The organism is Polynucleobacter sp. JS-Fieb-80-E5, from assembly GCF_018882015.1.
Lineage (GTDB): Bacteria > Pseudomonadota > Gammaproteobacteria > Burkholderiales > Burkholderiaceae > Polynucleobacter.
On sequence record NZ_JACVPH010000004.1, the window covers coordinates 113,490 to 168,527 of the forward strand.

Annotated in this window: 65 protein-coding genes, 1 tRNA gene and 1 pseudogene (2 of these 67 running past the window's edge); 41 read left to right on the plus strand and 26 right to left on the minus strand. The window is 45.7% G+C overall.

The features are described 5' to 3' along the window. From ICN44_RS07210 to hisD, 13 genes and pseudogenes are all read left to right on the plus strand, one after another. Positions 1-251, plus strand: partial view of a glutamate synthase subunit beta gene (locus ICN44_RS07210; protein ID WP_216263300.1) — the 3' portion only. Its footprint begins 1,213 nt before the window's first position; only the last 251 of its 1,464 coding nucleotides appear in the window; its start codon lies beyond the left edge, outside the window; the stop codon is at positions 249-251. A 10-nt stretch (positions 252-261) separates the two neighbouring features. Beyond that, positions 262-1,116, plus strand: a complete 855-nt coding sequence (locus ICN44_RS07215; protein WP_216263301.1) for an ABC transporter ATP-binding protein — start codon at positions 262-264, stop codon at positions 1,114-1,116. After that, complete coding sequence (mlaE, locus tag ICN44_RS07220) at positions 1,113-1,901, plus strand: lipid asymmetry maintenance ABC transporter permease subunit MlaE (RefSeq protein WP_216263302.1); 789 nt, start codon at positions 1,113-1,115, stop codon at positions 1,899-1,901. The genes ICN44_RS07215 and mlaE overlap by 4 nt, the downstream gene beginning before the upstream one ends. A gap of 21 nt (positions 1,902-1,922) precedes the next feature. Next, positions 1,923-2,405, plus strand: a complete 483-nt coding sequence (mlaD, locus tag ICN44_RS07225; protein ID WP_215321296.1) for an outer membrane lipid asymmetry maintenance protein MlaD — start codon at positions 1,923-1,925, stop codon at positions 2,403-2,405. After that, positions 2,402-3,154, plus strand: a complete 753-nt coding sequence (locus ICN44_RS07230) for a VacJ family lipoprotein (protein ID WP_255537482.1) — start codon at positions 2,402-2,404, stop codon at positions 3,152-3,154. The genes mlaD and ICN44_RS07230 overlap by 4 nt, the downstream gene beginning before the upstream one ends. A gap of 69 nt (positions 3,155-3,223) precedes the next feature. Further along, positions 3,224-3,865 (plus strand): phospholipid-binding protein MlaC, encoded by a 642-nt coding sequence (locus ICN44_RS07235; RefSeq protein WP_216263303.1) that lies wholly within the window; start codon positions 3,224-3,226, stop codon positions 3,863-3,865. Between the two features lie 42 nt (positions 3,866-3,907). Then, positions 3,908-4,141 carry a lipid asymmetry maintenance protein MlaB gene (locus tag ICN44_RS07240; protein WP_370624882.1) on the plus strand — a complete coding sequence of 78 codons (234 nt, stop codon included), beginning with the start codon at positions 3,908-3,910 and terminating at the stop codon, positions 4,139-4,141. A 5-nt stretch (positions 4,142-4,146) separates the two neighbouring features. Next, positions 4,147-4,830, plus strand: a pseudogene (locus tag ICN44_RS07245) (ABC transporter ATP-binding protein); the annotation flags it as partial. A 65-nt stretch (positions 4,831-4,895) separates the two neighbouring features. Then, a complete protein-coding gene (locus ICN44_RS07250; protein WP_216263305.1) occupies positions 4,896-5,684 on the plus strand; it encodes an ABC transporter permease in 789 nt (262 codons plus the stop codon). Positions 5,685-5,717: 33 nt separating this feature from the next. Then, positions 5,718-5,966 carry a BolA family protein gene (locus ICN44_RS07255; protein ID WP_215358855.1) on the plus strand — a complete coding sequence of 83 codons (249 nt, stop codon included), beginning with the start codon at positions 5,718-5,720 and terminating at the stop codon, positions 5,964-5,966. Positions 5,967-6,021: 55 nt separating this feature from the next. Continuing rightward, complete coding sequence (gene murA, locus ICN44_RS07260; protein ID WP_216263306.1) at positions 6,022-7,296, plus strand: UDP-N-acetylglucosamine 1-carboxyvinyltransferase; 1,275 nt, start codon at positions 6,022-6,024, stop codon at positions 7,294-7,296. A gap of 20 nt (positions 7,297-7,316) precedes the next feature. Continuing rightward, complete coding sequence (hisG, locus tag ICN44_RS07265) at positions 7,317-7,943, plus strand: ATP phosphoribosyltransferase (RefSeq protein WP_072582096.1); 627 nt, start codon at positions 7,317-7,319, stop codon at positions 7,941-7,943. A gap of 27 nt (positions 7,944-7,970) precedes the next feature. Then, the gene (gene hisD, locus ICN44_RS07270) at positions 7,971-9,293 is read left to right on the plus strand and encodes a histidinol dehydrogenase (protein ID WP_216263307.1); all 1,323 of its coding nucleotides are present in this window, start codon (positions 7,971-7,973) and stop codon (positions 9,291-9,293) included. A 35-nt stretch (positions 9,294-9,328) separates the two neighbouring features. Here hisD and hisC read toward each other — a convergent pair whose 3' ends face one another. Next, positions 9,329-10,396, minus strand: a complete 1,068-nt coding sequence (gene hisC, locus ICN44_RS07275) for a histidinol-phosphate transaminase (protein WP_216263308.1) — start codon at positions 10,394-10,396, stop codon at positions 9,329-9,331. A 116-nt stretch (positions 10,397-10,512) separates the two neighbouring features. Here hisC and hisB point away from each other — a divergent pair, with 116 nt between their 5' ends. The 4 genes from hisB to hisF are packed head-to-tail and all read left to right on the plus strand — an operon-like array spanning position 10,513 to position 13,346. Then, positions 10,513-11,100 carry an imidazoleglycerol-phosphate dehydratase HisB gene (gene hisB / locus ICN44_RS07280; RefSeq protein ID WP_215321305.1) on the plus strand — a complete coding sequence of 196 codons (588 nt, stop codon included), beginning with the start codon at positions 10,513-10,515 and terminating at the stop codon, positions 11,098-11,100. A 51-nt stretch (positions 11,101-11,151) separates the two neighbouring features. Continuing rightward, a complete protein-coding gene (gene hisH / locus ICN44_RS07285) occupies positions 11,152-11,808 on the plus strand; it encodes an imidazole glycerol phosphate synthase subunit HisH (RefSeq protein ID WP_216263309.1) in 657 nt (218 codons plus the stop codon). Between the two features lie 18 nt (positions 11,809-11,826). Next, the gene (gene hisA, locus ICN44_RS07290; RefSeq protein ID WP_216263310.1) at positions 11,827-12,588 is read left to right on the plus strand and encodes a 1-(5-phosphoribosyl)-5-[(5-phosphoribosylamino)methylideneamino]imidazole-4-carboxamide isomerase; all 762 of its coding nucleotides are present in this window, start codon (positions 11,827-11,829) and stop codon (positions 12,586-12,588) included. After that, a complete protein-coding gene (gene hisF, locus ICN44_RS07295; protein WP_215358862.1) occupies positions 12,588-13,346 on the plus strand; it encodes an imidazole glycerol phosphate synthase subunit HisF in 759 nt (252 codons plus the stop codon). The genes hisA and hisF overlap by 1 nt, the downstream gene beginning before the upstream one ends. 9 nt (positions 13,347-13,355) lie before the next feature. Here hisF and ICN44_RS07300 read toward each other — a convergent pair whose 3' ends face one another. Together ICN44_RS07300 and ICN44_RS07305 are read right to left on the minus strand one after the other, a co-directional pair. Then, a complete protein-coding gene (locus ICN44_RS07300; RefSeq protein WP_216263311.1) occupies positions 13,356-13,748 on the minus strand; it encodes a type II toxin-antitoxin system HicB family antitoxin in 393 nt (130 codons plus the stop codon). Between the two features lie 11 nt (positions 13,749-13,759). After that, positions 13,760-13,942, minus strand: a complete 183-nt coding sequence (locus ICN44_RS07305) for a type II toxin-antitoxin system HicA family toxin (RefSeq protein ID WP_216226813.1) — start codon at positions 13,940-13,942, stop codon at positions 13,760-13,762. A gap of 134 nt (positions 13,943-14,076) precedes the next feature. Between ICN44_RS07305 and hisI the strand changes: the two genes are divergently transcribed. From hisI to tatC, 6 genes are read left to right on the plus strand one after another with little or no spacing between them, the layout of a single operon-like run. Continuing rightward, positions 14,077-14,472, plus strand: a complete 396-nt coding sequence (gene hisI, locus ICN44_RS07310; protein ID WP_216263312.1) for a phosphoribosyl-AMP cyclohydrolase — start codon at positions 14,077-14,079, stop codon at positions 14,470-14,472. Between the two features lie 41 nt (positions 14,473-14,513). Further along, positions 14,514-14,915 carry a phosphoribosyl-ATP diphosphatase gene (locus ICN44_RS07315; RefSeq protein ID WP_216263313.1) on the plus strand — a complete coding sequence of 134 codons (402 nt, stop codon included), beginning with the start codon at positions 14,514-14,516 and terminating at the stop codon, positions 14,913-14,915. Between the two features lie 24 nt (positions 14,916-14,939). Continuing rightward, complete coding sequence (locus ICN44_RS07320; protein WP_216263314.1) at positions 14,940-15,296, plus strand: histidine triad nucleotide-binding protein; 357 nt, start codon at positions 14,940-14,942, stop codon at positions 15,294-15,296. Between the two features lie 16 nt (positions 15,297-15,312). Then, positions 15,313-15,534, plus strand: a complete 222-nt coding sequence (tatA, locus tag ICN44_RS07325) for a Sec-independent protein translocase subunit TatA (RefSeq protein WP_216263315.1) — start codon at positions 15,313-15,315, stop codon at positions 15,532-15,534. Positions 15,535-15,591: 57 nt separating this feature from the next. Beyond that, positions 15,592-16,068 (plus strand): Sec-independent protein translocase protein TatB, encoded by a 477-nt coding sequence (tatB, locus tag ICN44_RS07330; protein ID WP_216263316.1) that lies wholly within the window; start codon positions 15,592-15,594, stop codon positions 16,066-16,068. 33 nt (positions 16,069-16,101) lie between these two features. Continuing rightward, entirely contained in the window at positions 16,102-16,893 is a 792-nt protein-coding gene (gene tatC, locus ICN44_RS07335; RefSeq protein ID WP_216263317.1) for a twin-arginine translocase subunit TatC, read from the plus strand. Here tatC and ICN44_RS07340 read toward each other — a convergent pair. Beyond that, entirely contained in the window at positions 16,869-18,326 is a 1,458-nt protein-coding gene (locus ICN44_RS07340; protein ID WP_216263318.1) for a tetratricopeptide repeat protein, read from the minus strand. The genes tatC and ICN44_RS07340 overlap by 25 nt on opposite strands. Before the next feature lie 208 nt (positions 18,327-18,534). Here ICN44_RS07340 and ICN44_RS07345 point away from each other — a divergent pair, with 208 nt between their 5' ends. From ICN44_RS07345 to ICN44_RS07365, 5 genes are all read left to right on the plus strand, one after another. Continuing rightward, on the plus strand, positions 18,535-19,812 hold the full coding sequence (locus ICN44_RS07345; RefSeq protein ID WP_216263319.1) for a porin: 1,278 nt from the start codon (positions 18,535-18,537) through the stop codon (positions 19,810-19,812). A 136-nt stretch (positions 19,813-19,948) separates the two neighbouring features. Beyond that, entirely contained in the window at positions 19,949-20,857 is a 909-nt protein-coding gene (locus ICN44_RS07350) for an amino acid ABC transporter substrate-binding protein (protein WP_216263320.1), read from the plus strand. After that, positions 20,857-21,645, plus strand: coding sequence for an amino acid ABC transporter permease (locus tag ICN44_RS07355; protein ID WP_216263321.1), 789 nt, complete (start codon positions 20,857-20,859; stop codon positions 21,643-21,645). Before ICN44_RS07350 ends, ICN44_RS07355 begins: the two co-directional genes overlap by 1 nt. Further along, complete coding sequence (locus tag ICN44_RS07360) at positions 21,646-22,314, plus strand: amino acid ABC transporter permease (protein ID WP_216263322.1); 669 nt, start codon at positions 21,646-21,648, stop codon at positions 22,312-22,314. It begins immediately after the preceding gene. Positions 22,315-22,342: 28 nt separating this feature from the next. Next, on the plus strand, positions 22,343-23,077 hold the full coding sequence (locus ICN44_RS07365; protein ID WP_216263323.1) for an amino acid ABC transporter ATP-binding protein: 735 nt from the start codon (positions 22,343-22,345) through the stop codon (positions 23,075-23,077). Positions 23,078-23,081: 4 nt separating this feature from the next. Here the strand turns inward: ICN44_RS07365 and ICN44_RS07370 are convergent, their stop codons facing one another. Genes ICN44_RS07370 through mscL form a run of 3 tightly spaced genes read right to left on the minus strand, consistent with a single transcriptional unit; the run spans position 23,082 to position 26,939 of the window. Then, a complete protein-coding gene (locus tag ICN44_RS07370; protein WP_216263324.1) occupies positions 23,082-24,269 on the minus strand; it encodes a Do family serine endopeptidase in 1,188 nt (395 codons plus the stop codon). Positions 24,270-24,280: 11 nt separating this feature from the next. Beyond that, positions 24,281-26,515 carry a tetratricopeptide repeat protein gene (locus tag ICN44_RS07375; protein WP_216263325.1) on the minus strand — a complete coding sequence of 745 codons (2,235 nt, stop codon included), beginning with the start codon at positions 26,513-26,515 and terminating at the stop codon, positions 24,281-24,283. 1 nt (position 26,516) lies between these two features. Further along, entirely contained in the window at positions 26,517-26,939 is a 423-nt protein-coding gene (mscL, locus tag ICN44_RS07380) for a large conductance mechanosensitive channel protein MscL (protein WP_216263326.1), read from the minus strand. Between the two features lie 137 nt (positions 26,940-27,076). Here mscL and petA point away from each other — a divergent pair, with 137 nt between their 5' ends. The 6 genes from petA to ICN44_RS07410 all read left to right on the plus strand — a co-directional run bounded on the left by petA (position 27,077) and on the right by ICN44_RS07410 (position 31,147). Beyond that, positions 27,077-27,679 carry a ubiquinol-cytochrome c reductase iron-sulfur subunit gene (gene petA, locus ICN44_RS07385; RefSeq protein WP_216263327.1) on the plus strand — a complete coding sequence of 201 codons (603 nt, stop codon included), beginning with the start codon at positions 27,077-27,079 and terminating at the stop codon, positions 27,677-27,679. Between the two features lie 10 nt (positions 27,680-27,689). Then, entirely contained in the window at positions 27,690-29,090 is a 1,401-nt protein-coding gene (locus tag ICN44_RS07390; RefSeq protein ID WP_216263328.1) for a cytochrome bc complex cytochrome b subunit, read from the plus strand. A gap of 41 nt (positions 29,091-29,131) precedes the next feature. Further along, positions 29,132-29,905, plus strand: a complete 774-nt coding sequence (locus tag ICN44_RS07395; protein WP_216263329.1) for a cytochrome c1 — start codon at positions 29,132-29,134, stop codon at positions 29,903-29,905. 99 nt (positions 29,906-30,004) lie between these two features. Beyond that, positions 30,005-30,616, plus strand: coding sequence for a glutathione S-transferase N-terminal domain-containing protein (locus tag ICN44_RS07400; RefSeq protein ID WP_028819209.1), 612 nt, complete (start codon positions 30,005-30,007; stop codon positions 30,614-30,616). A 29-nt stretch (positions 30,617-30,645) separates the two neighbouring features. Further along, positions 30,646-31,053, plus strand: a complete 408-nt coding sequence (locus ICN44_RS07405) for a ClpXP protease specificity-enhancing factor (RefSeq protein ID WP_216263330.1) — start codon at positions 30,646-30,648, stop codon at positions 31,051-31,053. Between the two features lie 18 nt (positions 31,054-31,071). After that, positions 31,072-31,147 (plus strand) — tRNA-Thr (locus tag ICN44_RS07410). Positions 31,148-31,203: 56 nt separating this feature from the next. On the opposite strand, the gene ICN44_RS07415 is transcribed toward ICN44_RS07410, so the two are convergent. Then, complete coding sequence (locus tag ICN44_RS07415) at positions 31,204-32,532, minus strand: MFS transporter (RefSeq protein ID WP_216263331.1); 1,329 nt, start codon at positions 32,530-32,532, stop codon at positions 31,204-31,206. A gap of 196 nt (positions 32,533-32,728) precedes the next feature. On the opposite strand from ICN44_RS07415, the gene ICN44_RS07420 reads away from it, so the two are divergent. Further along, a complete protein-coding gene (locus ICN44_RS07420; RefSeq protein ID WP_216263332.1) occupies positions 32,729-33,313 on the plus strand; it encodes a phasin family protein in 585 nt (194 codons plus the stop codon). Between the two features lie 88 nt (positions 33,314-33,401). On the opposite strand, the gene rmuC is transcribed toward ICN44_RS07420, so the two are convergent. The 5 genes from rmuC to hemA all read right to left on the minus strand — a co-directional run bounded on the left by rmuC (position 33,402) and on the right by hemA (position 38,374). Continuing rightward, positions 33,402-34,676, minus strand: coding sequence for a DNA recombination protein RmuC (rmuC, locus tag ICN44_RS07425; RefSeq protein WP_216263333.1), 1,275 nt, complete (start codon positions 34,674-34,676; stop codon positions 33,402-33,404). Between the two features lie 28 nt (positions 34,677-34,704). Next, positions 34,705-35,013, minus strand: coding sequence for a Grx4 family monothiol glutaredoxin (gene grxD, locus ICN44_RS07430; protein WP_216263334.1), 309 nt, complete (start codon positions 35,011-35,013; stop codon positions 34,705-34,707). A gap of 106 nt (positions 35,014-35,119) precedes the next feature. Next, positions 35,120-35,977: a peptide chain release factor N(5)-glutamine methyltransferase gene (prmC, locus tag ICN44_RS07435; protein WP_370624883.1), complete on the minus strand. Its 858-nt coding sequence runs from the start codon at positions 35,975-35,977 to the stop codon at positions 35,120-35,122. After that, a complete protein-coding gene (prfA, locus tag ICN44_RS07440) occupies positions 35,978-37,057 on the minus strand; it encodes a peptide chain release factor 1 (protein ID WP_216263336.1) in 1,080 nt (359 codons plus the stop codon). Continuing rightward, entirely contained in the window at positions 37,058-38,374 is a 1,317-nt protein-coding gene (gene hemA, locus ICN44_RS07445) for a glutamyl-tRNA reductase (RefSeq protein ID WP_216263337.1), read from the minus strand. A 1-nt stretch (position 38,375) separates the two neighbouring features. Here hemA and ICN44_RS07450 point away from each other — a divergent pair, with 1 nt between their 5' ends. Continuing rightward, positions 38,376-38,672, plus strand: a complete 297-nt coding sequence (locus tag ICN44_RS07450) for a hypothetical protein (protein WP_255537489.1) — start codon at positions 38,376-38,378, stop codon at positions 38,670-38,672. Here ICN44_RS07450 and ICN44_RS07455 read toward each other — a convergent pair. Genes ICN44_RS07455 through ICN44_RS07470 form a run of 4 tightly spaced genes read right to left on the minus strand, consistent with a single transcriptional unit; the run spans position 38,661 to position 43,187 of the window. Beyond that, positions 38,661-39,410 carry a uracil-DNA glycosylase gene (locus ICN44_RS07455; RefSeq protein ID WP_216263338.1) on the minus strand — a complete coding sequence of 250 codons (750 nt, stop codon included), beginning with the start codon at positions 39,408-39,410 and terminating at the stop codon, positions 38,661-38,663. The genes ICN44_RS07450 and ICN44_RS07455 overlap by 12 nt on opposite strands. Before the next feature lie 6 nt (positions 39,411-39,416). Then, positions 39,417-41,198 carry a M61 family metallopeptidase gene (locus ICN44_RS07460; RefSeq protein WP_216263339.1) on the minus strand — a complete coding sequence of 594 codons (1,782 nt, stop codon included), beginning with the start codon at positions 41,196-41,198 and terminating at the stop codon, positions 39,417-39,419. Between the two features lie 5 nt (positions 41,199-41,203). Continuing rightward, positions 41,204-41,920, minus strand: coding sequence for a DsbC family protein (locus ICN44_RS07465; protein ID WP_216263340.1), 717 nt, complete (start codon positions 41,918-41,920; stop codon positions 41,204-41,206). Further along, positions 41,913-43,187, minus strand: a complete 1,275-nt coding sequence (locus ICN44_RS07470) for an FAD-dependent monooxygenase (RefSeq protein WP_216263341.1) — start codon at positions 43,185-43,187, stop codon at positions 41,913-41,915. The genes ICN44_RS07465 and ICN44_RS07470 overlap by 8 nt, the downstream gene beginning before the upstream one ends. A 40-nt stretch (positions 43,188-43,227) precedes the next feature. Here ICN44_RS07470 and ychF point away from each other — a divergent pair, with 40 nt between their 5' ends. Next, a complete protein-coding gene (gene ychF / locus ICN44_RS07475) occupies positions 43,228-44,322 on the plus strand; it encodes a redox-regulated ATPase YchF (RefSeq protein ID WP_216263342.1) in 1,095 nt (364 codons plus the stop codon). A gap of 71 nt (positions 44,323-44,393) precedes the next feature. On the opposite strand, the gene ICN44_RS07480 is transcribed toward ychF, so the two are convergent. Next, positions 44,394-44,744, minus strand: a complete 351-nt coding sequence (locus ICN44_RS07480) for a hypothetical protein (RefSeq protein WP_072583415.1) — start codon at positions 44,742-44,744, stop codon at positions 44,394-44,396. A 104-nt stretch (positions 44,745-44,848) separates the two neighbouring features. On the opposite strand from ICN44_RS07480, the gene ICN44_RS07485 reads away from it, so the two are divergent. Next, on the plus strand, positions 44,849-45,418 hold the full coding sequence (locus ICN44_RS07485; RefSeq protein WP_255537496.1) for a hypothetical protein: 570 nt from the start codon (positions 44,849-44,851) through the stop codon (positions 45,416-45,418). Here ICN44_RS07485 and trpC read toward each other — a convergent pair. The 5 genes from trpC to rpe are packed head-to-tail and all read right to left on the minus strand — an operon-like array spanning position 45,399 to position 50,038. Then, on the minus strand, positions 45,399-46,202 hold the full coding sequence (gene trpC / locus ICN44_RS07490) for an indole-3-glycerol phosphate synthase TrpC (protein WP_216263343.1): 804 nt from the start codon (positions 46,200-46,202) through the stop codon (positions 45,399-45,401). The two genes, ICN44_RS07485 and trpC, sit on opposite strands and share 20 nt — an antisense overlap. Before the next feature lie 10 nt (positions 46,203-46,212). Next, positions 46,213-47,238, minus strand: a complete 1,026-nt coding sequence (gene trpD / locus ICN44_RS07495) for an anthranilate phosphoribosyltransferase (protein WP_216263344.1) — start codon at positions 47,236-47,238, stop codon at positions 46,213-46,215. Positions 47,239-47,257: 19 nt separating this feature from the next. After that, a complete protein-coding gene (locus tag ICN44_RS07500; protein ID WP_216263345.1) occupies positions 47,258-47,824 on the minus strand; it encodes an aminodeoxychorismate/anthranilate synthase component II in 567 nt (188 codons plus the stop codon). Beyond that, positions 47,808-49,313, minus strand: a complete 1,506-nt coding sequence (gene trpE, locus ICN44_RS07505; RefSeq protein ID WP_216263346.1) for an anthranilate synthase component I — start codon at positions 49,311-49,313, stop codon at positions 47,808-47,810. Before trpE ends, ICN44_RS07500 begins: the two co-directional genes overlap by 17 nt. Further along, a complete protein-coding gene (rpe, locus tag ICN44_RS07510) occupies positions 49,313-50,038 on the minus strand; it encodes a ribulose-phosphate 3-epimerase (RefSeq protein ID WP_216263347.1) in 726 nt (241 codons plus the stop codon). Before rpe ends, trpE begins: the two co-directional genes overlap by 1 nt. Before the next feature lie 49 nt (positions 50,039-50,087). Between rpe and apaG the strand changes: the two genes are divergently transcribed. From apaG to ICN44_RS07525, 3 genes are all read left to right on the plus strand, one after another. Then, positions 50,088-50,462: a Co2+/Mg2+ efflux protein ApaG gene (gene apaG / locus ICN44_RS07515; protein ID WP_072583449.1), complete on the plus strand. Its 375-nt coding sequence runs from the start codon at positions 50,088-50,090 to the stop codon at positions 50,460-50,462. A 130-nt stretch (positions 50,463-50,592) separates the two neighbouring features. Then, a complete protein-coding gene (locus ICN44_RS07520; RefSeq protein WP_216263348.1) occupies positions 50,593-51,723 on the plus strand; it encodes a murein transglycosylase A in 1,131 nt (376 codons plus the stop codon). Positions 51,724-51,749: 26 nt separating this feature from the next. After that, complete coding sequence (locus tag ICN44_RS07525) at positions 51,750-52,526, plus strand: enoyl-CoA hydratase (protein WP_216263349.1); 777 nt, start codon at positions 51,750-51,752, stop codon at positions 52,524-52,526. A gap of 31 nt (positions 52,527-52,557) precedes the next feature. Here the strand turns inward: ICN44_RS07525 and ICN44_RS07530 are convergent, their stop codons facing one another. The 3 genes in view from ICN44_RS07530 to bioF are tightly spaced (at most 56 nt apart) and all read right to left on the minus strand, a layout consistent with a single transcriptional unit that may run on beyond the window. Then, on the minus strand, positions 52,558-53,754 hold the full coding sequence (locus tag ICN44_RS07530) for a M20 aminoacylase family protein (RefSeq protein ID WP_216263350.1): 1,197 nt from the start codon (positions 53,752-53,754) through the stop codon (positions 52,558-52,560). 56 nt (positions 53,755-53,810) lie between these two features. Continuing rightward, positions 53,811-54,530, minus strand: coding sequence for a dethiobiotin synthase (bioD, locus tag ICN44_RS07535; protein ID WP_216263351.1), 720 nt, complete (start codon positions 54,528-54,530; stop codon positions 53,811-53,813). Beyond that, positions 54,523-55,038: the final stretch of an 8-amino-7-oxononanoate synthase gene (bioF, locus tag ICN44_RS07540; RefSeq protein ID WP_216263352.1), read on the minus strand. It continues 723 nt past the right edge of the window; only the last 516 of its 1,239 coding nucleotides appear in the window; the start codon falls outside the window, past its right edge; its stop codon occupies positions 54,523-54,525. Before bioF ends, bioD begins: the two co-directional genes overlap by 8 nt.

The window sequence follows — 55,038 nt, forward strand, 5'->3', positions numbered from 1 at the left end:
TCTTGGCCATGGGTTTTGTATCTCCAGTTCAACAGGTATTGAATGCGTTTGGCGTTGAGAAAGATGCCCGTGGCAATGCAAAAGCAACTGTAGATGGTCAAAATGCCTATCAAACCAACGTTCCTAAGGTATTTGCTGCTGGTGACATGCGTCGCGGACAGTCTTTGGTAGTTTGGGCAATTCGTGAGGGTCGTCAATGCGCCCAAGCAGTAGACCAGTATTTAATGGGGTCATCTGTTTTACCCCGATAATATCGGGGATATGAACAGTGACCAGCCAAACTCTTTGGATGTAAGCAAGCAAGCTGCAGGAGAAGTTGTCGTCTCTATTAAAGACGTCAACTTTTCCTATGCTCCTGGTGAGCGTCAGATTTTGTCGGGGCTCAATATGGAGTTTCGACGTGGCCAGGTAGTGGCTGTGATGGGTAGCTCCGGATGTGGCAAGACTACTATCCTACGTTTGATCGGCGGGCAATTTAATGCTCAATCAGGCCAAGTGCTATTTGAAGGTCAAGACATTGGCAAGATGAATGGTGTTGAGTTGATGGCCGCCCGTCGTCGCATGGGAATGCTTTTTCAGTTCGGAGCATTGTTCACTGACCTGAGTGTTTTTGAAAACGTTGCCTTTCCTCTGCGCGAACATACAGATCTCAGTGAAGAACTATTGCACTCCTTAGTGCTCATGAAATTGAATGCAGTGGGTTTGCGCGGAGCAAGAGACTTAATGCCCTCACAAATTTCTGGTGGCATGGCAAGGCGTGTTGCCCTCGCTAGAGCAATTGCTTTAGATCCACCCCTCATCATGTATGACGAGCCATTTGCTGGTCTGGATCCTATTTCTCTTGGCATTACAGCGCGCCTCATTCGTGATCTGAATAATGCCCTGGGAGCAACGAGTTTATTGGTTACGCACGATGTTGAAGAGACTTTTGCCATCGCTGATTACGTATATTTCATTGCGAATGGCCGCATTGGCGCAGAAGGAACTCCCGAGGAATTGAGTCGTTCAACCGATCCCTTTGTTAGACAATTTTTAGATGCAGCGCCAGATGGCCCTGTACCCTTTCATTACCCAGGAAAAAGCTTGGAAGAAGATTTTGGAGTGAGTGCCTCATGACAACACTTCTGAGCCTGTTTGGTGATCTTGGATTTTTTGTACGTTGCAATTTAAGTAGTCTGGGTTTGGCTGCTCGCATGTTTGCGGCGGTGATCGCACGCTCTGGTTTCTTACTCAAAAGACCTCGTTTAGTGATTGATCAAATTTTGTTTGTTGGCAATCATTCTTTTGTGATTATTGCAGTCTCAGGGTTATTTGTTGGATTCGTTTTAGGTTTGCAGGGCTACTACACCTTAAATCGTTATGGTTCAGAGCAAGCGCTTGGGCTATTGGTTGCCCTCTCTTTAACTCGTGAGTTGGGTCCTGTCATTACCGCTTTATTGTTTGCCGGTAGGGCTGGCACTTCCTTAACTGCGGAGATTGGCCTCATGAAGGCTGGCGAGCAATTAACTGCCATGGAAATGATGGCGGTTGATCCCTTAGGTCGCGTGATTGCGCCACGACTTTGGGCCGGCATTATTTCCATGCCAATCTTGGCAACTATTTTTACAGCAGTTGGCGTTCTGGGAGGCTACCTGGTTGGCGTGCCTTTGATTGGGGTCGACTCAGGCGCGTTTTGGTCGCAGATGCAGGGCGGAGTTGATCTGTTTTCGGATATTGGTAATGGCTTAATTAAAAGCATGGTGTTTGGTGTGGCAGCTACTTTTATTGCCCTCTATCAGGGTTATGAATCAAAGCCCACACCTGAAGGTGTTTCGCAAGCCACTACTCGTACGGTAGTGATTTCTTCTTTATCGGTTTTGGCATTAGATTTCTTGCTAACCGCAATGATGTTCTCAAATTAGAAAGAATAAACTGGGGCTCTTATGAGAAAAAGTGCAATTGATGTCTGGGTAGGAATTTTTGTTGCCATTGGTTTACTGGCAGCTCTATTTCTTGCACTGAAGGTTGGCAATATGAATGCAGTGTCATTTGCGCCAACATACAAAATTTCTGCACGCTTTGACAATATCGGTGGCCTCAAGCCTCGCGCACCAGTGAAAAGTGCTGGTGTGGTGGTTGGCAGAATTGCCAATATTTCCTTCGATGACAAAACTTATCAAGCAACGGTGGTGATGACCATTGAAGATTCATACAAGTTTCCGAAGGATTCTTCAGCCAAGATTTTGACATCCGGTTTGTTGGGCGAGCAATATATTGGTCTTGAGGCGGGCGGGTCAGATGATATGTTGACCAATGGCGAAAAGATTGCGCAGACACAATCAGCCATTGTTTTGGAAAATTTGATTAGCCAGTTCCTTTACAACAAAGCAGCAGATAGCGGCCAAGAAAAGGGCGCTGCAAAATGATGTTGCTCTTTATGCGCAAAGTCAAAATGACAATCTTGCTGGGTTTGATTGCCTCATTCATTGGCTGCGCATCTATTCCTGCTGGCGTAGAGCGCTCCCCTCAGGATCCTTGGGAACCCTTCAATCGCTCAGTTTTTGAATTTAATGAAGGCTTAGATGCTTATCTTCTTAAGCCGGTAGTTGCAGGTTATCGCTTTGTATTGCCTGAATTTGTGCGCGACGGAATATATAACTTCTTTAGTAACTACAACGACATTTACACTGCCTTGTTTAACTTGTTGCAGGGTAAGCCAGACTACGCCTTTAATGACTTCATGCGGGTGGTAGTTAACACAACAATGGGCTTGGGTGGATTTATCGATCTAGCAACCCCTGGTGGACTAGAAAAGCATAAGGAAGACTGGGGTCAAACTTTAGGAGTTTGGGGTGTGCCCTCTGGGCCGTATGTGGTCTTGCCTTTCTTTGGCCCAAGCAATGTACGTGATACTTTTGGTACGGTGGCGGATTTAGAGTCAGACTATCTATTTAGCTTTGTGAAGGATATTGGTCTGCGAAATAGTATTACTGGTTTGCGCGTAGTGAACGCACGTAATACCTATTACGAGGCCGGTGATTTGTTGGATGGCGCTGCAATTGATAAGTACAGCTTTATGCGTGATGCGTATATTCAGAGGCGCGCTTATCAAATCAATGAGGGTAGGGATGACGAAGAGCCTCAGATGCCGGTTTATGAGAATCCATACCAATAAGCAATCCAGTAATGCAGTATGAAGCGACTAAAATCAGTCTCAATTTAGATAAAGACAGTGGACGGGAATATGAAAAGCTTTAAAACAATCTCCAGTTTCATTTTTGCGGGCTTGATGTTTTCGGCCAGTACTGTTTTTGCACAAACTCCTGATCAATCAACACCCCCGGACGCCCTCATTAAGATGGTGGTTACTGAGGTGATGGCAACGGTAAAGGCTGATCCCGACATACAAAAGGGCAATATCCCCAAGATCGTAGATTTGGTTGAGAAGAAAATTGTTCCGTATACCGATATGCGTCGCACTACAGAAATGGCGATGGGTCCTAACTGGAAAAAGGCAACTCCTGAGCAGCAGGCTCAATTGACTTCCGAATTTAAGAATTTGCTTATTCGCACTTACTCAGGCGCTTTGAGCCAGCTCCGCGATCAAACTGTGCAATTCAAAGCCCTACGTGCCGCACCAGATGACAAAGAGGTAGTTGTGAAAACCGTAGTGCTTGGACGTGGCGACCCGGTACCTTTAGATTACCGCCTTGAGAAAACGGCCAATGGTTGGAAGGTGTACGACATGAACATCATGGGCGTTTGGTTGGTTGAGGCTTACCGCAATCAGTTCTCTAACCAAATCAGTCAAAACGGCATTGAAGGCCTTGTGAAATTCTTGCAAGATCGTAATAAGCAGTTGGCTAGCGCTAAACCAGCTAATTAATTGTTAAGTACAGAGACCATGCCCTTTCTTTTGCCAAAAAAAGTGACGCAAGAAAATGCATTGCAGTTGCAAAAAGAAGGCTTGTTAAATAGTCCAAATTTACGCTCGATTGATTGCTCCGAATTAAAAGATTTTGACTCCACCGTACTCACCGTTTTATTAGCATGGCAAAAAAAGCTAATGACTGATGGACAATCCATTTCAGTAGAGCATGCACCAGCAAAGCTCAAGGTTTTGGCAGGTGTTTATGGTGTTGCTGCATTGCTAGGTTTGTAATGGTGATGCATCCTGCAATTTCCATCCAAAATATATCCAAGCAATACGGAGCGCTTCAGGCTTTAGATGATGTTTCATTGAGCATTGCGCCGGGGGAGTTTTTTGGTTTGTTGGGTCCGAATGGTGCTGGCAAAACTACCTTGATTTCTATATTGGCTGGCCTTGTGAGACCTAGCCAAGGTCATGCGGCCATCATGGGCGCGGACGTTCAGAAGGGGTTTCGTGAGGCACGCCGAATGCTGGGTGTGGTTCCTCAAGAGCTGGTCTTTGATCCCTTCTTTACTGTGCGTGAGACCTTACGTTTTCAATCCGGTTATTTCGGGATTAAAAATAACGATGCGTGGATTGATGAGATTATGGCTAATCTTGATCTCACCTCCAAAGCGGATAGCAATATGCGCTCCTTGTCTGGCGGAATGAAGCGTCGAGTGCTTGTCGCACAGGCTTTAGTTCATAGGCCGCCTGTCATTATTTTGGATGAACCGACTGCTGGAGTGGATGTTGAGTTACGTCAATCCTTATGGCAATTTATTAGTCGCTTGAATCAAGATGGTCATACGATTGTTCTCACTACCCATTACCTTGAAGAAGCGGAGGCTTTGTGTCAGCGCATTGCCATGCTCAAACAAGGCAAGATTGTGGCACTGGATACCACTGCTAATTTATTAAGTCGTTATGGATCTGTCAAAAAAGATGGTGAAGGTAAAACTGACTTAGAAGAGGTCTTCGTCAACATCATGTCGGGGAGTGCGCAATGAAACACGGCCTCAATCGACCTGCACTAGAGTACGGCAGCGGTTTTCCTACTCTATTGTTTAAAGAGGTAAAGCGCTTTTATAAAGTGGCTTTCCAGACGGTGGCTGCGCCGGTGCTTACAGCAGTGCTCTACCTGATGATCTTTGGCCATGTCCTTGAGGGTAGAGAAGTCTACGGACGTTTAACTTACACGGCCTTCTTAATTCCTGGGCTTGTGATGATGAGTGTCTTGCAAAATGCTTTTGCAAATACATCGTCCTCCTTGATCCAATCTAAGGTCACCGGTAACTTAGTGTTTGTTTTGTTGGCCCCCCTAAGCCATTTCGAGTTTTACTCTGCTTATATTTTGGCTGCAGTATTTCGGGGAATTGTTGTGGGACTGGGTGTTCTATTAATTACCATTTGGTTCGCAACGCCCACCTTGGAGTATCCATTGTGGATTTTGGCGTTTGCTTTCTTGGGCGCAGCAATTTTGGGCAGTCTAGGCTTGATAGCCGGTATCTGGGCTGATAAATATGACCAGTTAGCCGCCTTTCAGAACTTCATCATCATGCCCGCAACGATGTTGTCAGGCGTGTTTTACTCTATTCACTCCTTACCGCCAGCGTGGCAAGTGGTATCGCACTTCAATCCGTTCTTTTACATGATTGATGGCTTCCGTTACGGCTTTTTTGGGGTTTCAGATAACTCCCCTTGGAGTAGCTTAGTGATTGTGTTCTGCTTTTTTGTAGTGGTCTCAGTCATTGCCCTGCGACTGCTGCAAAAGGGCTATAAGCTCCGTTATTAATTGTTGAAAACCCGAGTTTGATTAGGAAAAGAAATGCTACCCACCCCAGAACAGATTGAAGGCTACATCAAGCAAGGGCTAGCCTGCACCCACATTCAGGTTGAAGGTGATGGCCAGCACTTTTTTGCGACTATCGTGAGTCCTGAGTTTGAGGGTAAGCGTTTGGTGCAACGCCACCAATTGGTATACGGTGCAATGGGTGATCGTATGAAGGCTGAAGTGCATGCCTTATCCATTAAAGCATTTACTCCTGAAGAATTTGCACAAAATTCAGCAGCATAAAAACGCAGCATCACCCCCTACACATTAATTACTAAGTATTTACTGGAATCGTTTCATGGATAAATTACGAATGGTTGGCGGCACTCCTCTCAATGGAGAGGTAGTCATTGCTGGCGCTAAAAATGCCGCATTGCCCATTCTGTGCGCTTGTCTGTTGACTGATCAACCAGTTGTATTGCGTAATGTTCCTGATTTGCAAGACGTGCGTACCATGCTCAAGCTTCTACAAGAAATTGGTGTAACGGTTGACTTCCCAAGTGCTGGTGATCGTAGTCACATGGTGTTGAATGCAGCGATCATTAAAAGCTCGGAAGCTACTTATGAGATGGTGAAGACCATGCGCGCCTCCATCTTGGTGCTTGGCCCGCTTTTGGCCAGAATGCATAGCGCTAAGGTTTCTTTGCCGGGTGGTTGCGCAATTGGTGCACGACCAGTGGATCAGCACATCAAAGGTTTGAAGGCGATGGGCGCCAGCATCAAAATCAAGAGTGGCTACATTCAGGCTGAAACTAAGCCACAGTCAGATCGCCTAAAGGGCGCCTCCATCTTGACTGACATGATTACCGTAACCGGTACTGAGAATTTATTGATGGCTGCCACTTTGGCGTCGGGTACAACCATCTTAGAAAATGCTGCACGCGAGCCTGAGGTTGGTGACTTGGCTGAATTGTTGGTCAAGATGGGTGCGAAGATTTCTGGAATTGGGACTGATCGTCTGGTGATTGAGGGAGTAGAAAAACTTCATGGTGCTGAGCATTCGGTTATTCCGGATCGCATTGAAGCGGGCACATTCTTATGTGCGGTTGCTGCCACTGGTGGTGAGATCACCGTTAAGCATTGCCGTCCCGATACTTTAGATGCTGTGATTGTGAAGTTAAAAGAAGCGGGTTTGCAAATGGAGATTGGTCCCGACTGGATCAGGGCCTCGATGCAAGGTCGCCCCAAGGCAGTCAATTTCCGCACTTCTGAATACCCCGCTTTCCCGACAGACATGCAAGCACAACTGATGACGGTCAATGCAATCGCATCGGGTAGCTCAACCATTACAGAAACGATTTTTGAAAACCGCTTTATGCACGTACAAGAGCTCAATCGTTTGGGTGCGGACATCGCTATTGAAGGTAATACTGCCATTGCGCAGGGAGTAGAGAAGCTCTCCGGTGCGATTGTGATGGCAACCGATTTGCGGGCCTCAGCTAGTTTGGTGATTGCTGGATTAGCTGCCCAGGGCGAAACCCAGGTAGACCGGATTTACCACTTAGATCGTGGCTATGACCGCATGGAGCAGAAGTTAACCCTCTTAGGCGCCAATATTGAGCGCGTGAAGTAAGGCTGATGGATAATTAGTCCATGAAATTGACTTTAGCCCTCTCCAAAGGGCGCATCTTCGAAGAAACTGCAGAGATCTTGTCCAAGGTTGGCATAGTGCCGCTGGAAGATCCTGAGAAGTCACGCAAACTCATTATTGAGACTTCTAATCCAGATGTTCGTCTCATTATTGTTCGTGCCTCAGATGTGCCTACTTATGTGCAATTTGGCGGTGCTGATTTTGGTGTTGCTGGATTGGATGTATTGATGGAAAAAGGGAGCGATGGTTTGTACGTTCCTTACGACTTAGATATTGCCAAGTGCCGCATGTCTGTCGCGGTCCGCGAAGGTTTTGATTACGCCGCTGCTGTAAAGCAAGGCTCCCGCTTAAAAGTAGCAACAAAGTACGTCAATTGCGCGCGTGAACACTTTGCCAATAAAGGTGTGCATATCGACACGATTCAACTATACGGTTCGATGGAGCTTGCACCGTTAGTCGGCTTGGCAGATGCAATTGTGGATTTAGTGTCTACTGGCAATACGCTCAAAGCAAACGGCTTGGTGGAAGTAGAACCAATTGCCGATATCAGCGCGCGTCTAGTCGTCAATCAAGCTTCATACAAGCGCAAGCGAGCTCAGCTACAGCCTATTTTTGAGCTACTGAAGTAATAGTAGCCAGAAGAGAAGTCTTTCCCCATGCCTTCAAACATTAACGTAAAACTCCTCAATAGCAAGGATGTAGGCTTCAGAGAAATTCTGTTGTCGAGCTTGTCCTTGCCGTCTGCGGATGATGAGGCGATAGATGCTGCAGTAGTGAAGATTTTGGCAGCCGTTAAAGACAGGGGTGATGAAGCGGTTCTAGGCTTTACAAAACAGTTTGATCGCTTGAATGTGGCCAGCGTTTCTGATTTAGAGATTCCTCGTAAAGATTTAGAGCAGGCTTACAACTCTTTATCAGAAGAGCAAAAAAATGCCCTTGATATTGCTGCTCAAAGAGTGCGCGCTTATCACGAGAAGCAAAAGATTGAAGCGGGTTGCCACTCTTGGGAGTACGAAGAGAAAGATGGAACACGTCTCGGTCAAAAAGTAACCCCATTAGATCGTGTTGGTATTTATGTGCCAGGCGGCAAAGCAGCTTATCCATCATCCGTTCTGATGAATGCTATTCCCGCAAAGGTGGCGGGTGTTGCCGAGGTAATTATGGTGGTGCCTACCCCTGAGGGTGCGCGCAATCCTTTAGTTTTGGCGGCAGCTTATCTTGCTGGTGTAGATCGCGTCTTTACGATCGGTGGCGCTCAAGCAGTTGGCGCTTTAGCCTACGGCACTAAAACCATTCCTTCGGTTGATAAGATTGTTGGACCTGGCAATGCCTATGTAGCGGCAGCCAAGCGCAGAGTATTTGGCACTGTTGGTATCGATATGATTGCGGGCCCCTCTGAAATTTTAGTGCTTTGTGACGGATCTACTAACCCCGAATGGGTTGCAATGGATTTGTTCTCCCAAGCCGAGCATGATGAGCAGGCACAATCGATTCTGCTGTGTCCAGATGCTCAATATATTGAGCAAGTGCAAGCAAGCATCAATAAGCTTCTCCCAGAAATGCCAAGAGCAAAAGTGATTGAAGCTTCACTCACAAATCGCGCCTTGTTAATTCAGGTAAAAGATATGTCTGAGGCCTGTGAGATTGCTAATGCGATTGCTGCTGAGCACTTGGAGATTTGTGCTGTCGATCCACGCAAGTGGGCGGACCAAATTCGTCATGCGGGCGCTATCTTTATGGGCAACTACACCAGTGAATCATTGGGTGATTACTGCGCTGGCCCTAATCACGTCTTGCCGACTGCACGCACGGCGCGCTTCTCTTCACCATTGGGTGTGTATGACTTTATCAAGCGCTCGAGCATGATTGAAGTCAGTGAAGCTGGAGCTCAGACCTTGGGTGCTGTTGCAAGTACGCTAGCTCACGGTGAGGGCTTACAAGCCCATGCACGTGCAGCTGAAATGCGCTTGAAGAAGTAAGCGCGCAATAAGCCTGCGCTCACTTCATAAAATACCTAACTCAGAATTTCTTTTAAAGCATCAACAAGTTCATTGCTTTGTTCGTCTGTGCCAATCGTAATGCGCAAGAACTCTTCTATGCGTGGTGATTTAAAGTGACGTACGATAATGCCGCGATCCCGTAGGGCTTGATATAACTTAGCTCCAGCATGCTTCCGATGGCGAGTGAAAATAAAGTTTGCAGTCGAAGGCAGGGTTGCAAATCCCAATGCATCGAGTTGCTCAATTAACTTTGTGCGAGTTTGAATCACCTTAGCTGAGCTTGCTTCCAAATGCGCTTGATCTTCAATGGCTGCAATCGCACCAGCCTGAGCAAGACGTCCTAAGGGATAGGAGTTAAAACTATTCTTGACTCGTTCCAAGCCCTCAATCAAGGCTGGATGGCCAACAGCAAAGCCGACGCGCAAACCAGCTAGAGCACGTGATTTAGAGAGTGTGTGAACTACTAACAAGTTTTCTGGACAGTTGGCACCACGCAATAGCGGGATGCAAGATTCAGTTCCGTAATCTACGTAGGCTTCATCAATAACCACTACTGAATTTTTGTTGCGCAAGAGCAGCGCTTCAATTTCTGAGCGGGGAATTGATCTACCGGTTGGGGCATTGGGGTTTGGGAAAATAATTCCGCCGTTAGGGGATTGGTAGTCAGCAGTTTTTATTTCAAAATTTTCGCCCAAGGGAACTATTTGGGCATCAATCCCAAAAAGCTTACAGTACACGGGATAGAAGCTATAGGTGATGTCTGGAAAATGCACCGGCTTACTTTGCTTGAGTAAACCAGCAAAGACGTGAGCCAACACTTCATCAGAACCATTGCCTACAAAGACCTGTTTTACATCTAAGCCGTGTAATTTAGCGATGGCTTGTTTTAAGGCTGTGCCTTCTGGATCAGGATAAAGGCGTAAATCCGCAGTATTTTGAATTTCAATAGCAGCAAGCGCTTTGGGCGATGGGCCATAGGGACTCTCGTTGGTATTGAGTTTTACCAGCCGCTGCATTTGCGGTTGCTCCCCTGGAACATAAGGGGTTAGGGTTTGAACAACAGGGCTCCAAAAACGGCTCATGAGGGTTCTCAGGTCAAAAATCGGGATAAAAGTGCAGTGATATCGGTATTTAAATCTCTTCTAGGAATGATATTATGAGGCTTCAATCAACACTTCGCCTCGCGGCGCAATGAAGCATGCGGCAAGCCGACGTCACCCGAAACACTTCGGAAACCAAAATTCAGATTTCCATCAATCTAGATGGAACCGGTAAGGCTGAGCTAGCCTCCGGGGTTCCTTTTCTAGACCACATGCTCGATCAGATTGCCCGTCACGGCATGATTGACCTCAAAGTGGTTGCTAATGGCGATACCCATATTGATGACCACCATACTGTTGAGGACGTGGGAATCACGCTAGGCCAGGCTTTTGCCAAAGCGGTGGGCGATAAAGCGGGTATTACTCGCTATGGCCATTCCTATGTGCCCCTTGATGAGACCCTTTCTCGTGTTGTGATCGATTTCTCTGGCCGTCCAGGTTTGGAATTTAATGTTCCATTTACCCGTGCACGCGTCGGCGACTTTGATGTAGATCTCAGCATTGAGTTCTTCCGTGGTTTTGTGAACCACGCTGGTGTCACTTTGCACATCGATAATTTGCGTGGCATTAATGCGCATCACCAAATTGAAACTGTGTTCAAGGCTTTTGGTCGCGCTTTGCGTATGGCCTTGGCGGTTGATCCACGTGCTTCAGGCGCCATTCCTTCAACTAAAGGTAGTCTGTAATCTAGACTCCCCACGGTTGCTCAGAAGACAACAGTAGACAACAGGTAAATTTTGGCGCAAACCATTGCGATCGTCGACTATGGAATGGGTAATCTGCGTTCTGTATATCAAGCATTTCATCATGTTGCACCTGATGACAATGTATTGATTGCTCATCAGCCTGAAGAGATCCATTCTGCAGATCGCGTCGTTTTGCCTGGTCAAGGCGCTATGCCAGATTGCATGAAGCATTTACAAGAATCCGGATTATTGGATGCCTTACTGCAGGCTTCTAAAAGTAAGCCGCTTTTAGGGGTCTGTGTCGGAGAACAAATGCTCTTTGATAGAAGTGCAGAGGTACGTGCTACCGAGCAATGGACGCCTTGCTTAGGTTTGATTCCTGGGGAAGTGCGTCGTTTTGAGCTAGTTGGTAAAAAGCAGCCAGATGGATCCTCTTATAAAGTCCCTCATATGGGCTGGAACCAAGTGCGCCAAGACCGAAAACACCCACTTTGGGATGGGATTCCAGATTTAACCAGCTTTTATTTTGTGCATAGCTACTATGTTGTGCCGCAGCGTAATGAAGATACGGCTGGCTCTACCGAATATGGCGATTGGTTTACTTCTGCGGTGGCGCGAGATAATATTTTTGCAACTCAATTCCATCCAGAAAAAAGTGCAGAATACGGTTTAAAGCTTTATCAAAATTTTGTTTCTTGGCAACCTTAATATTCCTAACCATTCGCTATGCTGCTGATTCCCGCAATTGATCTTAAAGACGGCCACTGTGTTCGACTCGAACAAGGTGATATGGATAAAGCCACGGTATTTTCAGAAGACCCTGGCGCAATGGCGGCGCATTGGATTAGCAAGGGTGCTCGACGCTTACATTTAGTAGATCTCAATGGCGCATTTGCTGGCAAGCTCAAAAATGAGTCTGCGATTAAATCGATCCTCAAAGCGGTTGGTAATGAAATCCCCGTGCAGCTCGGCGGTGGTATTCGTGATCTTGAAACGATTGAACGTTTATTGGATGACGGTATTAGCACTGTCATCATTGGAACAGCAGCCGTGAAGAATCCCGGCTTTGTACAAGATGCTTGCACAGCATTTCCTGGTCATGTGATGGTTGGTCTTGATGCACGTGATGGCAAAGTGGCTACTGATGGTTGGAGCAAGATTACCGGTCATGAAGTGATTGATCTTGCCAAGAAGTTTGAAGATTGGGGTGTAGAGGCCATTATCTATACTGATATTGGGCGGGATGGCATGCTCAAGGGCGTCAACATCGAAGCCACAATCAAGCTGGCGCAAGCCATTCGTATTCCGGTAATTGCCAGTGGCGGCCTCTCTAATAATCAAGATATTGAAGCACTTTGTAAAGCTGAGGAAGAGGGCGTCATGGGCGTGATTGCGGGACGCTCAATCTACGCTGGCGACCTTGATCTTGCTGCCGCTCAAAAATATGCTGATGAGTTAACCCTCAAGTACGCAAAGAAACTCATCTAGTGTTAACGAAGCGAATTATTCCTTGTTTGGATGTCACTGCAGGGCGCGTAGTTAAGGGTGTGAACTTTGTAGGCTTGCGTGATGCAGGCGATCCTGTAGAAATCGCTAAACGTTACGACACCCAAGGTGCCGACGAGCTGACATTTTTAGACATTACTGCGACCTCTGATGGGCGCGATCTCATTTTGCACATCATTGAAGATGTCGCATCACAGGTTTTTATTCCGCTTACTGTTGGCGGTGGTGTGCGTGCAGTGGCTGATGTGCGTCGCTTGCTCAATGCTGGCGCCGATAAAGTGAGCATGAACTCCTCCGCGGTTGCCAATCCAGATTTAGTTTCTGATGCTGCGGCCTATTACGGCTCTCAATGCATTGTGGTGGCGATTGATGCCAAGCAAACTGAAGCGGGCAATTGGGAGGTGTTTACCCATGGCGGTAGAACTGCGACTGGAATGGATGTAGTCACATGGGCTACTGAGGTGGCTAAACGTGGTGCAGGCGAGATTCTTTTAACTAGTATGAACCGCGATGGCAGCAAAGATGGCTTTGATTTGGCTTTAACTGCTGCAGTCAGTGATGCAGTTTCTGTTCCCGTGATTGCCTCTGGCGGCGTTGGTAATTTGCAGCATTTGGTCGATGGCATTACTAAGGGCCATGCAGATGCAGTATTGGCAGCTAGTATTTTTCACTATGGTGATTACACCGTTGGGCAGGCAAAAGAGTATATGGCAGCCCAAGGAATTCCAGTTCGGATTTAGGCAGGGTTCTTAAGCGCTAATCGCCATATGCGCGATAAATGCTGAGCGGTTTTCACCGGCGGATTTGGCCTTAGCATCTAATCTTGCCAACACTCTTTTTGGTAAAGAAATATTTACTCTTTCGATATCGTCTGACAGTAATGCCGGGTCAATCTCAGCAATTGCCCAGATATATCCTTTGAACTCTTTCTTCTTTTGAAGATCGGTAATAGAGCTGGGCTTTGGGATATCTTCGCCCGCGTCTAATGCAGTTTCAATCCAAAGTTCAATTGCTTCTTTGGCATTCTCAATAGCCTCATCAATCCCACTGTCAGCCGCAGAAAAGCAGCCTGGCATATCGGGAACAATCACACCCCAGGCTAAGTTATCTCCACCCGGTTCAATAGCAATTGGATATTTCATCGTTCATCCTTCTATTTAATTCCTGCTTGTTTAAGTAGCTTTTGAACCAATCCAATTCCTAGATCTTTTTTGGGATGAGGAACAGTAATGTGCCCAGCTTTGCGGGGGTGGTTAAAAACATGATGAGAGCCTTTTGAGCCTCGCAATACCCAACCATCTTTTTCTAACGCCTTGATTAGTTCTTTGCTATTCATTAACGCATTATAAATTCTATACACATCATACACACAAATTAGGATAGTGTCCATGAGGTGGGTTGGGTCATGACCCCAATCGTGCGCAATCGCTTATTTACTTGGCCCTTAACAATTCTGTCAAAATTGGACAAATGTCAGATACGAATAAAAACTCACAAGACCAAGCCTTATTAGAAGCGGTGACTTGGAATGACCAAGGATTGGTTCCAGTAATCACCCAAGAAATTGGCAGCAAGGATATCTTGATGATGGCCTGGATGAATCGCGATGCTTTGTTAGAGACTATCCGTTTGGGGGAAGCGGTCTATTGGACGCGTTCCAGACAAAAGCTGTGGCACAAAGGTGAAGAATCTGGCCATACGCAAAAAGTAAAAGAAATTCGCTTGGATTGTGACGGCGATACGATTTTGCTTTTAGTTGAGCAAAAAGATGGCATTGCTTGCCATACTGGTGAGCATAGTTGCTTCTTTATGCAATGGGACTCAGCAGAATCGGTATGGGTTGATGAATCAACTCCGAAAAAATAAAACAGCAAAGCCCTTTTGCTTAAAAGACATAAAATAACCAGATGACTAGTTCTGCAAACAAACCTTCTAATTTAGATTCTGCATTCGCTCATTTGGCGGATGTGGTGGATCAACGTCGTGATGCGTTTAAGGCAGGTCAAGCAGATCCCAAAACTTCTTATACCGCTTTGCTCTTTTCAAAGGGTGATGATGGGATCTTGAAAAAGATTGGTGAGGAAGCGACTGAAGCTGTAATGGCCGCAAAAGATGCGCGTAATTCTAATTTGGCGGCTGATCAGCAAAAGCTCTTAGTGGGCGAAATGGCTGATTTGTGGTTTCACTGCTTGATTGCTTTGTCTCAATTTAACCTGCGCCCGGAAGATGTGATTACCGAGCTTGATCGTCGCCTGGGAACATCCGGTATCGAAGAGAAGGCTGCGAGAAAAGCTGCTGGTAAAGAGTAAGCACGGATAAATACGAGAAAATGTATGTCACACGATCCTAATTGCCTGTTTTGCAAGATTTCTCAAGGTTTGATTCCTTCCCAGAAGGTCTATGAGGATGAAGAAATCTACGCTTTTAAAGATATCAACCCAGCAGCGCCTATCCATTTTCTGATCATTCCCAAAAAACATATACCCATGTTGGAGTCTTCAGAAAGCATAGATATCCCTTTGCTGGGTAGAATGATGGAATTAGCACCGCGTCTTGCCAAAGAGCAAGGCTGTCGTCCTGGTAAGGATGGCGGCTTTAGATTAATGGTAAACAATGGTGCGGATGGTGGGCAGGAGGTTTATCACTTGCACTTACATGTGATGGGCGGTCCCCGCCCCTGGAAAAAATAATCCAAGGAGATTAAAGATGGGTTCATTTAGCATTTGGCATTGGTTAATTGTTTTGGTTATCGTGATGCTGGTATTCGGTACCAAAAAATTGCGTAATATCGGCCAAGATTTAGGTGGCGCTGTAAAAGGCTTTAAAGATGGTATGAAAACTGCTGAAGAGTCTAAAGAGCAAATTCAACAAAGTTCTGCAACAGCAGAAAAGACTGTTGATGTGCAAGCTAAAGACGTAAACAAATAACTAGCTAATAACTGAAGCGCACTTGAAACTCATGCTGCAATTAAATCACTGCATTAAATGATTGATCTCGGAGTTTCAAAACTTGCGCTGATTGCTGTAGTTGCTCTGGTGGTGGTTGGACCAGAGCGCCTGCCTAAAGTGGCTCGCATGGCTGGTAACTTGTTTGGACGTGCTCAGCGCTATATGGCTGACGTTAAGTCTGAAGTAAGCCGTCAAATGGAAGTGGAAGAATTTAAAAAGTTTCGAGAAGAAACTGCTACCACTCTCAAAGAGGTTGAAAACAGTATCGGCTCTACAGTTCAAGAGGCTGGCGCCAACTTAAGTGACCAGGCGGATATTTTTGAAACGAGCTTTGATAAGCCGCCTTTAGATGAAAAAGAAGTGCTGCGCAAAACCAAGCGCCAAGGGCGCAATAGCTGGGGTGTACGCCGTGCTGCAAGGCCCCTTTGGTTCAAGCGTTCTGCAGGCATTCGTACTCGGGTGCAATCTGGTGCTGCCAGGATGAAGCGCTTTCATCACAGTGCCGGCAAATAATAGTAAAAAGCAAAAGAATAAAAACACTTACGCATGACTGAAAACAATTCAACTCAAGACTCGGGATTACAGGAAACTTTTCTGTCCCACTTATTTGAATTACGTGATCGCGTAATTAAAGCGGCACTCGCAATTATTGTTGTCTTCGTATGCCTAGTCTATTGGGCGCCAGATATTTTCCATTTGTTTGCACAGCCTTTATTAGAGGCTTTGCCTGCTGGCGGTAAGATGATCGTGACGGACGTTACAGGCTCATTCTTTGTGCCGATGAAGGTCACGATGCTAGTGGCATTCATCATCGCCTTACCAGTGGTGATGTATCAACTTTGGGCCTTCATTGCGCCTGGTTTGTATCTGCACGAAAGAAAACTCATTTTGCCTTTGGTGGTGAGTAGCTATACCTTGTTCATTATTGGCATGGCATTTGCTTACTTCTTAGTGTTCCCAACAGTATTTAAGTTCATGGCTAGTTACAACGCACCCTTAGGCGCGGAGATGTCGACCGACATTGATAACTATTTAAGTTTTGCCATGACAACCTTCTTGGCATTTGGTATTACTTTTGAAGTACCTGTGGTGGTGGTTGTCTTGGTGCGCATGGGTATGGTGCCCTTGGCTAAGCTGAAAGAAATTCGCCCTTATGTGATTGTGGGCGCTTTTGTAATTTCGGCTGTAGTGACACCACCCGATGTACTTTCGCAATTATTGCTAGCTGTACCAATGACCGTGCTCTATGAGTTGGGCTTATTGGTTGCGCGCTTTTATGTACCAAAGCCCTCCGATGAGGATGCTGCTACAGATCAGTCGACTTCTGCTTCTACTTGATTCTTAGAAAAGGTAGTTATTAGCCAGTTGGTGACGCGATCAAAGCGATAGCGTCTTTGGCGTAAATTGCCCTCCAGATCCATCTCCGAGCCAGCAAAGGCTTTGCCAGCCGCTAAAAGGGCGCGACGTTGTTGAATAGTTTCAATCTGAATCAATCTAGGCAAGATCTTTGGCAGTTCCCAGCGAATATCTACCACTACACAATGTTCATGCTGTAGCTGTCCTACCTCGCTCAATAGCAATTCTGCTTTGCTGAAATTAAATTGGTTGGCAATGATGATGCGATGGCAAAGCAATAACCAATCTTCATCCACCTTATGTTCGGCATGGTGATTAATTGCCACTTCAGCACATTGAGCTAATTCGAGCCATTCATTTTCTTTGGGATTAGGGCAACTCTCCAAAATCTTACTTAGCAATTCTTTTGCTTCTGGCACGCCTTGTTGATGCGCCTGCCATACCCAATAGGATGCCTGAAGGCCACGCACCTTCTCTTCATTCTTTTCGCGCTTGCGCCAAAGGTTGGCGCCTTTGCGAAGTTGTGCCTGAGGATGACCCAGATCAGCAGCGCGATCAATGCAGCGATCACTCTCTGCAGCGTTGTAACCAGAAAATTGTGGGCGACGATAAATTTCACCGAGCGCATACCAAGCATCTCGATCACCATCTTTAGCTGCAAGCTCTAACCAATGAGCCGCTTTCTTCAGAGAGGCATTTGATTTGTTCTGCTCTGAATAGGCGCTTCCATCTAATTGCGCAAGACGCAAACCCAGAGTGAGTTTTGCAATAGTTAATCCAAGTTCTGCGGCTTGGGTTAAGGCATCTTCATTTTGTTCATCAAGCCAAACTTGCCATAAAGAGGATAGGGCTTCATTTTTTGGCTGAAGCTTGATCAGCAATTCTTTTGCATTGTTTGCAAAAAGAGAATCGCCATCCGCAAGCTCCTGCAAATATTGCTTGGCGATCTTTTGCATGCCAACAAAATCTAGCGAAGAAATTTTTTCTCGAGTTGGTGAATTCTTTTTTACCCAATCAAGCAACTGGGGTTGAACTTCTTGATTTGCAGGATTAATTAATAAATTCACGAGCTGCCATTTGGCTGCCACACCAGAAGCGGTTGAGCTCCCAGCATCGGCTAACTTCCAAAAGGCGTTCCATCCAAACTCAAAAGCAGGGGAGCCAAAGGTTTCAGCCAGTGGGATTTCGGCAACTTGACTCAAAAGAGCTGAAATTTGAGCGCTACTTGAGCTTATATCTACAAGTTCTTGATTCGTAATAGAAAAATAGGATTTTTCTAGCCAAATCAGAGCGTTAGCAGGTTGGATTGGGGTTTTGAATGCTCCGGTAAGGTAGGCGGAGGCCAGCTTTTGTTGCGCGGAAACATCACCCAAACGGGCTGAACTGAGGATTTTTAAGAATTCGCGACTTGCCATATGACAATTTTGGCATCTAGAGCCCATAAAAGACAGAAAACAAAGGTCTTGTTGTCGAGATACAACGAAGAAAGCCAAAAAACTACCTTTTGACAAGCAAAAAGAGCTCCTAAATACCCTGACCCCCAGTCTAGTGAGGCAAAAGAAGCAAAATTCGTAGGTCCCAGTTTTATTTGGGCATTACTTTTAATTTTTGGAGATTTAAAGAATGAAAAAATCGCTATTAGCAGTTGCAGCTATCGGTGCATTTGCATCTGCTGCTCAAGCTCAGTCCAGCGTAACCGTTTACGGTATCTTGGACGTTGGTTACATTGGTTCTAATGTACGCACATCAGCTACAGCTGATGGTGTTAAAAAAACAACCACTAGTCAATTTGGTCAGTCTGCTGAGCAAACTTCACGTATGGGTTTCAAAGGTACTGAAGATTTGGGTAACGGCACTTCAGCTTTCTTCACAGCTGAATTCCAGCTCCAGCCACAAGACCAGACATTGTCTGGTAACAGCACAAACAAAGACGCTAACGGTGCTAACGCTCAATCAGGCGGCTTGTTAAATCGTCAAACTTTTGTTGGTTTGAAGAAAAACGGTATCGGCCAAACTGCAGTTGGTTTGCAATACACACCAATCTTTAATGCAGGCGCAGCAACAAGTGCTGGTCAATACAACAACATGTTGGGCGATTTAGTTTACGCTGGCTCAACAACTGCTGGTACTAACGGCGGCGGTGCTACAACTGCTGGTTTCACAAGCCGTACAGCCAACACTTTGAGTGTTCAGTCTGATAAATTTGCTGGCTTTTCTGCTGGCGCAATGTACACACTGAATAACAGTAACTCTACTGAAACTGTTACTCCAACTTCAACTGCAGCTGGTACTGGCGGTAGCACTAACGCAAGTGGTTGGGGTTTGAATGCAGACTACACTTTCAATAAGTTCTACATCACTGGTGCTTACCAGGCTCTCAAGCAGTTGACAACAGCTACTAATGCTGGAACACCTACAGCAGCATTTACTTCAGCTACAACAGTAAATGGTGCAACTGGCGTTTGGACAGGCGCTCAGCCTTCTTCAGGTATTGCAGGTAGTGCGATTAACATTCAAGATAACCAATCTTTTGCTGGTGCAACTTATGACTTCGGTATTTTGAAGGCATACGCACAGTGGGTATCAAGAAAAGCAAGTTCAACAATTAACTCTGGCTACTATGTAAAACGTTCAGCCGAACAGATTGGTGTTCGTAGCTTCATTACTCCAGTAGTTGAGGCTTGGGCTTCAGTAGGTACTGGTCGCTACACAGCATATGGCACTCAACAGCCTACAGCCAATTTCAACGGCTGGCAGATTGGTTCTAACTACCTGTTGAGCAAGCGTACAAACTTGTATGCAATCTATGGCCAACAGAACTTTAGCAATGCTGCTACTTCTACAAGTACTGTTAGTGCAAACGCTAATAACTACGCAATTGGCGTGCGTCACACTTTCTAATTGCTTGCTAGCGTAAGCTAGTTAAGAATTAGTTAGGTATCAAATTAACCCACTGTGGAAACACAGTGGGTTTTTTCTTTTTAGGCTGGATTAATCGTAGAATAGGGTGACATTCTTGGTTATATAGGACCTTTATATGAAAACTCATTTACTACGTTTTTCCTTGTTATTTGTTGGTTTTACTGCTGCGCAGACTCTTTATGCAGCCTCCCCAACTCTAGACAAAATCAAGTCCTCTGGCGCCATCACCATGGGTGTGCGCGAGTCTTCTATTCCGATGTCCTATACAACCGGTGATAGCCGCTTTGATGGTTACCACGTTGAGATCTGTCGTATGATTTTGGGCGATATTAAAGACAAGCTAAAGCTCGGTACATTGCGTATTAATTACCAGCCAGTCACTTCACAGAATCGCGTTCCTCTGATGCAAAACGGCACCATCGATATCGAATGCGGAACCACTACTAATAACGTAGCGCGTGCCAAGGATGTTGGTTTTGCTAATACCCTGTATGTTGAAGAAGTACGCATTGCAGTGAAGGCGAATTCCGGAATTAATTCCATCTCTCAGTTGGCTGGGAAAAAAGTGGCGACCACTACAGGCACCACTTCTGTACAGCTGCTGCGCAAACATGAAAAAGCAAATGGCGTTAATTTTGACGAAGTGTTTGGCAAGGATCACGCTGATAGCTTCTTATTGCTGGAGTCTGGCCGTGCTGATGCCTTTGTGATGGATGGTTCGATTTTGGCTGGCAATATTGCCAACTCTAAGAATCCAAAGGATTACAAGATTGTTGGCGAGGTCTTAAGTACAGAGCCGATTGCCATTATGGTTCCTAAAAATGACCCAGAATTTAAGGCTGCAGTGAATGAAGCTATTGCCAAGATTGTGAAGAATGGCAATATGCCTAAGCTCTGGAACAAGTGGTTCTTGTCACCAATTCCACCAAAAAATATCGTAGTTGGCCTTGAATTATCTCCAGCGACCAAAAATGCTTGGGCTAATCCGAATGACAAGCCTGCAGAAGACTATCAGAAGAAATAATGGCATTAGATTTAGGTGTCTTTTGTAAGAACACCTTAGATGGTGAGGTAGTTGAGCACTGCTTTTCTGCTGTCTTTGGCTTGGCTCAAAATGCTGACCCCAGTTATTTAGATTGGTTGCTGAAAGCTTGGGGTTGGACCTTAGCGGTAGCTGGCTTGGGGCTGACGATTGCTTTGATTCTAGGTGCTGTTATGGGCACCCTGCGTACGCTCCCAGATGGCGGTAGATTAAGTAGATGGCTTGTTCGCCTCTCAACAGCTTGGGTTGAACTGTTCAGAAATATTCCCATTCTGGTTCAGGTGTTTCTCTGGTATCACGTCATCCCTGCGTTTGTATTGCCTTTAAAAGCTTTGCCCTCCTATTGGCTCGTCAGTATTGCCCTGGGCTTCTTTACTTCTGCACGTATTGCAGAACAGGTGAGGGCCGGTATTCAGGCGCTTCCTAGTGGGCAGAGAATGGCAGCCACTGCTTTAGGGCTTACTACTTCACAAAGTTATCGTTATGTGATTTTGCCGATGGCATTACGCATTGTGATGCCACCACTCACTTCAGAGAGCATGAATCTGATTAAGAATTCTTCAGTCGCTTTTGCGGTCTCCGTACCTGAGTTAACACTATTTGCAATGCAAGCTCAAGAAGAAACTTCGCATGGTGTGGAAATCTATTTAGCGGTGACATTGTTATATGCTGCTTCAGCATTTGCAGTGAATCGTGTGATGGCGGCTATTGAAAAAAGGACGCGCATACCGGGATTTATTGCAGCCTCTAATGATGCGGTGGTGCACTAAATGCTTAGTCTGGATCTGAGCTTTTATAACTGGGAACTCTTTACCAGTTACATTCTGAAGGGCTTACTCTTTAGCGTGCAATTGACGGTGATTGCGACATTAGGTGGAATTGTTTTTGGTACGTTCTTAGCCCTCATGCGCTTATCTGGTAAGCCTACACTGGTTTACCCAGCCACTTTTTATATCAACACTATGCGCTCCATTCCGCTGGTGATGGTGATTTTGTGGTTCTTCTTATTAATTCCGATGTTGATAGGCCGCCCCATTGGTGCCGATCTATCAGCGACCATTACTTTTATAGCGTTCGAGGCGGCTTTCTTTTCGGAGATCGTGCGCGCAGGTATTCAGTCGGTACCGAAGGGGCAAGCTTATGCTGCAGAAGCACTAGGCATGACCTATGGGCAAAACATGCGCTTAATTATTTTGCCGCAAGCTTTCAGAAATATGATTCCTGTTTTTATGACACAAACGATTATCCTATTTCAGGACACTTCATTGGTTTATGCCATTGGCGCTTATGACTTACTCAAGGGCTTTGAGATTGCCGGCAAAAATTATGGACGCCCTATTGAGACTTATATTTTGGCGGCGTTTACCTATTTCATTATTTGCTTTTCGCTTTCTAAAGTGGTGCGTAAGATTCATACCAAAGTCGCCATCATTCGTTAACTATTAATTGTGAATTGATAAAACCCAGATGATTGAACTTCGCAATGTCTCTAAGTGGTATGGATCCTTTCAGGTGCTGACGGATTGCAGTTCATCTATTCGCAAAGGTGAGGTTGTCGTTATTTGCGGACCATCTGGTTCAGGTAAGTCCACCTTGATAAAAACAATTAATGCTTTAGAGCCTTTTCAGCAAGGTGAAATCACTGTTGATGGTGTGCCATTGCATGATCCCAAAACAAATCTACCGCAATTGCGCGCAAGGGTGGGGATGGTATTTCAGCACTTCGAACTGTTCCCACATTTGAGTGTGACTGAGAATTTAACGCTAGCCCAAATGAAGGTCTTGGGGCGTTCCGCTGATGAGGCCAATAAACATGGGCTTAAGTATCTAGAGCGAGTGGGATTGCTGGCGCAAAAAGATAAATTTCCGGGCCAGTTATCAGGTGGTCAACAGCAGCGGGTTGCCATTGCCAGGGCTTTAAGTATGGATCCCATCGTGATGTTGTTTGACGAGCCTACTTCTGCTTTAGATCCAGAAATGGTGGGTGAAGTTTTAGATGTGATGGTCAAACTTGCTAATGAAGGGATGACCATGTGTTGCGTCACCCATGAAATGGGCTTTGCCAGAAAAGTGAGTCATCGGGTGATCTTTATGGATCAAGGGCGCATTGTTGAGGACTGTAGTAAAGCCGAATTCTTTGACCACCCAGAAGCTCGCTCACCAAGGGCAAAAGAGTTTCTATCAAAAATATTGGCTAACTAATCAGTTAATTAGCTTGCTGCTTGGGCTTAGGCCGCTTTCCGGTTTGAGCCGTTAATTCCATCTCTTTGCCTTTGCGCAGAATAGTGAGCTTGGCATCATTGCCTGGACTAATTTGAGCAATTTGATTGAGTAGGCTACGCACATCATTGATCGGCTTTCCGTTGACTGCAATCAGCACATCTCCAGGTTTCACGCCCCCGCGTGCCGCTGGGCCACCCTCTAGAACGCCAGACAATAGAACGCCCTGAGTGTTGCCAGGCAACCCCAGAGACTCTGAGAGCTCTTTTGTGAGGTTTTGTGGCTCAACCCCGATCCAACCCCTGGTCACGCTGCCATTAGCCAGGATGGATTCCATAATTTGCTTGGCTAGGTTAATGGGGATGGCAAATCCGATACCCATAGAGCCACCATTATTAGAGTAGATGGCAGTGTTAATTCCGATGAGATTGCCGCGTGTATCAATCAGTGCACCCCCTGAATTTCCGGGATTAATTGCCGCATCTGTTTGAATAAAGTTTTCAAAGGTATTGATGCCTATATGGTCACGACCTAAGGCAGAAACAATTCCAGAGGTCACTGTTTGGCCAACGCCAAATGGATTGCCGATTGCGAGAACAACATCACCAACATGCACGGATTCAACTTTGCCTAGGGTGATTGGAGTTGGTAGTTGTTTCGCTTCAATTTTTAAAACAGCAATATCAGTTTCTGGATCGCTTCCAATGACTTGCGCTTTAACCTTACGTCCATCAGATAGGGCAACATCAATGTCATCTGCATCGCTAATGACGTGATGATTGGTCAATATATAGCCTTCTGGGCTTACTAAAACACCAGATCCCAAGCTGGAGCTCGGCTCCTCTTCCGGAGGTTGATCTCCAAAAAAGAATTTAAACAATGGATCCCCAGACTTTGGGTCGGCGCCTTTGCGAGACTTGGGTTTTCCTGAGGTTTTGCTAGTAAAGATATTGACGACCGCAGGCATTGAGCGCTTCACAGCATCGTGATACGAGCCGGGGCTAAGTTGACCGTCGTAGCTGCTTTCCTTCAGTGAAACAGTGTCCACTAAAGAGCCCACTCTGGATTCTGAAAGCCATTCCGGCTTCAAGGTAGCAACAATAAACAAGGCCGCCAACATCACAGTGACGGCTTGCGCAAATAAGAGCCAATATTTTTGAAGAGAGGAGTTCATGGAAGGGTGTTTTATTTTCGGGTCTGTTGAATCAGAAAATCTTCTAATGCTTTGATGGGCTCAGGATCATTAAATAACAGCGCTTTAGATTTCGCAATCTTACCTCTATAAGAGTTCAGTAGTTTTGGATTCTGAATTAACTCTACTACTAAATGAACATAGTCGCCGACAGATCTACAAACCAAGTCTTCAAGACCAATACGAGTGAGGATTGCGCTAGCAAGCCGACCACGCATTCTGGCACCTTCTATAGTTACCACTGGCAGATCGCACGCTATTGCTTGCAGGGCTGTATTAAATCCTGAAAACCCAATGGTATCTAAATACAAGTCTGCTTTCTGGATAAGACCATGAAACTCTTCCTTCTTGAGAAAGGGAATAAAGCACAAAAATTGATTGGCATCGAGCTGCGCATTTGCAAAAGCAAGCTGTAAACGTTCTTTCAGAATTGCCGTGAGGTTTGCTTCAAAGTTAAAGAAGATGAATTGGCATTGACCAAGACTTTTCGCAATCTCAATAAATACAAAGTCATAGCTAGGATTGTATTTTGAGGGCGATCCAGGGCACAACAGGATAGGCTGAGACGGATCAATACCAAGACTCTCTAGATTCGGGCTTTGCGCTACAAGGTCTTGATACTCAACATTGGTGCCTAGGTTTGGAAGCTGGATTATTTCTTCGCTGTAAAGACTATTGGCATTATCTGGCTCGAGCAGCTCGGCCGATAGAAAGGCGTCGATCGTAGGGATACCAGTGGTATCTGGGTGACCCCAGCTGACTGCTTGCAGTGGTGCTAATCGCAAGCAGGCTAGCGCCTTACTTACGGTATCCATCCCAATCTCGGGATACAGAATGACATCTAGGTTTTGATTGGCAATAATCTGGGCAGCAGCAAGAACATCGGTTCCACAGTTGCTGTAGCTTGCTGCCCTCGATTTAGCTAGTTGAGTTTCTTCATCTTCTACACCGTTGGTATTGAAGATATGTAGCTCAAATAGATCTGGGTTTAGGTGGTTTACCCATCCCTTGGTAATGGCCTGCCAAACGGGGTGACTGCAAATAAAGCTGCTAATAATCCCAACGCGTATCTTGGAGTTGGCTTGAGTGGAAACACTTTGCTTTGTATCCAATCGATCTTGTAAAGACCGAGCTAAGTCAGCGCAAATTTCCCCAAATTGCGACAGGAGGGGTTTGTTGTCATCGTCTTGATAAGCCAGGTAGAACGGGTGACGGGCAATCAACTTTTGGAGGAGTGTAGGATCGATTTTTTGCTGAAGCATTGCGCTTACAAATTCCAGTTGCTGAGTAAATGTGCGCCTAGAATTAATCAACTCTTCTTCACTTTTTGCGACCTTGGGTATCTGCGCGATAGTTAAAGCAATGTGAGCTTCTATATCAGCTGGATGCAACTCTAGTGATTTTGCGTAATAGGTTTTTGCCAGATCACCATCGCCACTATCGTAGTAAATATCCCCCAGTAAGTAAAAAGTTTTAGCGTTATTAGGATTAATCTTCAGTGCGTGTTGATAGCAGTCAATAGCCGCTTCATATTGCTTACATTTTTTTAGACTGTTACCAAAATTCAGACATGCATCAAGATAGTTTGGATTAATTTGTAATGCTCGTTCAAAGCATTGAAAGGCATCATCGTAGTGTTCTATTTGAGTGAATGCATTTCCCAGATTATTGTAGGCAACTGCAAAGTGGGGATTGGCTTGAATTGCACTCTCTAATAAAGCGATCGCTTTATCGATCTTACCCATTTCAAGCAAGAGGACACCTTGATTGCTCATGGCTTCAGCGTAGTTGGGCCGCAAGGCTATTGCGCGCTCATAGGCCTTATTTGCCTCATCATTTTTGCCTAAACCCTTTAATGCGTTACCGCGATTATTGTGAGTTTCTGGAATATTTGAGTCGCACTGAATTGCTAAATTAAAAAATTGCAGCGCTTCTGCATACTCAAAAAGTGCGTTATGTATTAAACCTAAGTTACTCAATGTTTGTGCGGAACCGGGAGCAAGTTGATTTGCTCGGTTTAAAAAGTCTAGTGCACTTGAATAATGTTGTTTTTGATATGAGCGGATACCTAAAAGATTGAGAAAATCGGCATTATTTTCATCCAGTTGATGCGCTTGCAAAAAAAGTTTATCCGCTTCCGCTAACTTTCCTTGTTGGAGCAATCTCAAGCCATTTTGAAAAATGAGTTGAGATTGCTCCCGTGCTTCTTGATGGGAATGATTGGACAAATTATTTTTTTAGACTGTCACGAATTTCACGGAGCAACACTACTTCTTCTGGAACCGGCGGAGGAGGGGGTGCATCCATGAGGCGAATCTTGTTGACTACTTTGACCATCTGGAAGATGACAAAGGCCAAAAGGATGAAATTGATGGAAATAGTGATGAAATTGCCGTAGGCAAAGATGGGCACTCCGGCTTTTTTGAGGGCATCAAAGGTTCTAGGTACACCCTCTGGAATATGTCCCAGGACAATAAATAGGTTAGTAAAGTCGATATGACCCCCCAAAAGAGTGGAAATAACAGGCATTACGATGTCATTTACCAAGGAATCCACGATTTTCCCAAAGGCGCCGCCAATAATGACACCCACCGCCAAATCGATCACATTGCCCTTTACGGCAAAGTCCCGAAACTCCTTTAAAACGCTCATAAATCCCCTCCTTTTGATTTAGATCCTGATTAACCCGAGATTAACCCCATAACTTTCTTGCTTACCCCACTTTTTACTTTAAAATCCTACCTTTAAGCAATTTCCACCCATAAATACCCTTTTTAGGAATTTTGTAAATGAGTGACAAGCCCTGTATGGACAAGGATCGCCGTAACTGGTTGATCGCCACATCGGCGGTTGGTGGCGTAGGTGCAGCCGCAGCCCTTTACCCTTTTGTAGACAGTTTTGAGCCTTCTGAGCGTGCAAAAGCCGCTGGAGCTGCTGTTGAAATCGATATCTCTGGTATGCAGCCAGATGAAATGAGAATGGTGGAGTGGCGCGGTAAGCCTGTTTGGGTAGTTCGTCGGACGCCTGAGCAAGTCGCTGAGTTGTCCAAAATTGATAATGAATTAGCTGATCCGAATTCATTGCGTGACCCATCCCAATTCACACCTCCTTATGCCCAGAATCAGTGGCGTTCTATCAAGCCTGAGTACCTGGTGGTGGTTGGTATTTGCACCCACTTGGGATGCTCTCCTAATGCTAAGTTTGAGGCCGGTCCTCAGCCATCCTTACCAAACACTTGGCCAGGCGGCTTCCTTTGCCCATGCCATGGTTCCACATTTGATATGGCAGGCCGTGTATTTAAGAACAAACCAGCCCCAGATAACCTTGAAGTGCCGCCACACATGTATTTGAGCGACACCAAGATTCTGGTTGGCGAAGATAAGAAGGCCTAAGGAGAGATAAATGGCATTCCACGAAAAAGAAGTTCCAGCAGACGCTTCTGCAGCCCAAAAGCTAATGGCTTGGGTTGACTCACGTCTACCTGTAACAGAAGCATTTAAGCGTCATATGAGCGAGTACTACGCTCCAAAAAATCTGAATTTTTTCTATATTTTTGGCGCATTAGCAATCGTAGTGTTGGTAAATCAGATACTTACCGGTATTTTCTTGACCATGAACTACAAGCCTGATGCTGCGAAGGCTTTTGAGTCAGTTGAATACATCATGCGTGAAGTTCCATGGGGCTGGGTGATTCGCTATATGCACTCCACTGGCGCCTCTATGTTCTTTGTGGTGGTTTATATGCATATGTTCCGTGGTTTGATCTACGGCTCTTATCGCAAACCTCGTGAACTCATTTGGATCTTCGGTTGCGCAATTTTCTTGTGTTTGATGGGTGAAGCATTCTTCGGTTACTTGCTCCCATGGGGTCAAATGTCCTATTGGGGTGCTCAAGTGATTGTGAACTTGTTCTCTGCAATTCCATTCATTGGCCCAGATCTATCTTTATGGCTGCGTGGCGACTATGTTGTAGGCGATGCAACCCTTAATCGCTTCTTCGCATTCCACGTGATTGCAATTCCATTGGTATTGGTTGGCTTGGTTGCAGCCCATATTTTGGCTCTGCATGAAGTAGGTTCAAACAATCCAGATGGCGTTGAAATTAAAGAGAACTTAGATGCGAATGGCCATCCAGTTGATGGCATCCCATTCCATCCTTATTACAGCGTGCATGATGTAATGTATCTGGGTGGATTCCTGATGGTGTTTGCGTGTATTGTGTTCTTTGCGCCGGAGATGGGCGGTTACTTCCTCGAAGCAAATAACTTTGTTCCTGCGAACCCATTCCAAACACCTCCGCACATTGCTCCGGTTTGGTATTTCACACCGTTCTACTCAATGTTGCGTGCAACTACAACGAACTTCTTGCTGCCTTTATGGATCTTCTTGGCAGTCATTCTCGGAATGTTTGCTCTGAAGACTAAAAATCTCAAGGTGAAGGGCGCATGTGCTGCAATCGCTCTCGTATTGGCGGCTGGCTTCTACTTATTTGATGCTAAGTTCTGGGGTGTTGTGATCATGGGCGGTTCTGTTGTGATCATGTTCTTCTTGCCTTGGCTTGATCACTCACCAGTGAAATCTATCCGCTATCGCCCAGATTTCCATAAGTATATTTATGGTGTATTTGTGGTGAGTTTTGTGATCTTGGGTTACTTAGGTATTCAGCCACCATCACCAGTATTTGAAAAGATTTCTCAGGTATGCACTATTTATTATCTGGGCTTCTTCTTAGGAATGCCGTTCTGGAGCACGCTTGGTAAATTTAAGCCAGTTCCAACACGCGTTACTTTTAAGTCCCATTAATTCACGCCTGAGATACTGGCAAAGAGAACTTAGGAATTAGTATGAAACAAATTCTGCAAACTTTGATGGGCGTCTGCCAAGTAACAGTATTGGTTGCGGCCCTGAGCTTTGGCGTGAATGCCAATGCAAATGAAGGCGGCTTTCCTTTGGATCAAGCCCCCAACCGCGTTAGTAACAATGCCTCATTGCAAAACGGTGCAAAGTTATTTGTGAACTACTGCTTGAACTGCCATGCAGCCGCAAGTATGCGTTACAACCGTTTGCGCGATATTGGTTTGACCGATCAACAAATCAAAGACAACCTCATTTTGACTGATGCCAAAGTGGGTGATTTGATGACCATCTCGATGACACCAAAAGAAGCTAAAGCTTGGTTTGGTAAGACTCCGCCTGACTTATCAGTTGAGGCTCGTGCTCGTGGAGCGGACTGGCTTTATACCTACTTCCGTACTTTTTATAAAGATGACACGACCCAAACTGGTTGGAATAATTTGGTCTACCCTAAAGTTGGTATGCCACACGTTCTCTGGCAGTTACAGGGTGAGCGTGCTGCGAAGTTTGAGGAGCATAAAGATCCGCATGACCCAAGCAGAACAGAGGAAGTTTTTGTTGGGTTTGAGCAGTTAACTCCCGGCAAAATGAGCATACAAGAGTATGACGACAATATCGCTGACTTGGTTGCGTTCATGTCATGGATGGCTGAGCCAGTTCAGTTGGAGCGTAAGCGTCTTGGTGTAGTGGTCCTCTTATTCTTGGCAATCTTTACCCTGTTGGCTTGGCGTTTAAATAAGGCCTATTGGAAAGATATTCACTAATTGAATTTGATGGGTCCTGAGGCTAGGGCCCATTAGTGAAAAGATTTAACGCTGTTGTGCGTTTGTTGTATTGAAGTAGAAATTTAAGGAAATAAATTTATGATGGTGTTGTACTCGGGTACTAACTGCCCATTCTCGCAACGCTGCCGTTTGGTGCTTTTTGAAAAAGGCATGGATTTTGAAATCCGCGATGTCGACTTGTTCAATAAGCCTGAAGATATTTCGGTAATGAACCCTTACGGCCAAGTGCCTATCTTGGTTGAACGTGACCTAATTTTGTACGAGTCAAACATCATTAATGAATATATTGATGAGCGTTTTCCTCACCCACAATTAATGCCGCCTGATCCAGTAGCACGCGCACGCGCACGCCTCTTCCTCTTCAATTTCGAGAAAGAATTGTTTGTACACGTAGCTGCCCTGGAAAACGAAAAAGGTAAGGCTGCTGAAAAGACTCACGAAAAAGCACGTTTAGCGATTCGTGATCGTTTGACTCAGTTGGCGCCGATTTTTGTTAAAAACAAATACATGTTGGGTGATGAGTTCTCTATGCTGGATGTTGCGATTGCACCATTGTTATGGCGTCTTGAGCACTATGGCATCGATCTCTCTCGCAATGCAGCAGCCTTGCTGAAATACGCTGAGCGTATTTTTAGCAGACCTGCGTACATCGAGGCTTTGACTCCTTCTGAGAAGGTAATGCGCCGCTAAGCATTTCTAGCGGTACATGACTCGTCGGCATGTCTGACATTCCAAGCAATAAACCATATCTAATCCGTGCTCTACATCAATGGTGCACGGATTTTGGTTTTACGCCCTTCATAGCAGTTTTTGTGGATGCTAGGGTAGAAGTGCCCATGGAGTTTGTGAAGAACGATGAGATCGTCCTAAATCTTTCCCTGGAGGCATGTCATCAACTGGCGATAGAAAACGATTGGATAAGCTTCCAAGCGAGATTTGGTGGTATTCCAAGAAAGATCATGGTCCCAGTCACCCATGTACTTGCAATCTACGCCAGGGAAAATGGGCAAGGGATGTCTTTCCCATTTGATCCAGATCAGGCCCGTGATCTTCATATTGCGGATTCTGAAGATCAGACCCCTGAAAAGCCTAAAACTACGAGACCATCCTTGAAGATTGTGAAATAGGATAAAATATATCCCGTTGCCCCTTTAGCTCATCTGGTAGAGCAACTGATTTGTAATCAGTAGGTGGTCTGTTCGAGTCGGACAAGGGGCACCAAGCATTTGAAAGCTTCTAAGTTAATCGCTTAGAAGCTTTTTTCTTTGGCACTTTAATTACAGATGTAGATTTGTTTTTCTGGTTTCTGGCAGATACAGAAGGGCCACAATAGCTGCGCTTGCTAAAAATAAAGTGGGATACCACAGTCCGGCGCTGTCGCTTTGCCAACGTTGATTTAACCAAGTAACGATTAAAGGAAGTAGGCCACCAATCCATCCGGCAGCTAAATTATGGGGAAGGGTTGCTGCACTGTTTCTGGTTTTAGCAGGAAATAGTTCCGCTAACATGGCAGTCTGAGGGCCGACCACTAAAGCAAGTGCTAGAGATAAGCTGATAAGTAGTGAGCCTATCAAAATAAGATTGAAAGTGTCGGCTGGGTTGTTGAGATATTTCATGCCGATATTCTTGAGCAGATGAAACGCCGGCAGAATAAATGCCGCACCTAAGAATAGTCCGCAAACAACTACTGGTTTACGACCAATCTTGTCCGACAACCAACCAGCAAAAATAGTGAGTGGAAATAAGGCTAGAGTCGCATAAATGCTGAGTTGATCAACTAACTCGGGCGCCAGCTTCACAGAGGTTTTTAAAAAAATCGCTGTATAGACTTGTACGCAAAAGAAAAGTACTGCCCCGCCAGCTGAGATACAGAAGAAAAGCAAAAACATGCGTTTGCGAGTTTGCGGGTCGCGGAAGTTATTGAGTAGTGGACTTGCAGATTGTTGATGGGATTTACTCAGCTCTAAAAAAACAGGTGTTTCTTCTAAAGCTATGCGCGCTTTGAATGCAATGAGCAATAGCGCAATCGAAATCCAAAACGGCACACGCCAACCCCAGGATTGAAATTCTTCTGGTGACAACTGACTTCTGAGTAATGCAATTTGCAAGGTGGAGAACAGAATGCCAAGAGGGCCCATGAGTTGGAGGAAGCTAGTCTTAAATCCCCTGCGCTCATTGCCAGCATGTTCGGTGAGGTAGACGGCACTGCCGCCGATTTCACCGCCGGCAGAGAGTCCTTGAAGTAAGCGTAAGGCAACCAGCAGAATGGGCGCCCAAATGCCTACTTGGGCATAAGTAGGTAAAAAGCCAACGCTCACTGTTGCTATCCCCATCAATGCAATGGTGATCATGAAAACCGGTTTACGGCCGATCCGATCGCCCATAGAGCCAAATAGGGCAGCTCCAATGGGTCTGACTACCATTCCAACGCCAAAAGTCGCCAGGCTCGCTAAAAGGGCTGTATTGGGGTCTGTTGAGGGAAAGAAGAGCGGGGCAAAAACCACTGCCAAGGTTGCAAATGTCAGGAAGTCATACCACTCTAAAAAGGTTCCAAAACAGGCTGCAATAGCAACTTTTCGATAGGAATGAGAATTCTGATATGACATTAAGTTATTGATTATATTAAGTTTATTTTATTTAGATAATATATTTGTTGCGTAGCAGCAAAAACTTCTTGATTTGTCATATTCCTTCAGTTACAGTTTGATGGTGCAGTGCAATATTTAAGGTATCAACAGTTTTCCATCTCTTAAATCGTGCGCTTAATTGACTAGTTGTACCACTTAATTTCTGGAGAAATACATGAACCAAGATCAAATCACCGCTAAATTGTCCCAAATTAATAGCAAGGGCCTTGAGGCTACATTTTCTTTGAGCGAAGCTGCTTTGGAAAATGCTCAAAAATTGGCTGAACTGAACTACGCTGCTTCCAAAGATGTTTTGGTTAATGCTCAAGACGGTATTCAGCAAGTTTTGACAGCGAAAGATCCTAAGCAAGTTACTGAGATGCTAAATGCAGAAACTTTGCAATCAGCTGGCAACCAAGCTGTTGCATACCAAAAGAAAGTTAGCAAAGTATTGCGTGATAGCAATAAAGAATTTGTAAACGTAGTTGATGCAAGCATTGACCAGTTGCAAGATGGTTTCCAAGATTGGATCAACACTGTTGCTGCTAATGCACCTGCTGGCTCAGAAACTTTCTTGTCTTCATTCAAGACTGTATACGGTAGCGCATTGCAAGGTTTTGAACAGTTCCGCGCTGCTAGCAAAGAAGCTTTTGCTACTGCAGAGAAAACTGCTGAACAAGCAATCGAAACTGTACAAGGTCAAATCGCTCAAGTTAAAAAAGCTGCTACACCTGCATCACGTAGCCGCAAATCTGCTTAATTGGTTGCTGACTTAGAGTATTGATTAAGTAGTCGGTATTAAAAAACCTCGCTTGGTGCAAACTAAGCGAGGTTTTTGTTTGTCTACATTATTCGAAATCAGATGAAGACTCAATCAGGGGTGGAGATAGATTCTTGCTGGGCTTCACGCCTAGTTCACGAACCTTTTCGGCTGAGCGGATGAGATTGCCTTTACCGGTTTTTAATTTGCTGAATGCATCGTGGTAGCTAGTTTGCGCTTGATCTAATCGTTGGCCAAGCTTTTCTAGATCATCTACAAAGCCTACAAACTTATCGTAAAGGTTGCCACATTGTTTTGCGATTTCTAATGCATTACGATTTTGATGATCCTGTCGCCAGAGATGGGCAACTGTTCGTAATGTTGCCATGAGAGTGCTTGGGCATACCAATACAATATTTTTCGCCAGAGCTTCTTGATACAGATTGGGCGCAGTCTTTAATGCGAGTAAGAATGCAGGCTCTATCGGTACAAACATTAAAACAAAGTCTACTGAACCCACTCCATAAAGCGAGCTATAGTTCTTTCCAGATAAGCCTTGGATATGTTGTCGCAAAGACTGTATATGTGCAGCCAGTTCTTGCTCTGCAACCGCGGAGTCAGTAGTTTCGGCATGACGGGCATAGGCCGTTATGGATACTTTGCTATCAACAACCAGACTTCTGCCTTCAGGTAGCTTAATGACGACGTCAGGCTGTAGGCGTGAGCCATCAACTTGCGTGCGGCTGTCTTGCACAAGATACTCTTCACCCTTGCGTAGACCAGAGGATTCCAGGATGGACTCTAATACCAACTCTCCCCAATTACCTTGAACCTTAGAGTCGCCTTTTAATGCCTGGGTTAAAGAGCGCGTTTCATCTGACATGCGCAGATTGAGATTAGCCAAGCGCTCGATTTCACTTTTAAGCGCATGGCGCTCACGAGCTTCATTGCCATAAGAAGTGCTGACTTGCTCTTTAAATTCAGTGAGTTTGGTTTGCAGTGGCTTTAATAGCGCATCCAGGCTAGCAGTATTTTGTTCGGTAAAACGCTTTGACTTGTCTTCTAGAATTTCGTTAGCTAAATTTTTGAACTGATTTGTCAGAGCTTCTTTTGCTTCATTGAGCGATTCAATTCTGCCAAGACCTTGTTTGCGTTCAGAGTCTAACTCTGCCTCTAAGCGAATCGCATTTTGTAGCGCTTGGTCACGCTCGGTGCGCAAGCTGAGGGCTAATGCAAGCTCTGTTTGGGCTTGCAGCTCAACGCGAGCAAGGGTGGAGCGTAGGTTTAAGGCATAAACTAAAAGGCCTGCACAAACTCCAAATGGCAGGCCAAATAATAGAAGAGAGCTTAAATCAAAGGTCACAGCGTCAAAGTCTCAGCGAAAAACTTGATTAAGCTTTAACGAGTTTTTGAAGTTCACCAGACTGGAACATTTCGGTCATGATGTCAGAGCCACCAATAAATTCACCATTGATATAAAGCTGGGGAATCGTTGGCCAATTTGCAAACTCTTTAATGCCTTGACGAATTCCAGCATCTTCAAGGACGTTCACGGTATGGAGTTTTTCAACACCACTAGCGCGCAAGATATTAATGGCGTTTCCAGAAAAACCACACTGTGGAAACTGCGCAGTTCCCTTCATGAATAACACCACTGGATGGCTAGTAACGATTTCTTTAATTTGAGCTTGTGAGTCCATATATTCTTTCTACTAAGTTTCTACTGAGGTAGTCTTATTGCAAAGACGGTTTGAAAATAAGGTTTTATCGATTTTAAGACTTAATATGAAAAAAGGTTATTTCAACCTATTTTCTGCCCGAGGCGACGCGGTAATGGCCGCCTAAATCCAAATGTATTTGGATATCCTGAAAACCAGCTTGCTGCATGAGGGCTACAACCGCTTCTGATTGGTCAAATCCATGCTCAACGGCAAGCAGGCCATTGGGATTGAGATGGTATTTGGCGCCTAAAATAATGGTTTCTAAGCAGGTAAGTCCGTTGCCATGATCAGTTAAGGCAGAAATCGGCTCAAAGCGCAGGTCACCTTGGTTTAGATGTGAATCTTGGGATGTGATGTACGGCGGATTACTCAGAATGATGTCAAAAGAAGCTCTGGCTTCGATCGCTTCATACCAGCTTCCCTGAAAAAACTGTACTCGAGTCTCAATATTCAATAGCTTGGCATTTATTTTGGCAATTTCTAGCGCTTCTATGGATTGATCAGTTGCAGTAAGTTGTGCATTTGGAGCATCATGCGCAATTGCCAAAGCAATCGCACCCGAGCCCGTCCCTAAATCCAGAATTTTGGTCGGAGCATTCAAGCGCTTGATTTCACGCAAACCAATTTCTACTAAGAGCTCAGTTTCGGGGCGCGGTATCAGCACTCCAGGAGCAACATAAAGCTCAATATTGTGAAAGCCTCTTTTGCCAATCAGATAGGCAATTGGCTCACCTTGAATTCTCCTAGATTCGAGTATTTTCCACTCTTCAAGCGCCTTAGCATTGAGCTCTAGATCATCTCGGGAAAGCAAAGCAGAGCGTGGAAGTTGGTAATGCTTTTCAAGGACATAGGCCATTAGAATTTTTGCCTCAGCAGGGACTAGTGCTGAATCCCTTAATAGAGAGCGTAGGCTCAAATTCTGATTCACGGCTTGCGTGATCACTTAACTATCACCAAGGGCAGCAAGTAACTCTGCTTGATGTTCAGATGCAAGCGCATTACACAGATCATCGATATCGCCATCCATCATGGCATCAATTTTATAAAGAGTGAGATTGATGCGGTGGTCGGTGATGCGGCCTTGTGGGAAGTTGTAGGTGCGAATGCGATCGCTGCGATCGCCCGATCCAACCAGCGACTTCCTAGTCTGCGCCTCAAGTTGATGTTTCTCGCGCTCTCTAGCATCCATGATGCGAGAAACCAATACCTTCATGGCTTGTTCACGATTGCGGTGTTGGCTGCGATCGTCTTGGCACTCAACTACGGTGCCTGTTGGCAGGTGAGTAATGCGGACTGCAGAATCCGTTTTATTAATATGCTGACCACCAGCACCTGAGGCGCGGAAGGTATCAATACGCAACTCTGCGGGATTAATTTTGACCGCCTCCAGTTCATCTGCTTCTGGCATGACTGCCACAGTACAGGCTGATGTATGAATGCGACCCTGCGTTTCGGTTTGTGGAACACGCTGTACGCGATGACCACCAGATTCAAACTTGAGTCGTGAGTAAACAGACTGACCGACGAGGCGAAGAACAACTTCTTTGTATCCACCCAAATCAGATTCAGCAGCGCTGACCATTTCTACTTTCCAGCCTTGGCGTTCAGCGAAGCGGCTATACATGCGTAGTAGATCACCAGCAAAGAGTGCGCTCTCGTCACCACCGGTGCCGGCACGAATCTCTAAGAAAACATTGCGATCATCATTTTCATCTTTAGGAAGCAGGAGCTTTTGTAATGTGCCTGCAAGCTCTTCCATCGTAGCCAAAGCCTGCTTCTGCTCATCATCGGCAAAGTCCTTCATTTCAGGATCTTTGCGCATTTCCTCTGCTGCTTGGGCATCCGCCTCGGCTTGCTTATAAAGGCCAAACTGCTCTACTACAGTAGCGATATCGGAATGTTCACGCGTGAGCTTCCGATAAGCATCCATGTCTTTGGTTGCTTCTTCGGAGGTTAATAAGGAGTTAAGTTCGGCTAAGCGCGTGTCTAGGTGGTCTAGCTTAGCCCGCATGCTGGGCTTCATCTAATGGTCTTCTGGCTTGGAATGCGAGGCGAATAGTTTGGGCAACAACTTAATCAAGGCGTCACGCTCAGCGCCATTAGAGTGTTGCAATGCATGGAGTGAGCCATGCAGAAATTTATTGGTTAGGCCTTGTGCCATGGCATTGAGCACTTCCTGTGGATCATCGCCACGCATCAAGCGTTTCATTGCGCGCTCAAGTTCAAGTTGACGTAAACGTTCACCTTGCTGCTGAATATCCTGAATCAGTGGAACCGCATTACGGCCTTGCATCCAATGCATAAAGTTACCAACACGATCTTCGATGATCGCTTCAGCTTGGCTTACTGCCGCTTGACGTAAGTTGGCACCAGTCTGAATCATCTTTCCTAAGTCGTCAACGGTGTAAAGATAGATGTCATCCAGCCTAGAGATTTCAGGTTCAAAATCTCGCGGTACTGCCAAATCAATCATCACCATTGGTTTATGGCGACGCTGTTTTAGAGCACTCTCCACCATGCCCAGACCAATGATGGGCAGGGATGAGGCGGTACTAGAAACAATAATGTCGAACTCATGTAGTCGTCCTGGGAGCTCCGATAGCTTGAAGGATTCGGCTTCAACGTCTTGCGAGGAAATGGAGTCTGCGAGCTCTTGACCGCGCTCTATCGTGCGGTTAGCAATCGCTACATTCTTCGGTTTGCGCGCAACAAAATGCGTTGCGCATAAAGTAATCATCTCACCGGCACCAATGAACAAAATCTTTTGATCTGCAATTTTTTCAAAGATACGTTCTGAGAGACGAACAGAAGCTGCAGCCATCGAAATAGAGTGTGCACCGATTTCAGTAGAGCCGCGCACTTCTTTAGCGACTGCAAATGTTTTCTGGAAAAGTTGATTGAGATAGGTTCCCAATACACCAGCATCGTTTGCAGTGCGAACCGCATCTTTCATTTGACCTAAGATTTGTGTTTCACCAATTACCATGGAATCTAAACCACACGCAACTCTGAAAGCGTGTCGCACTGCATCTGATTGCGGTAACGAGTAAATGTGAGGCTCAAGACTGCTTGGTGCAAGCTGTTGAGTTTTGGCCAGCCAATCGAAAGTAGCTTCATGCAAAAGACCTGCGGCGCTGGCATCATTTGCAGCACAGTAGACCTCGGTGCGGTTGCAGGTTGACAAAATCGTAGCTTCGGGCAGCCCGGCCTGATTCGCGCCAACTAAATGTTGGCGAAGATCGTGCAACGCTTCTTGAAGAAATTCAGGGTCAAAGGCGACCTTTTCCCGAATGGCGACCGGCGCTGTGTGATGATTGATGCCGAGTGTCAACAACTTCATAATGGTAATTATAGATTTGATGGCAGCATTAATGGGGGTATCAATGGGGTTTTTGGCTTTTCTGGTGATTGGGGGTGTTTCTGGGGTGTCAGCCTGGATTTTTTACCCCGGAGCTTCTGACGGGGTCAAGCCCGGTAGGATTCTGATTGCCTTCTTACTAGGATTTATTGCGGCGGCTGTTAGCTCGTATGCAGGGCAATACTGGGATCTTTTCCAATCAGGGCAAATCCTCGAGTGGGCCAGCGCTATTTTTGCTGCCTGTGCGGTGGGGTGTATTTTTACTGCTTTAGCTAAATAAGTTGGTCTGATTGTTCTCCACCCATTGAATGGGCGAGCCCTTTTGTTCAATCAGCCATTGATTTGCTTTGGTGAAGTGACTGCAGCTGGCCTTGCCTCCAGGCTCCAAAAAAGGCTTATCCGTCTTGTATACGCCAAGTCCAGATGGATGGGAGGATTGCAATATCAAGGGATTCTGACCGCCTTCAATGAGAGGCAGTTTAGATTGGGCATGACCACCCCATAGCATCCAGAGTAAATGTGGTCTTGTTTTGGATAAAGCGCTGATTAAATGATCAATCAAGCTTTTCCATCCGAGACTTGTATGGCTGCCAGCCTCACCCAATTTGACGCTCAAAGCAGTATTGAGAAGTAGCACCCCTTGCTCGGCCCAATTGTGTAGATCACCGTTTGGTAAAGGGCCAAAACCTTCTAACGCCAATGCTTTACTGATATTCCGTAGTGAGCTGGGAAATTCTCTTGAATTGACTGCAATCTCAGCGGGAATAGAAAAGGCCAGTCCTTGAGCCAGCCCTGGTGAGTGGTAGGGGTCTTGACCCAAGATCACCACCTTTACAGAATTAACAGGACAAAGTTTGAGGGCTTTAAAAAAGTTCTGAGGTTCTGGTCGAACAACTTCAGCATCAAGAGCAGTCTGCAAATTTTTTTCTAGTGAGCGCCAATCTACTGACTCGAAATAATTTCCCAGTAATTCTCGCCAATCTTTTGGGATGTCATCTTTTGAAAATAGTGCTTTCAATTTCGATTAGACATCTTTCTTAGGTGTCAGCTCATATTGCACAGGTAGCTCGGCAGATTGTATTGAAACCATACGCTCATGCTCTAGATCATCGCGAAAGAAAGTAATGCGAGTATGCGAGTTTTCAGACAGGCTACCTAGGATTCTGTCCCAGCGGGCGGCAGTGACACGCTGCCCATCAATACTGGCTAGTAAATCACCGGCTGATAGGCCTGCTGCTTGAGCAATCCCGCCATCAAGCACATGGGTAACCTTAAGCCAGCCATTGGCATCTGTATGGCGCATTCCAAACTGTAGCTTGAGTTTTTCAAGCGTAGATTGAGATTTTGTTTTTACAGAAATGAGATTTGAGCTAATCCATTTTTGCAGAGGAATATCTTCTGTACCAAAAATATAGCGAGCCTTCATTTCATTCCAGATTTTGCTAAAGCCATTACCTAGTAATTCAAAAATCAAATCATCTAGTCCGTCTTCTGTAATGCCGTCCAAGGTGACGCCATGCTTATTCCAAAGTAGGCGCATGAGGTCATCTAGAGACTGTTTATTTTTAGTGAATGCCCGAATCTGTAAATCAAGACCAAGCGCAACTAAGGCGCCTTTACCGTAGTAGCTGACAACCGTGTTTGGGGTGTTCTCATCTGCTTGGTAATACTTGGTCCAGGCATCAAAAGAGCTGTCAGCTAGGCTTTGCTTATGGCGCCCAGGACCGCGCAAGATCACGTTCCAGTTATCCGCAACGAGTTTTAGATAAGTCTTGAGGTCAATTCGTTTACTACGCAGCAGTTGGAGATCGTCGTAGTAACTGGTGAAGCCTTCAAACACCCACAGTAAGCGAGTGTGATTACGTTTGGCCAGATCATACGGTTGAAAGGCTTTTGGCTGAATACGCTTAACCAGCCATGCGTGAAAATACTCGTGACTACACAAGCCCAAAAATTCTCTATATGCAGATTCTTCAAAGAGAATATTTTCTTGGGGAATTTGATCGCGCCTGCAGAGTAGTGCAGTGCTATTACGATGCTCAAGGCCACCATAGCCATTTAATACCGCATTGACTAAGAAAAGATATTCACTAAAAGGGGCACGCTTAGATTTTGGCTCAAAGAGATCAATAGTGCTGGTGCAGATTGCTTGTAAATCTTGTACAAGGCGTTTGGCGTCAACAATATGGTTACAGCCCTGTATTGCCATGCGGTGTGTCACACCATTTGACTTCCAGTGCACCAGTTGGAACTCGCCCATGGCTACAGGGTGATCCAATAAATCATCATAATTTTGCGCCAGATAAAAACCAAACCCACGCTCATCTGTCTTGGCCGCTCTCAAGGTGGTTTGAACTGTCCAGTGATCCGCAAAGGCAAGTTCTGGCGCCGTGATAGCGAGTGAGCAAGGTAAATGCTCTTGCCCTTTGACGGCTAGACATAGGCTGGTAGCGTTAAAGAAGGCGCGCTCGGTATCTAGATAAGCGGCCCGCACTGAAGAATCAAAAGCATAAACAGTGCTGAGCACCTCTATCGGACCATTGCATGGTGGTAAGCGCCAATGGTCATTATCAATCCGTTCGAGCGTTATTTTTCTCTTAGCGCCTTCTACTGAAAATGCTTCAATTGACTCAACATGTTTGCTGAAATCACGAATTAAATAACTTCCTGGAATCCAGGTCGGCATTTGAAGTACCTGACCATCAGAATCAGGGTTGGCAATATGCAACTTGACGCGATAGCGATGGCCATGCAGGTCTGCCGGCCAGACCGTATATTGAATTTCGGGTAAGTCGGCATGGTTCATGATATTTATTTCAGAGAGCTAAATTTCTTTTCGATATCAGTAATTTGTACCGCGCCAGGGAAGCGACTGCCATCCGTGAAGAATAAAGTCGGCGTGCCCGTGATTCCATAGGTCTTTGCGAAAGCCATATTTTTATCTAGTGGTGTGCTGCACTCCCCCTTGCCGCTAGGTGCAATGCCATTCACCATCCAGTCAATATACGTCTTATAGGGATCAGAAGAACACCAAATTTGCTTGGACTTTTGCGCAGAATCCGGCGACAAGATTGGAATTAGATACGTGTAGATGGTGACGTTATCAAGCTGCTGTAGGGATTTCTCTAGACGCTTGCAATAGCCACAGTTTGGATCGGAGAAGACTGCTAGCTGGCGACTACCATTGCCACGAACATTTTTAATTGCGTTGGCAGTCGTCAATTCACTCCATTTAATGCGGTTTAAGTCTGCTTGTCTTTGCTCGGTAATATTTTTACCGGATGCGAGCTCAATGATTTCTCCTTGAATCAGGTACTTCCCCGAGGTATCGGTATAAAAAATATCATTGCCAACTAGTACTTCATAAAGGCCGGAAATTGGAGCTGGTGAAACACTTTTCACTTTGGCATTGGTGCCTAACTTCTTTTGGATCTCAGTCTTCAATTGCTGTTCTTGTTGTGCATGAAGTGGGGTAGTGCAAATCAGGGCGGCGCCAATGAATGCAATCGCAGATAACAATTTATTCAAAATCAATCTCTCCTAAAGCGCGTTCAATTAAGCGCTGTTTTATAAAGTGGCTTTTATTTACAAGACCTAAGCCCCAGTTACGGAGCTGGCGTTCAGTACTGCTGCTTGCAGAAAATAATTTCTTGAGTTTATCGGTCACCCATAAGAGTGCACTAGTGTCGCCTTGACGTTGTCGTTCGTAGCGCCTTAGTAATACCAGGTCACTAGGTGAGCGGAACGATTCACGCTTGCCCAAAATATTCAGTAGTACCGCAACATCTCGAAGCCCCAGATTCAGGCCTTGCCCAGCTAGTGGATGCATGACATGGGCGGCATCACCAATGAGCACAACCTTCGGAGAGGAGTCTGGCCCGATAAATCGTTTGGCTCGAATCTTTCTTAAAGGGAACGCTGCTGGTACTGAGTTCAGAGTCAGCGCACCTAATTGTTTGGCAATTGCACCATGAGCAATCGAGGAGAATTGATCTAGCCATTGCGCTTGATCTAGCTTTAATAAATCAGCTGCATGTTCTGGGGAAGTAGACCAAACCATCGATACTTGTTTTCCTGGCAAGGGCAACATGGCAACAATATCGCCGCCCGGCAAAAACCATTGGAAGGCAGTTTCTAAATGGGGATAGTCACAAAGCCAATTGGCAACCACTGCACTTTGTGAATAACTTTCTTCACTCGCGCTAATACCCAATTCATGACGAATCGGTGAGTTGGCGCCGTCAGCTGCAATCACGAGTTGCGCACGAATGCACCCACCATTTTTTAAATGTAGGGTACTTCCATCTGTATCTACTAGAATTTTTTCCACAACATCATTGATGCGTTCTAACTTATTCTGAAAACGCGAAGCTTGATCGATGGTGTGCTCAATTAAATTGGCTTCTCCAATCCAGGCAAGTTGTGGAGTGCCCGCTTCAAATGCAGAAAGATGGAGTTGATCATTTTTTTCGCCTCGATCACCGTAGATGCGCATATCTCGGACTGCTTGCAGGCGACTGTGATCAATTGCATCCCAAATGTGCAAATGAGCCAGTAATTTTTGGGTGCTTGGAGAAAAAGCATAGATTCTTTGGCCCCATTGAGCGCCTTGCGGACTTGGGACGTTTTCTCCTAAATCGGGGGCAATTTCAATGGTTTGTAAGCCAAGCTGGGCTAGACCTAGGGCGCAAGCCTTGCCAGTAATGCCTCCGCCGACCACAACAACGTCTACTGTGCGGATTTGGGTGGAATGGGCGGGGGACTTGGGCACGTGATTTGGGTGAACTTCTGACATAACTCGATGATATCGAAACCAGCCCCTTTACAATAACGCTATGTCTTTGAAATGTGGCATCGTCGGCCTGCCTAACGTCGGCAAATCTACCCTCTTTAATGCGCTTACCAAGGCTGGAATCGCAGCGGAAAACTATCCTTTCTGCACGATTGAGCCTAATGTGGGCGTTGTTGAGGTTCCTGACCCCCGTCTAGCCGCCTTGGCTGAGATCGTGAAGCCTGAGCGCATCCTGCCTGCAGCAGTCGAATTTGTCGATATTGCTGGTTTGGTAGCTGGTGCCTCGAAAGGCGAAGGTCTTGGTAATCAGTTTTTAGCGAATATTCGTGAAACAGACGCCATTACCCATGTTGTGCGGTGTTTTGAGGATCCTAACGTTATTCACGTTGCTGGAAAAATTGATCCCATTGCAGATATTGGTGTAATTGATACCGAATTGGCTTTATCGGACCTGGCAACAGTTGAGAAAACCCTGAATCGCTCAAGCAAGGCCGCTAAGTCTGGCAATGATAAAGAGGCTGCCGCATTGGTTGCTGTTCTGACCAAAGTGCAGACTCATCTAGATTCTGCTCTGCCAGTGCGCAGTTTGAATCTGAGTGACGACGAAAAATTATTGATTAAACCCTTGTGTTTGATTACTGCTAAGCCTGCGATGTATGTTGCAAACGTCAAAGAAGATGGCTTCTCAGATAATCCACACCTCGAGGCGGTGAAGCAACATGCGGCAAAAGAAAATGCTCCAGTCGTTGCTGTATGCGCTGCGATTGAAGCTGAGATCGCTGACTTAGAAGAAGCAGACAAGATTGAATTCTTGGCTGACTTAGGAATGGAAGAGCCAGGCTTAGATCGGGTGATTCGTGCGGGTTATTCATTGCTTGGTTTACAAACCTATTTCACGGCAGGAGTTAAAGAGGTTCGCGCTTGGACTATCCATGTTGGAGATACAGCGCCTCAAGCTGCTGGCGTGATTCATACAGACTTTGAGCGTGGCTTTATTCGTGCTCAGACAATCTCCTACGAAGATTTCGTGCAGTTCAAAGGAGAGTCTGGTGCCAAGGAAGCCGGTAAGATGCGCGCGGAAGGTAAAGAGTACGTTGTTAAAGATGGAGATGTATTGAACTTCTTGTTTAACGTCTAAAGCTCTCTTATTTCTACCAGATAAAAAAGCCCTTTTCAGGGCTTTTGGCTTATGCAGTGGCGCTGTAACAATTAAGAGGCTTTTGCTGCCTTCTCTAAGCATTTAGAGATTTCTTCATAGCGCTTTAGAGCAATCTTGGTAGGCAACACTTCCTTTTTACGACCATCAGCATTGGCAGCCATTTTGATATAGCCCAAAGCGCTGAGATTTTTAAGTCGACCATGCAAAGTAGCTTGTGAGCCTAGGTCTGAAATGGAAATCAAATCACCAACCAAAATTGCTTGCTTGGCATGGGCGCAAGAAACAATCCTATCGAGCAAACTCTCTTCGATGCAATCCAGCTTCTTGCCTGGGTTGATTCGATCGAGGGCATCAATCAAGTTAAGGAACTTGATGTAGGGTGACGGTTTAGTAGATGACATATAGTATTTATTTGTATTAGCTCTAAGGCTAGTACTAGTGTATTCCCTTGGTCTGATTTTAGCAATTGATGCGCATCAATAAAAATTAATCCATACTAATAACAATGTCTAAATTATTCGCAAGTTATTCGGAATGGCTTTTTGGGTGCGCTATTAGTGCGATGGCGTACACACTTCTTTTTTATTGCAATAGCTGGCTTACCAACACTATTACTTTTGGCTTAGGGGTGAATTGGATTTACCTACCTGCTGGTCTCCGATTATTTCTGACCTTGATTTTTGGTTTACCCGGCGCCATTGGAATTGCTATAGCCTCATTTTTAATTAGCTATTACGGCGATTTCCCGCACGACTTGACGGTGTGTATTGGGGTTGGATTAATTTCAGGGTTTGCACCTTACCTGGCTAGATTTTTTGTTTTTAGCAATCTTCGCCTTGAGTCAGACTTAGGTAATCTCAATTTCCCCAAACTCATTGCATGTATTTTGATTTATTCCCTACTTTCAGCGGGACTGCATCAGTGGTGGTTCGCTACGATGACCCTTGAAGATACGGGTAGCGTGAATCACTTTTTAGTGATGTTTATTGGTGATGTGCTGGGTTCGTTGCTTCTGATCTCTTTGATCAAATACTGCTTAGATCTATTGCGAGAGACTAGGAAAACAGCTCACTAAGGGCTGTGCCTGGATCTTTGGCGCGCATAAATGCCTCCCCGACCAGGAATGCGTTGATTTGATTGTTGCGCATGAGCTCTACATCAGCGCGACTCAAGATCCCAGACTCGGTTACTAAGGTTTTATTGTCTGGAACCATGGACATTAGGGAGAGGGTGGTTTGCAGTGTTACCTCAAAGGTTTTGAGGTTGCGATTGTTAATTCCAAGTAATGGCGTCTTGAGCTCTAGCGCTTGCTCTAATTCTGGGGCATTGTGTACTTCGACTAAAACATCTAGACCTAATTCATGAGCGCAAGCCTCGAGCTCTTTCATTTGATTTAATTCTAGGCATGCCACGATCAGCAAGATTGCATCAGCGCCAATTGCACGAGCTTCATAAACTTGATACGGGTCTATGGTGAAGTCTTTGCGTAATACTGGGATATTGCATGCGGATCGAGCTTCTTGCAGATAGGCATTACAGCCTTGAAAGTAATCCACATCAGTCAGAACTGATAGACAAGCTGCACCATGTTTTTCGTAGGACTGGGCAATATCTGCTGGAACGAAGTTATCGCGCAAAATGCCTTTGCTTGGACTTGCCTTTTTGATTTCAGTAATGACTCCTGCCTTGCCAGCGGAAATCTTGTTTTCAATAGCCTGAATAAAGCCTCTTGGCTTTAAAGGAGCGTCACGATTGTTGGCTTCGGCTTGCTCACGTTGATTAGCAAGCGATATTTTCTGCAGGCAATTAGCCACTTCAATCTTTTTGGTGGCAACAATTTTATTGAGGATATCGCTCATGAATAATCAATTATTGAGATTGGGTTGCTGCAACAAAAGCATCTAACTTTTGACGGGCTGCTCGAGAGGTGATGGCTGTTTTAGCCAGGGCAATACCGCTAGCAATGTCTTTGGCTACTCCAGCTACATAGAGCGTGGCTCCAGCATTAAGGCAGACGATATCGCTTGCGGGTCCTGATTTGCCATCGAGCACATCCAAGACAATCTGCTTAGACTCTTCAGCATTAGCCACTTTAAAGCTGTTGGTGGGAGCAGTATTTAATCCAAAATCTTTTGGATGAATTTCATATTCACGCACTACGCCATCTTTAAGTTCGCCAACTAAGGTTGGACCTTCTAAGGAAATTTCATCTAGGCCGTCTCGCCCATACACAACGAGAGCATGCTCCATTCCCAAAGCTTGTAATACACGTGCCTGAATACCAACCAGGTCAGCATGAAATACACCCATTAAAATCCGTTTGGCATCAGCTGGGTTGGTGAGTGGGCCAAGGATATTGAAGATAGTCCGGACACCAAGTTGCTTGCGAATGGGAACTACATTCTTCATCGCTGGATGATGGTTCGGGGCAAACATAAAGCCAGCACCAACAGTGGCGATACACTTGGCGACTTGATCGGCGGATAAAGCCAGATTTACGCCAAGCGCTTCTAATACATCTGCACTGCCTGATTTGCTGCTGACACTGCGATTTCCATGTTTGGCGATCTTTGCTCCTGCACCCGCAGCTACAAACATCGCTGCAGTAGAAATATTGAAGGTATGAGCACCATCACCACCCGTGCCCACCACATCCACCAAGTGCTTGCGGTCATCCACTTTTACTGAGGTAGCAAACTCTCGCATTACTTGTGCAGCAGCAGCAATCTCGCCAACGGTTTCTTTTTTAGTGCGCAAGGCAACCAACAATCCAGCCACCAACTCTGGTGCCATTTCACCGCTCATGATGAGCCTCATCATGGCTGTCATTTCATCATGAAATAGTTCCCGATGTTCAATGCAGCGTTGTAAAGCTTCTTGCGGAGTAATTGACATAGCGCTGTTAGCAGACTGTTTATTTGTTTTGTAAAAAATTCTTGAGCAGAGCATGCCCATGCTCAGAAAGAATAGATTCTGGGTGGAATTGCACGCCCTCAACTGCTAGTTCTTTGTGGCGTACGCCCATGATCTCGCCATCGGATGAGGTTGCAGTCACCTCAAGCATTGCTGGTAGTGAGTTTTTCTCAATGGCCAGTGAGTGGTAGCGGGTCACCTTAAATGGATCGGGCAAATTTTTAAACACACCTAAACCAGTGTGATGAATGCTGTCGGTCTTGCCATGCATGACTTTTTGGGCGCGAATGACTTTTCCACCGAATGCTTCGCCGATAGCTTGGTGCCCCAAACAAACGCCAAGGATCGGAATTTGACCTGCGTAATGCTTGATGGTTTCGACTGAAATACCTGCCTCAGAAGGGCTGCATGGCCCAGGTGAGATGCAAATGCGTGCTGGATTCAGTTTGGCAATATCTTCCACTGCAATTTCATCATTGCGAAAGACTTTGACCTCTTCACCTAGTTCTGCAAAGTATTGAACGAGGTTGTAAGTAAAAGAATCGTAGTTATCAATCATTAGGAGCATCGAGTCCTCCTTGTACTAAATCTGCCGCAGTCAATACCGCGCGAGCCTTGGCTTCAGTTTCTTTCCATTCAGCAGTCGGATCAGAATCAGCCACTACCCCAGCTCCTGCTTGAGAGTGCAGAATGCCATCACGGATCACGCCGGTACGAATGGCAATAGCCACATCCATATCGCCTGAGAAAGACAGGTAACCCACTGCACCACCGTAAACACCCCGCTTCACAATTTCCATCTCATCGATGATTTCCATTGCCCGAATTTTTGGCGCACCTGATAAGGTACCCGCTGGGAAGGTCGCTCGCAATACATCCATATTGCTCATATTGTCCAAAAGATGGCCCTCGACTGAACTCACGATGTGCTGAACGTGGGAGTATTTTTCAATAGACATGGAGTCAGTGACTTTGACTGAGCCAGTTTTGGCAATGCGACCCACGTCATTACGGGCTAAATCAATCAGCATCACATGCTCAGCAATTTCCTTGGGATCAGCCAAGAGCTCTTTGGCTAGGCGTTCATCTTCCTCTGGATTGGCTCCGCGAGGACGGGTGCCAGCTAGTGGCCTGATAGTCACAATCTTCTCGGCAGCCCGTTTTTCTTGGCGCACCAAAATCTCAGGAGATGAACCAACAATTTGCATATCGCCAAAGTCATAGAAGTACATGTATGGCGATGGGTTGAGCGAACGCAAAGCTCTATAGAGAGCTAATGGTGAGTCCGTAAATGGCTTGCTAATACGCTGACCAATGACTACCTGCATACAATCGCCGGCCAGAATATATTCTTTAGTTTTGAGTACTGCTTTCTCAAAATCGGCTGCTTCGAATTTACGGATGAGTTCAGTTTTAGCGCTTGGTAAAGATGCTGGCATATTTGCTGGCTTACTGAGGTAAGCGAGTAATTCTTTTAAGCGATCTTGTGCGTTTTCAAAACCATTAGTAATGCTTGGATCTGCATAGACAATTAAATAAATTTTGCCAGCAACGTTATCAATCACTGCCAACTCTTCAGTCAACATGAGTTGAATATCGGGCACACCTAATTCATCTGGAAGTTGATGTTTGGCTAAACGTGACTCGATATAGCGAACAGTGTCATAACCAAAGTAGCCGGCAAGACCACCACAAAAGCGAGGCATGTCAGCTTGCAAGGCCACCTTAAAACGCTTGAAATAAGCATCCACAAAATCGAGTGGATTATCAGTATTTGTCTCAACTACTTTTCCATCAGTCACTACTTCGTTGACTGGTATTGAGGGGGTGCCAACAGTTTTGACAATAGTCCTGGCAGGCAGGCCAATAAAGGAGAAGCGCCCGAAACGCTCGCCACCTAAAACAGACTCTAGCAAGTAAGTATTGGTCTTGCCAAACGCTTGAGTCAGCTTAACGTAGAGTGATAGCGGAGTCTCTAGATCTGCCAGAACTTCTTTGACCAAGGGAATGCGATTGAAACCCTGCTTTGCTAGGGCGTTAAATTCAGCAAGCTGCATTACGCTTTTCCTGACTTTCCTAATTCAGTGCGCATTGCTTGAATTACTTGAACATAATTTTCTTGTGCGTAAATTGCTGAGCCTGCAACAAAAGTATCTGCGCCTGCTCGTGCTACTTCTGCAATGTTATCGACTTTAATTCCACCATCTATCTCAAGACGAATATGTCGACCAGTCTCAGCTTGGTAGCGATCAAGGCGTGTGCGTACTTGAGCAATCTTATTGAGGGTGCTCGGAATAAATGATTGACCACCAAAGCCTGGGTTGACTGACATCAGCAAAACTAGATCGAGTAATTCCAAAGTGTGCTCGAGATGATCTAGCGGCGTGGCCGGATTCAAAACAAGACCCGCCTGACATCCCTGATCGCGAATCAAGTTCAATGTGCGATTGACATGAGGGCTTGCTTCAGGATGAAAGCTAATTAAATTGGCGCCCGCTTTAGCAAAGTCAGGGACGATACGATCTACCGGCTCAATCATTAAATGCACATCGATCACCGCAGGCTTTCCATCTTTATTTGCATAAGGTCGAATAGCCTCGCAAACCAAGGGACCAATAGTGAGGTTGGGCACATAGTGGTTATCCATCACGTCAAAGTGAATCCAGTCAGCGCCTGCCACTAAAACGTCCTGAACTTCCTTGCCAAGGCAGGCGAAGTCAGCCGACAAAATGGATGGGGCAATAACAAATTGACTATTTGAGGATGATTTTTGGCTTTCCATCCCTAGATTCTAGCTTGCAGTTGGCCTTAGGATGGAGCAGAATTCGTCCATGAATCCTCACGAAATGAGCATTACGGTCAAAGCCCAGTACCTTCCTGAGCAATCTGACCCCGATAACCGCCAATTTGCCTTTGCTTATACGGTAACCATCCGCAATACGGGGACGGCCAGTATTCAGGTAATTGCCCGCCATTGGTTCATTACAGACGGGGATAACGATGTTCAGGAGGTCCGAGGCCTGGGCGTTGTTGGGCAGCAACCGCTATTACGCTCCGGAGAGCACTTTGAGTACACCAGCTGGGCAACTTTGCCTACTCCGGCCGGAACGATGCGTGGGGAGTATTTTTGTGTCACTGAGGATGCCCAGTTCTTTCAGGCCCCTATCCCAGAGTTTGCCCTGGTGATGCCACGTACCCTGCATTAATGTAGGGTGGTGAGAATGCTATTTCTTACCACTACCTGTCCAAAGAACAATAAATAACAAAAGTCCTAAGGCAACAGCGCCTTCAAAAACAAACAGTAGCATTGGGTATTCATCGAGTAAATTGGCAATCATGATTTTTAAATTTAAATTAGTTCCGTTAAGTGTATTCGCTATCCTCATGGCCAGCTTGATTGTTGGATGTTCTACGCCCCCCACTCGGGGAACGGGCTATCGCTCAAGCGGTTCTGGTGCTGCACCATCAAGCTATAGCTCCTCGATTGCAAGCTTTAGTGCTGTCTCTTGGCAAGCCTTGCCTGGATGGCAGGAAGACGACTTGTCTCAGGCTTGGCCTGCTTGGTTAAAAAGTTGTGATGCTTTGCGTAAGAAAAGTACTGATGTGAACTGGCGCTCAGCGTGTGCCCAGGCTGGCAATGTATCAAGCCGTGATACGCAGGCTATTCGTAAATATTTTGAAAATAATTTTCAAGCTTATGAAATTCGCAATAGCTCCGGTAGTGACACGGGCTTAATCACGGGTTATTACGAACCAGTAATGAATGGTTCGCAAACTCGTACGAGTACTTATAACGTGCCGCTCTATGGTTACCCTAATGCCTGGCGCAAGTCTAAGCCCAACCCTGGCCCAAGCCGTGCTGAGCTAATGAGTTCTGGTGTCTTGCAGGGTTCTGAAATTGCTTGGGTACAGGATCCAGTAGCAGCAGCGTTCATGCAAATTCAAGGTTCTGGAAAAATTCGTCTTGAGGATGGACGCATCCTGCGTCTGGGTTTTGCGGGTACCAATGATCAGCCTTTTAAATCCTTTGCTCAGTGGTTGTTAGATCGTAAAGAAATCACACGTAGTGAAGCGACGATGCAAGGCATTTCACAATGGGCTAAAAGAAATCCCGGCCAAGTAAATGAAATGCTGAACGCCAACCCCCGTTTTGTTTTCTTTAAAGAGTTGCCTGGCAATGTCTCTGCTGATTTAGGCCCCAATGGTGCTCTTGGTGTTCCGCTCACAGCTGAGCGCAGTATTGCAGTCGATTTACAAGCCTTGCCACTGGGCGCGCCTGTCTTTTTAGCAGCCACCAAACCATTAAGTAGTCAGCCTTTGCAAAAGCTGGTGATGGCGCAGGATACGGGCAAAGCAATTGTGGGTGGCGTCAGAGCAGACTACTATTGGGGATCCGGAGATGCTGCTGGAGAGATGGCAGGTCGTATGAAACAAAATGGCAGGATGTGGTTGTTGTTGCCACGTTAATTAATACTTTTCACCGAAAGAAATTCATGAGCTACAAAACTATTTTGACTGAAGTGGATGGTAAGGTTGCCACCATTACTTTGAATCGCCCTGAAGTGTTAAATGCCTTGAACGATCAGCTCATGGAAGAGCTTGGCGCTGCCTTATTAGCATTTGACGCGGACGACAATATTGGTTGCATGATCGTTACTGGCAGTGAAAAGGCATTTGCTGCTGGAGCGGATATTGCTTCAATGGCCAAGTACGGCTTGAGAGATGTTTATCGCGGTGACTTTATTACCCGTAACTGGGAAGAGATCAAAAAAGTACGTAAGCCTGTAATCGCTGCTGTCTCTGGCTATGCCCTTGGTGGTGGCTGTGAGTTGGCCATGATGTGCGACACGATCATGGCGGCGGATAACGCTAAGTTTGCTCAGCCAGAGGTGAAGTTAGGAATCATTCCTGGGGCTGGAGGCACACAACGTTTACCTCGCGCGGTATCCAAAGCAAAAGCGATGGATCTAGCTTTGACGGGCCGCATGATGGATGCCGCTGAAGCTGAGCGCTCTGGTTTGGTTGCAAGGATCTTCCCACAAGCGGATTTGCTGAAAGAAGTTAAAGCAATTGCCAAAGGAATTGCAGATATGCCTTTGTTAACCGCAATGATGGTGAAAGAAAGTATCAACACTGCTTATGAAACCACTTTGTCTGAAGGTATTCATTTTGAGCGCCGCCTCTTTCATGCTTGCTTTGGAACGAATGACCAGAAAGAAGGCATGGCTGCATTCATGGAAAAGCGTCCAGCCAAATTTACCAACTCTTAATTCAATAGTTGAAGAGAAAGTTTGAAAGAACTCAGTTTTTTTCTAGGAAGCGTTGAGCTAGTTTGACCCAATAGCTCACGCCGACTGGAATCAAAGAGTCATTGAAGTCGTAAGAAGGATTGTGTAAGTGGCATGGGCCCATGCCATGGCCTACCGAGCGATGATCGCCGTCCCCATTGCCTAAGAATACGTAACAGCCCGGCTTTTCTAGCAACATAAACGCGAAGTCTTCCGCACCCATTGTGGGATCGATTGAAGCATTTACATTCTGCTTACCAACCAGTTCACTCATGACTTCAGTTGCGAATTCCACTTCGTTGGCATGATTAATGAGGGGCGGGTAATTTCTAGAAAACGTAACTTCTGCTTGGCAATCAAATGCGCTGGAAACATTATGAGCAATTTCTCGTAGGCGTTGCTCGATTAAATCTAAGACGTCCAAAGTAAATGTACGTACCGTGCCACCAATAAAGGCGCTATCCGGAATGACATTGCTTGTTTCACCCGCATGAAATTGGGTGATGGATAAAACAGCAGCATCTACAGGACGTTTATTGCGTGTAATGATGCTCTGTAATGCAAGCACTACTTGGGCGCCAGTAAATACTGGATCTGCGCTATTGTGGGGTAGGGCGGCGTGACCGCCTTTGCCGGTGATGGTAATTTCAAAAGTATTGCTTGAGGCCATCATTGGGCCGGAGGTCACTCCAAAGTGACCTTCTGCCAAGCCGGGCCAGTTATGCAAGCCAAATACTGCGTCGCATGGAAACTCTTTGAAAAGTCCATCCTTAATCATTTCATTCGCACCAGCGCCACCTTCTTCTGCTGGCTGGAAAATAAAAATCACCGTGCCTTTGAAGTCGCGGTGATTTGATAAATACTGTGCAGCACCAAGCAGCATTGCTGTGTGACCATCATGTCCACAAGCATGCATTTTTCCGGGGTTTGTTGATGCATGAGCAAAGTTGTTGTGCTCCTGCAATGGAAGCGCGTCCATATCAGCGCGCAAACCAATCATTTTTCCGGGGCCTAAGTCACCATCTAAACGACCTACAACCCCCGTTTTCCCCATGCCACGATAGACTGTAATTCCCCAGCTAGAAAGCGCTTCTGCAACTAGATCAGCAGTGCGATTTTCTTCGAAACGCAATTCAGGATGCGCATGAATATTGCGCCGAATTTCTTGAATAGCTTCCGCGGAGTCAATAATTTCTGGGGATAAATGCATCCCTTCATCTTATCCGAAAGTCTTTAGATATGCCTTTTGGGCTAAATTACCGCAAATTAATTGCTGGGTAGTTGAATGTGCTTTGCAGCAAAACCCAAGGCTTCAATTGAGTATGGGCTGTTATCGGCTTTTTGGAGTTCTTTGGGAAGTGCTGGAATGAGGCCTAAAAATGGGGCGTCTATTCTGGCTTGCAGAGTTTGAATGTTTTCTTCAAGCAAAGGCATTTCTGTGGATAGGGTATTCGCTACCCATCCCGCAATATTTAAGTTGCGCGCTTTGATTGCCTCACAAGTTAGGAGGGCGTGATTAATGCAGCCTAATTTCATGCCCACTACCAGAATCATCGGCAATGTAATTTCTTGGGCGAAAGTCCCCAAATCTTCCCGGTCATTTAGGGGGATAAGCAATCCGCCGGCACCCTCAACCACAACGCAATCTGCCTGATTTTGAACATTCCGAAATGCCTGCAAGATCGTACTCATTTTAAGCTTCAGACCTTGTTGCGCAGCTAGCAAATGGGGAGCCACTGGCTGCTCTAATACATAAGGACACAAACTCAATTCAGTGGAGCTGAGGTTTGAGGCGATGCGCAGTGTTTCTAAATCTTCATTCAGAGTGTGGCCTTGTGCATCCTGATAAGTTCCAGCAACAACCGGTTTAAAACCAATCGCATTCACTCCCTGTTCGCGTAATTTCAGAATGAGAGCGCCACTCACCAACGTTTTTCCAACCTCAGTGTCTGTACCCGCGACAAAGAAGCCTGTGGCCTTACTCATGAGAGACCTTTTGAATGACTACTTGCTCAATGGCTTTTAAGGTATCGATTAGTTGATGCACATCTGCTTCGCTATGGTTAGCAGAGAACGTAATGCGTAATCTTGCACTGCCATTGGGTACGGTAGGAGGACGAATAGCAGGAATCCAATATCCAGCATCATCAAGTAGCTTAGCAGCGAGCAGGGCATTAGCATTGCTGCCCAAAATAACGGGCTGTATGGCGGTGCAAGAGGACACCTTTGACCATTGAGAAAATTGCATTTCATCTTGCCAGATACGAATCAGTTTATTAAGTTGAGTGCGCCGTTTGCTGCCCTCGTCCCCTCCAATGATTTGCAAGCTCTTTGACAGCGTATGTGCTATCGCAGGTGGTGTTGCGGTGCTGTAAATGAAAGGGCGACCCTTTTGAATGAGCCACTCAATAAAAGTGGCTTGTGCACAAACAAAGGCGCCGCTGACACCTGCAGCTTTTCCAAGGGTGCCAATATAAATAATGCGATCAGAGCA

Coding starts and splice junctions, on each gene's coding strand:
- ICN44_RS07520 (WP_216263348.1), top strand. CDS start 50,593: ATGATTTTTAAATTTAAATTAGTTCCGTTAAGTGTATTCGCTATCCTC.
- ychF (WP_216263342.1), top strand. CDS start 43,228: ATGTCTTTGAAATGTGGCATCGTCGGCCTGCCTAACGTCGGCAAATCT.
- trpE (WP_216263346.1), bottom strand. CDS start 49,313: ATGCAGCTTGCTGAATTTAACGCCCTAGCAAAGCAGGGTTTCAATCGC.
- ICN44_RS07340 (WP_216263318.1), bottom strand. CDS start 18,326: ATGGCAAGTCGCGAATTCTTAAAAATCCTCAGTTCAGCCCGTTTGGGT.
- ICN44_RS07370 (WP_216263324.1), bottom strand. CDS start 24,269: ATGAACTCCTCTCTTCAAAAATATTGGCTCTTATTTGCGCAAGCCGTC.
- prfA (WP_216263336.1), bottom strand. CDS start 37,057: ATGAAGCCCAGCATGCGGGCTAAGCTAGACCACCTAGACACGCGCTTA.
- ICN44_RS07480 (WP_072583415.1), bottom strand. CDS start 44,744: ATGTCATCTACTAAACCGTCACCCTACATCAAGTTCCTTAACTTGATT.
- ICN44_RS07395 (WP_216263329.1), top strand. CDS start 29,132: ATGAAACAAATTCTGCAAACTTTGATGGGCGTCTGCCAAGTAACAGTA.
- tatA (WP_216263315.1), top strand. CDS start 15,313: ATGGGTTCATTTAGCATTTGGCATTGGTTAATTGTTTTGGTTATCGTG.
- ICN44_RS07460 (WP_216263339.1), bottom strand. CDS start 41,198: ATGAACCATGCCGACTTACCCGAAATTCAATATACGGTCTGGCCGGCA.
- rpe (WP_216263347.1), bottom strand. CDS start 50,038: ATGGAAAGCCAAAAATCATCCTCAAATAGTCAATTTGTTATTGCCCCA.
- ICN44_RS07215 (WP_216263301.1), top strand. CDS start 262: ATGAACAGTGACCAGCCAAACTCTTTGGATGTAAGCAAGCAAGCTGCA.
- ICN44_RS07400 (WP_028819209.1), top strand. CDS start 30,005: ATGATGGTGTTGTACTCGGGTACTAACTGCCCATTCTCGCAACGCTGC.
- trpD (WP_216263344.1), bottom strand. CDS start 47,238: ATGTCAATTACTCCGCAAGAAGCTTTACAACGCTGCATTGAACATCGG.
- ICN44_RS07235 (WP_216263303.1), top strand. CDS start 3,224: ATGAAAAGCTTTAAAACAATCTCCAGTTTCATTTTTGCGGGCTTGATG.
- ICN44_RS07470 (WP_216263341.1), bottom strand. CDS start 43,187: ATGTCAGAAGTTCACCCAAATCACGTGCCCAAGTCCCCCGCCCATTCC.
- bioD (WP_216263351.1), bottom strand. CDS start 54,530: ATGAGTAAGGCCACAGGCTTCTTTGTCGCGGGTACAGACACTGAGGTT.
- trpC (WP_216263343.1), bottom strand. CDS start 46,202: ATGAGCGATATCCTCAATAAAATTGTTGCCACCAAAAAGATTGAAGTG.
- ICN44_RS07305 (WP_216226813.1), bottom strand. CDS start 13,942: ATGAATAGCAAAGAACTAATCAAGGCGTTAGAAAAAGATGGTTGGGTA.
- tatC (WP_216263317.1), top strand. CDS start 16,102: ATGACTGAAAACAATTCAACTCAAGACTCGGGATTACAGGAAACTTTT.
- ICN44_RS07255 (WP_215358855.1), top strand. CDS start 5,718: ATGCTACCCACCCCAGAACAGATTGAAGGCTACATCAAGCAAGGGCTA.
- petA (WP_216263327.1), top strand. CDS start 27,077: ATGAGTGACAAGCCCTGTATGGACAAGGATCGCCGTAACTGGTTGATC.
- ICN44_RS07345 (WP_216263319.1), top strand. CDS start 18,535: ATGAAAAAATCGCTATTAGCAGTTGCAGCTATCGGTGCATTTGCATCT.
- hisI (WP_216263312.1), top strand. CDS start 14,077: ATGTCAGATACGAATAAAAACTCACAAGACCAAGCCTTATTAGAAGCG.
- ICN44_RS07230 (WP_255537482.1), top strand. CDS start 2,402: ATGATGTTGCTCTTTATGCGCAAAGTCAAAATGACAATCTTGCTGGGT.
- ICN44_RS07365 (WP_216263323.1), top strand. CDS start 22,343: ATGATTGAACTTCGCAATGTCTCTAAGTGGTATGGATCCTTTCAGGTG.
- ICN44_RS07360 (WP_216263322.1), top strand. CDS start 21,646: ATGCTTAGTCTGGATCTGAGCTTTTATAACTGGGAACTCTTTACCAGT.
- grxD (WP_216263334.1), bottom strand. CDS start 35,013: ATGGACTCACAAGCTCAAATTAAAGAAATCGTTACTAGCCATCCAGTG.
- ICN44_RS07350 (WP_216263320.1), top strand. CDS start 19,949: ATGAAAACTCATTTACTACGTTTTTCCTTGTTATTTGTTGGTTTTACT.
- mlaD (WP_215321296.1), top strand. CDS start 1,923: ATGAGAAAAAGTGCAATTGATGTCTGGGTAGGAATTTTTGTTGCCATT.
- ICN44_RS07315 (WP_216263313.1), top strand. CDS start 14,514: ATGACTAGTTCTGCAAACAAACCTTCTAATTTAGATTCTGCATTCGCT.
- ICN44_RS07420 (WP_216263332.1), top strand. CDS start 32,729: ATGAACCAAGATCAAATCACCGCTAAATTGTCCCAAATTAATAGCAAG.
- ICN44_RS07320 (WP_216263314.1), top strand. CDS start 14,940: ATGTCACACGATCCTAATTGCCTGTTTTGCAAGATTTCTCAAGGTTTG.
- ICN44_RS07450 (WP_255537489.1), top strand. CDS start 38,376: ATGGTAATTATAGATTTGATGGCAGCATTAATGGGGGTATCAATGGGG.
- ICN44_RS07390 (WP_216263328.1), top strand. CDS start 27,690: ATGGCATTCCACGAAAAAGAAGTTCCAGCAGACGCTTCTGCAGCCCAA.
- hisA (WP_216263310.1), top strand. CDS start 11,827: ATGCTGCTGATTCCCGCAATTGATCTTAAAGACGGCCACTGTGTTCGA.
- mscL (WP_216263326.1), bottom strand. CDS start 26,939: ATGAGCGTTTTAAAGGAGTTTCGGGACTTTGCCGTAAAGGGCAATGTG.
- mlaE (WP_216263302.1), top strand. CDS start 1,113: ATGACAACACTTCTGAGCCTGTTTGGTGATCTTGGATTTTTTGTACGT.
- ICN44_RS07500 (WP_216263345.1), bottom strand. CDS start 47,824: ATGCTCCTAATGATTGATAACTACGATTCTTTTACTTACAACCTCGTT.
- hisB (WP_215321305.1), top strand. CDS start 10,513: ATGCGGCAAGCCGACGTCACCCGAAACACTTCGGAAACCAAAATTCAG.
- ICN44_RS07355 (WP_216263321.1), top strand. CDS start 20,857: ATGGCATTAGATTTAGGTGTCTTTTGTAAGAACACCTTAGATGGTGAG.
- apaG (WP_072583449.1), top strand. CDS start 50,088: ATGAATCCTCACGAAATGAGCATTACGGTCAAAGCCCAGTACCTTCCT.
- ICN44_RS07530 (WP_216263350.1), bottom strand. CDS start 53,754: ATGCATTTATCCCCAGAAATTATTGACTCCGCGGAAGCTATTCAAGAA.
- ICN44_RS07485 (WP_255537496.1), top strand. CDS start 44,849: ATGTCTAAATTATTCGCAAGTTATTCGGAATGGCTTTTTGGGTGCGCT.
- hemA (WP_216263337.1), bottom strand. CDS start 38,374: ATGAAGTTGTTGACACTCGGCATCAATCATCACACAGCGCCGGTCGCC.
- hisG (WP_072582096.1), top strand. CDS start 7,317: ATGAAATTGACTTTAGCCCTCTCCAAAGGGCGCATCTTCGAAGAAACT.
- ICN44_RS07300 (WP_216263311.1), bottom strand. CDS start 13,748: ATGAAATATCCAATTGCTATTGAACCGGGTGGAGATAACTTAGCCTGG.
- ICN44_RS07525 (WP_216263349.1), top strand. CDS start 51,750: ATGAGCTACAAAACTATTTTGACTGAAGTGGATGGTAAGGTTGCCACC.
- ICN44_RS07405 (WP_216263330.1), top strand. CDS start 30,646: ATGTCTGACATTCCAAGCAATAAACCATATCTAATCCGTGCTCTACAT.
- ICN44_RS07415 (WP_216263331.1), bottom strand. CDS start 32,532: ATGTCATATCAGAATTCTCATTCCTATCGAAAAGTTGCTATTGCAGCC.
- ICN44_RS07250 (WP_216263305.1), top strand. CDS start 4,896: ATGAAACACGGCCTCAATCGACCTGCACTAGAGTACGGCAGCGGTTTT.
- hisC (WP_216263308.1), bottom strand. CDS start 10,396: ATGAGCCGTTTTTGGAGCCCTGTTGTTCAAACCCTAACCCCTTATGTT.
- tatB (WP_216263316.1), top strand. CDS start 15,592: ATGATTGATCTCGGAGTTTCAAAACTTGCGCTGATTGCTGTAGTTGCT.
- hisD (WP_216263307.1), top strand. CDS start 7,971: ATGCCTTCAAACATTAACGTAAAACTCCTCAATAGCAAGGATGTAGGC.
- murA (WP_216263306.1), top strand. CDS start 6,022: ATGGATAAATTACGAATGGTTGGCGGCACTCCTCTCAATGGAGAGGTA.